Below are 45144 nucleotides of genomic sequence, written 5' to 3'. Positions count from 1 at the left end.
TATAGCTCAGGCTTTGCTCCTGATACATCAGCGCCACGGCCTCCGGCCGCTCCTGGGCACGGGCTTCGAACTGCTGATGGAGGGTGCGGTCCGCGACAAACTGCTGCTGGCCGGCATTCCACGCCTGCAACTGCTGGTCTTCAGCGCGGGTCGTCAGGGCGAACGCGCGAACGGCCAACTGTTCATCCGCCAGCCCCTGGTCCAGCACATGCTGCAGACGCTCGGCCATGGGCTCGATCTGCTCCGCCTGGAAATACGCCTCGTTGTAGATGTAGTGCAACCGGGCTTCATCATCGTAGGCGTTGGTCCGCAGGTGGATGGCCAGCGGCGTCTGTTCATGATTGTTCGAGCATTTCACCGAGCGCGCGTTGGCCGGCCCGAAACGCAACAGATGGTGGTGCTGTTCGTAGGAGAACGTCAGGTCGCACAGTTGCGTGCGCTCGGTGCGGCGCAACTCCAGCAAGCGGTTGAGATCGCTGACCGGGAAACGCTGGTTGCGGTAATCCTGCTTGACCGCCCGGGCAATGCCCTGCACCAACTCGGCAAACGATAGATCGTCGCCGAAACGCAGGCGCAACACGCTGAGCTGGGCAAACAGCCCCAGGGTCTTCTTGAAGCTGGCATTGGAGCGATTGAGGATCGGCAGGCCGATCACCAGTTCATCGCGCTGATGGGTGCGGGTGAAATACACATAGAGTGCTGCCAGCAAGACATGGAAACGCGAGGCCTGCAGCCTCCCGGCCAGATCGTCGATACGGTTTTCCAGGTCGCGGGAAAAACTGTAATTGAAATGGCCACTGCGGCTCGGGCCTTCAGCCTGGGTCTGGCGATAGCGCGGGAGCAGCAACGGTTCGGGAAGGTCGCGGTACTTTTCCAGCCAGTAGGCCTGGTCGCGGGCGAAACGCGGCGACTGGCGATAGTCACGGTCGTCCTCAATGAAATCGACATAGGACGGGGCCGACAGATCAGGCATGCGTTGGTCGTGCAGGGCATTGTAAATCTGGCTGAGGGAAGCACAGAGCCCGTCGATGCCCCAACCGTCGAGCACGATGTGGTGGGCGTGCACGACAAAGTAGAAACGCTGCGCTTCGAGCTTGAGCAAATGGAACCGGAACAACGGGCCGCCATCGAGCTTGAAGGCCCGTTCAAGCTGGCGCTGCATCCAGCTCGCGGCGGCCTGGCGCGGGTCCGCCTGCCCCTGCAGGTCCAGCGGTGCCACCCACACCGGCAGGGTCGCGGCAAAGGCCTGCAACGGCACGCCCTCCTCGTCACGCTGGTCGAGCAAGACCATGCGCAGGGCATCGTGCTTCTCGATCAACAGGTCCACGGCCTGCTGGAACAGTTCGGGATCGAGGAGCCCTTCGATCTCCAGGTAGCCCCCGATGTTGTATAACGGCGAGTCGCCCTGGGTCATCTGGTCCAGCCAGATATTGCGTTGGGCGGCGGTCAGGGCAAGTGCCATACATTTCTTCTCGCAAAGGATCAGCCTCGCCACGCGGTAAAGGCGGCGACAGCAGGAAATTGAGTCAGGTCCAGGAGCCGACCGACCTCGCTCAGCCTTGCGATAGGCCGACCCTGGAAAAGTTAAACAGCGCTGGAAATCAGGCGCGCTTGCCCTGCACCGAGCAATTCACGTCGGAGACGATCTGCCCGTCCACCAACTTGATGATGCGGTCGGCCAACTGGAAGTACTGGTCATCATGGGTGATGATCAGCACCGTCTTGCCGCGGCGCTTGAGGTCCGGCAGCAGTTCCTCGTAGAAGAAACGCTTGAACGGTGGGTCCTGGTCGGCGGCCCATTCGTCGAGCAGGTAGATCGGTCGGTCTTCCATGTAGGCGCAGACCAGCGCCAGACGCTTCTGCTGGCCGTAGGACAGGGCCTTGGTGGTGGAATAACCGAGTCCTTCGATCTTGATCTTGTCTTCCAGGCCCAGGGTCGCCAGGTACTTCTGCGCCAGGTCGGTGCTGGCATCCTCTTCTTCGTCGGGCCCGATCAAGCGGTTGAACAGATGGAAGTCGGAGAACACCGCGGAGAACAGGTCGCGGTAGTCGCTGCGCGACTCTTCGGTGATCAGCGTGCCGTCGAGCAGTACCTGCCCGTCCTGCGGGATGTACAGGCCGCAGATAACCTTGGCCAGGGTGCTCTTGCCGCAGCCGTTGCCACCGACGATGTAGATCAGTTCACCGGCATGCACCGTCAGGTCGATGGGCCCCAGGCCAAACCCGACCCCGGCGAGCGGGTCCTGGTAGTTCATGTGCACGTTGCGCAGCTGGATGCTGTCCCAGGACTTCTGGTGATCCAGGCGCAGCACATTGCCGGATTCACTGGCGAGCGCTTCCGGCTCCGGGTGCGGGTCATTGATCGAGAAACCGAAGTCCGCCAGGCGACTGCCGGCGATCCGCCCCTGGGCCAGCAGCGGCATGGCGCCGATCAACAGCGACAGCGGCCCCATGATGTACAACACCACCAGCACGCTGGCGGTCATGGTCTTGGCATCGATGGCCCCGACCATCGGCGCGGCGAACAACAGGCAACCGATCAGCAGCGACAAGGTCAACTGGCCGACGTTGTCGGCGGCGGTGTACCAGAGCCGTTCGATAAAATTGTAGCGAGCCACCTGGGTCGAGGACTCCTGGATCGCCGAACGGCTGAACCAGCGGCGTCGAATGCCGTTGAGCTTGAGCTCCTTGAGACCGAACACCAGGGCGTGGGTGTACTCGTTGAACGCGGTGAACTCGTCACGCACCTTGCGCGAGAAGGTCACGCCACTGAGGAAAAAGAACAGGTACAGCGCCACCCCCACCACCATCAGGCCAACGGTCACCGCGAACACCACCCAGGACAGGTAGGCCAGGTAAGCGATACCGAACAGGAACACCGCCAGTTCCACCAGCACGCTCGGCATGATCACCAGGGTGCTGTTGAGTTGCGGAATATCGCTGGTGAGCATGGTCAAGACATTGGGTGGGCCGCGACGGTCGACTTCTTCCAGGGGCGTGGCGAGGATCTTGCGGCACAGGGCAATACGCAGGCGGGTCATGATGCGCATGCTGGCGTAGGCCGGAAACAGCGCGGCGCCGTTACGGAACAGCAGCGCCACCGCGCTCAGGCCGACGAACCAGTACAACGACTGCACCTGGAAGCTTTCCTCATGAATCGCCTGGTTGATCACATTGATCACCGCGATGGACGCCACGCCGCTGATGATCCCGGTGATCAGGGTCAAGAACGTCAGCCAGGGATGGCTGCGCCACAGCAGACGCATGACCGAGCCAGGTCGGGTCTTCTTCTCTTGCTCGTTTTTCATTGGGTGCTGTCCTTGAATGCATTAGCCCGCGCAGTGGCCGGTCGTTGAAAGTCCTGGGTCACTCGATTGCGATCACTCAGGTCGGTTGCCAGACGTCGTCCCGGGCGGTCATTTCGCCCATGGCGACGACGATCAGGCGGGGTTCTTCATAGGGATCACGGGCATGGGCGGCGAGCATGTTGTCGAGCATCACCACGTCGCCCCTGCGCCAGTCGAAGCGCACCGCACAGGCCTCGTAGGCTTCGCCGATCAGAGCCATGACCGAGTCCTCGATGGCCGAGCCGTCGCCGTAGCTGACCAGCCGTGGCAGGCGGTCGGCGCCGAACATGTCGAGCAGATCCTCGCGCATTTCTTCGCCCAGACAGAACGGGTGGTGCAGCTGCACCTGATTGAAGAAACAGCGTTCGCCGGTGAACGGATGACTGATCACTGCCGGGCACCGGGTGCGAATCTGCAGGGTGTCGCTGTCGAGCCATTCGAAGTCGGTGCCCTGTTCGCGGCAACGCTGTTCGACGACGCTGCGTTCGGTCGTACCGAAGAACGACTCCCAGCTCGGCTCGACCCCGACGGTAAAGGTGCGGCTGTACATCAGCCCCTTGCTTTCGAAACGCCCGACCACCTCGGCCGGCAGACGCTGGAGCACTTGGCGAATGTCCGCCAGGGGCGTCGCGCCACCGACCCGCGAAGGCTGCTCACAGAAGAACCATTGCTTGCGCGGCCAGCTTTCCAGATGCGAACTCTCGTTGTGATAAAGGATCATCTCGCGCTCGGGATAAGGCGTGGAGCGATAGACATTGCGCCCGCCTTCCTTCTTTGGCAGGTCGCCATAACTGCCGTGCAACCCGGGCGACAACGCCTCGGCAAAGGCTTCGAAGGCCGCCACCGAGCCCAGTTCGAACCCCCGAAACAGCAGCGCGCCATGACGGCACAGCAACGCCTCGATCGCCTCGCGCTGCGCGCCCGCCCACCGCACCGGATCCAGGCCGGCCGCGGCCGGCTCGATCACCACGGGCAAGCTGATGCCAGCTGCCAGCAGGGACAAACGTACCGCCGGATCGCCCGCCCGATCGGGCCAGGCCGGCGCATCCGGCAACAGGTCATGGGTGAAAACCGGCGAAGCATTAGCTTGAAGACTCATGAAAAACTCCTGGACCACAGCCCCTCACATCCACGTTGTACGGGGCAAGATCAACAGGCTCCGCCGCCGCGCAAGGATAAAAACACCGATGGCAGGGGGCTGTCTGTCACCGCAAACCGGGACAGCGGTGACCCGGGCGGCTGAAGCTCCGCAATCAGCGACGCCACGCTTTGTCCCCATTTCCCGCGACAGACGCAGGTAACCGGTCGGTGCTGAAATGCGGCAACTGCGGATCGTGCCGGCACTTCGAATGGATCGTCCAAGCCGCAGTGATGTCTCGAGTGCAACGCCCTTCGCCACGGCGAAAATACGTTGCATCTGTTATTACACAGGAGCGTTAGTCATGCCGATCAAGAACACTGGCGAATCGGTTAACACCCCGCCAGCCCCTCTCACGCCCGGTGCCTTCCTGCATGAGATATTCAGTGCCCGGGCGCGTGAATTTCCCGAGCGAACGGCGGTGTCCGACGCCACTCGGACATTGAGCTATGCCCAGCTCGACGCGCTGTCGTCGAAGCTGGCCGCCCGTTTGCGTCACGAAGGCGTCAAGGATGGCGTGCGTGTGGGCATGTACCTGCCGCGCAGCGTCGACCTGGTCATCAGCCTGCTCGGCATCCTCAAGGCCGGCGGCACCTATGTCCCGGTCGACCCGCAGTACCCGGGCAAACGCGTTGAGCACATCATTCGTGACAGTGGCCTGGGCCTGGTGATCGGCAATGCCGCGAACCTGCCGCAAAGCCCGGCGCTGCGCGTGCTGTCCCTCGACCAGCTGCTGTCCGCACCGGAACTGGAGTTGAGTGTCGATGGCAGCCGCCGCGACCCGGACCAGGCCAGCGCCTATGTCATCTACACCTCCGGCTCCACCGGCGAGCCCAAGGGCGTGCTGGTTTCCCACGGCAACGTCAGCCGCCTGCTGGAAAGTACGCAACGGACCTATGGTTTCAATGCCCAGGACATCTGGTCGATGTTCCACTCCATCGGTTTCGACTTCTCGGTCTGGGAAATCTGGGGAGCCCTGGCCCACGGCGGCCAAGTGGCCGTGGTTCCCTATGATATCTCCCGCTCTCCCGCCGCCCTGCGCCAATGGCTGTCCGACCAGCGCGTGACCGTGCTCAGCCAGACCCCGTCGGCCTTCCGTGGCCTCGACGAGGCAGACCGCGGCGTCAATGCTCCCCTGGCCCTGCGCTACGTGGTCTTCGGCGGCGAAGCGCTGCCAGCCACCGTGCTGCGCCCCTGGGTCGAGCGTCATGGCGACCAGAAGCCGGCACTGATCAATATGTACGGGATTACCGAAGCGACGGTGCACAGTACCTTCAAGCGCGTACTGGGCCAGGACCTGGAAACCGGCACGACAGTGTCCATCGGCAAACCGCTGGACGGCTGGCGCCTGCATCTGCTCGATGCAAACCAGGTAGCGGTGCCCCGGGGTACGGCCGGCGAGCTGTACATCGAAGGCGCCGGCGTGGCCCAGGGTTACCTGAACCGCGCGAACCTCAACGCCGAACGTTTCATCCAGTTGCCCGGCACTTCGGTCCGCGCCTACCGCACCGGCGACCTGCTGATACTCGACAACGACGGCGAGTACCGCTATGCCGGCCGTAGCGACGAGCAATTGAAAATCCGCGGCTTCCGCATCGAACCAGGTGAAGTCGAAGCCTGCCTGCAAACCAGCCCGAGCGTATCCGCCGCCCATGTCGGCGCCCATGACTACGGCGATGGCGACCTGCGCCTGGTGGCCTATGTGGTCCCGACCCAGGGCCTCGGCGCCTGGACCGAGCAGACCCGCGCCGAAGTCGCCGCCCTGGTGGCCGGCAGCCTGCCGGACTACATGCGCCCCTCGGCCTACCTGGCGCTGACACAGCTACCGGTGACCGCCCACGGCAAGATCGACAAGCAACAGCTGCCCTCGCCGACCGCCGGCGTCACCCCGTCGCACTCGGTGGACGCCCAGGGGCTGAGCGAACCGGAGCAGTTGGTGCTCAAGGTCTGGAGCGAAGACCTCGGTCTGAAGAACATCGGCGTGAATGATGACTTCTTCGATTTTGGCGGTACCTCCCTGGCCCTGATCCGTTCCCTGAGCAAGCTCAAGGCGCACTACCAGATCAACCTCGATCCGGGTGTGCTGGCGAACGGTGCGACCGCCAAGGTCCTGGCCGACTATATCGCCCGTATCCAGGCGCCGGGGCAGTTCGTGCTCAAGGTCTGGAGCGAAGACCTGGGCCTGAAGAACATCGGCCTGAACGATGACTTCTTCGATTTCGGCGGCACCTCCCTGGCCCTGATCCGCTCCCTGAGCAAGCTCAAAAGCCATTACCAGATCGACATCGATCCCGGCGTCCTGGCCGACGGCGCAACCGCCAAGGCCCTGGCCGATTACATCTCCCGCACCCTTGTTCAAGCCCATTGACCGAAAAGGAAAAGCCCGTGAGCAAAAAATTCGCCTTGACCCCGGAAGAGCGTGCCTCATTCGAAAAGAACGGTTTTATCGGCCCGTTCGATGCCTACTCGCCGGAAGAAATGAAAGAAACCTGGAGACGTACCCGCCTGCGCCTGCTCGACCGTAGCGCCGCGGCTTACCAGGACCTGGACGCCATCTCCGCCGGGACCAACATCGCCAACTATGACCGCCACCTGGATGACGAATTCCTCGCCAACCACATCTGCCGCGCGCAGATCTGCGACCGCGTCGAAAGCATCCTCGGCCCGGATGTGCTGTGCTGGCGCACCGAGTTCTTCCCCAAATACCCGGGTGACGAAGGCACCGACTGGCATCAGGCTGACACCTTTGCCAACGCTTCCGGCAAACCGCAGATCCTCTGGCCGGAAAACGAGGAGTTCGGCGGCACCATCACCGTCTGGACCGCGTTCACCGACGCCAACATCGCCAACGGTTGCCTGCAGTTCATTCCCGGCACCCAGAACAGCATGAACTACGACGAAACCAAGCGCATGAGCTACGACCCCGAAGCCAACAACAGCGAGGTGGTCAAGGACGGCGTGCGCCGCGGTTTCTTCGGCTACGACTATCGCCAACTGCAGATCGACCAGGACTGGAAGCCCGACGAGGAATCCGCCGTGCCGATGCAGATGAAGGCCGGCCAGTTCATCATTTTCTGGTCGACCCTGATGCATGCCTCCTACCCCCACAGCGGCGAAACGCAAGAGATGCGCATGGGCTTCGCCTCGCGTTATGTACCGTCGTTCGTGAAGATCTACCCGGACTCGGAGCATATCGAGGAATACGGCGGTCGCATCAGCCTGGAGAAATACGGCGCGGTGCAAGTGATCGGTGATCAGACACCGCAATACAACCGGCTCGTGACCCATACCACCCGCGGCAAGAAATTCGAAGCGGTCTGACCCACATCTGCCAGGCGACGGTTGGCTTGGCAATGTGCCTACAGGAGTTAAAATCCATGACTATTTCCACCGACGCAGCGATGCGCCTGTGCGAGACCGTGAGGATGCTTAGGCACCTTGCCATCCATCTGCCCGACCCCATGTGCCTGAGCTTTCTCGCCCCGGACAACGGCCTGCTCCCCGAGCAGGCTTCGCCCAGCGTGAGAGCCACGGAACGGGCGGTGAATGCCGCCTTTGCACGGATCGGCGTACGCACCGTGCAGTACCTGCATGGTGGTGAGGCCCAACTGTCGTCGTTCGAATTCTTTATCAGCCGGAAAATCTGCCAGGCGCTCGATTACCGCTACGATCACTTCGACAATGCCGAAGAGGCCAAGGCGTTCGGGCGATTGCTCAAACATTTCGAATTCAGCGGTGCCGTGCCGGAGGTTGAGACACTGCACCTGACCACCCGCGACAACGTTTCCCTGTCGGTGCACGCGAGCACCGACAGGGAGCGTCCGGCGATTGTCCTGGCGCTGCCCTGCGGCATGCCCTTCGACCTCTGCCGCGACTGGTTCAACGCCCTCAGCGAGCGCTTCTTCGTGGTCACCTGGGAAACCCGCGGGTTGTTCGGTTCCTGCGCGGCCTTCGATCAGGTCGCGGTGGATACCGATGCCCAGGTCGCCGACCTGATCAGCGTGATGAATCACTATGAACTGTCGACGGCGCACCTGATGGGCATCTGCGGCGGCGCGGTGATCGCCCTCAGCGCCGCCGCCGCCCTTGGCGAGCGGGTCAATTCCCTGAGCCTGTGGCACGGCGACTACAATCTGGGCGACAACAACCTGCGCACCACCCATCAGCAGAACTTCGAATGGCTGATGGAAGCCGCGGCCTATGACCGCCGCGAGGCCAGCGACCTGCAGGCGATGTTCCTCGACCAGGCGACGCTGGCCACCACGCCGGAACCGATTGCCCATGTGGTGCTCTACCCCTACGTCAACCCGGAGCTGTTCTATCGTTATGCGCGGCTGAACGATGCCTTGAACAAGACCGAACTGGCGTCACGGCTGGCGCGCATCACCGTGCCAACCCTGGTGGTCGCCGGCGATGCCGATGAAACCACCCACATCGGCGGTTCACGCTATATCGCCGCATCGATCGACGATGCCATCCTGCATGTGGAGCAGGACGGCAGCCACCTGGCGTTCTTCGCCTCCACCCACTACTCGAAACAGACCGCTTTCCGCTTCCTCGAAGAAACCCTCCAGCCGGCTGTCGCCTGACAGCCACCCACTAAAAAAGGGGGCGTATGCCCCCTACCGCTGTAAAATCGGCCCGATCACTCGGACCGCCCACGCCGATATCAAGTGTCCATGTGCTTTTCGCGATGAAACTCAAGGTAGAGCACGGTACGGTGCGCCCGCGAGGCATTGACCGCGAAGTGATCCAGGGAGCCGTCGAAGATCACCAGGTTGCCGTTGGTGCTCTGGTTGAAGCTGCCATTGACGTTGAGGTAGGCATAGTTCTGGGTGAGCGGTGCATCGATGGTCAACTGCATATGCAACAAGCCCTCTTCCCAGGTGCCGGTGTGGGAATGGGTACCGAGGAACACATTGGGTTCCATGCGCAGCAAGGCACACAGCTTGATCCCGGGAATCTGTTTCAACAGCTCGATGGTCCCCGGCATGGCGGCCTGGGCATAGGGGATCGGTGTGTCGTAGGCCACCAGGCCATACTGGGTCCACTCGGGCATGACGTCCATGTCGTCGCCCCAACCCCAGAGCCAGCCATACTCACCACCGGCCTCCATATGCGCGGCCACTTCATCGACGATCTCGGTGATCGACTTGCCGACGCGGTTGATAGTCAGGGTCGGGGCATCGAGGGCGAGAAACTCTTCACGGATCACTTCCCAGTTGTCGGCAAGGTGCTTGAGCTTGGGGAAGCGCTTGGGTTCATAAAACGACGGACGCATAGGTCCTCCTTTATCGATTGTTGTCGGCTCGGATGGCGGTGCGGCGCAGTCCTGTCGAATCCGGGACGTTGCGCGCGAGCTTGCAAAGGTTGACCCACGGGACCTGGCCTGTCTGTCACGGGAATCCGGTACAACCCATGGGGCGGCCCGTCGCACAGGGGCGCCCCGGCCGGCTGTCACAGAGCGTCGGCCCGGGTCGTGTCGCCGCTACGCAAGGGCGCCGTTTCAGCCTCTACGCCCTCCAGGCGGCGCATCGGCCCGTAGACCAGGACTGTCAGGGACAGCAGCGCAAAGAACGCCCCCGCCACCACGAACAGCATGCCCACGCCACGTCCCGCACCCACCCCGATCCAGCGCCCGATCGACTCGGCATAGGCCCCGCCAGGCAGCAGCGCCGGCTGGAACCAGTGGTCCACCAGCAGGCCACCGACAAAGATCACCAGGCTGGTGGTGGCAATGGTCAACATGCTGATCAGGGCAAACACACTGGCCCGATTGCCGGCGGGGATCTTGCGCATCCACAACGAGTTCACGCTGGCATCGGCGACACTCGCCGCGGTGATCGCGACAAAAGCCAGGGCGCAATAGGCAACCGCATGGGAGACCGCCCCCATGGCAATGACGCAGCTCGACAACAGCAGGTCGGCCACCGCCACCAGCACCATCAGGCGCCGCGGGTTGCCCATGGAGATCAGCAACCCGGCGCCCGACAGTCCGCCCAGCGCCGCCCAGGTGTAGGCCAGGCCCAGGGTCTGGCTGCCCAGGGTGGACAGCAGCAACGGCGTCATCATCAGCGTCGCCAATGACAACAGCGCGTTGCGCAGCATGGTGTAGAAGAGCAATCCGGCCATCACGTGGCTGGCGGCGAAAAACCGCAACGCGGCCGTGATGTTGTTCAGCGAACCGCGCAACACCGAGCTCTTGCCGACCGCTTCAGCGCGCCCCGGTGCCGGCCGCACATGGGAAAACGCCTTGATCACCAGCAAGGTCCCGGAACAGAAGGTGATCAGGTCCACCGCCAGGATCGGCACGAACCCGGCCCTGGCCATGATCGCCCCGGCCAGCAACGGCGCCACCAGCGCCGAGGCGTTCTTGCTGATGCCCATCAGGCCCGAGGCCCGGGTGAATTTATCCGGGGCGACAATCGAATTGACCGCCGCCTGATAGGCCGGCTTGCGGAACGCCGAGACGATCGAGGCCATGCAGTTGAAGATATACAGGTGCAGCGGCTCCAACCGGTCGAACCAGAGCAGGCCCATGACACCGAACAGCAGCAGCGCCAGGCTGACGTCGCAACAGACAATGATCAACCGATGACTGACCCGGTCGGCCAGCCCGCCGGCCAGGGGCAGGAAGATCACCGCCGGCAAGGTCGCCGCCAGCACCACATTGGCGAAGGCCACCGCCGAGCCGGTATGGGAATAGACCCAGACACCGAGGGCGAACTCCATCAGCGCCGTGCCGACGATCGCCAGGGACTCGCCACACCACAGGAAATAGAAACTTCGCCCCAGGTCGAAGGCTGGCTGACGGCGCCTGCGGCTCATGGGCGCACATCGCGAGGCGTGAACACCGCCTTCAGCCGCTGCCCCAGGCGCCAGGCCAGGGAGTAGGCCACCGCCCCCAGCACCAGCGGCGCCAGACGGGAAAACAGATAGGTTCGCAGCACCCGCCTGGCGATCGGCGAACGGATATCGCCACTGACATGCAAGGGCGTCGGGAAGGTCGCGGCAACCGTCGCGCCAAACGCGTCATCCATCGATTGCACCGCATGCCACCAGTACACCGGGATATACAGCGCATCGCCGGGCTCCACCACCGTGCGTAGCGCCTGCAGGCCACGGGTACCAGGGAAGCGCCGGGTATCGATGTCGTAGAGGTAGCCGGCCTCTTCGACGACTGGCCGCAGCGCCCGCCAGCTGTTTTCGTCCGGCGGCAGCAGAAGGACCTCCTTGGCCCCGACCACTTGAGCCATGAAGGTCTCGTCGACAACATGGAAATGCCAGTCGGTGTAGGAATTGCGATAAAGGAAACTGCGATGCGGCGGATAGTGCCGGGACTTGGACAGTTGCGGCATGAACGGCAGGCCGCCGACATCGTCCTTCATCTGCTCGATGGCCGAGCCTGCGGAAAAACGGCAACTGTCGGCCACCAGAGGGTCACTCCCGTGACCCAGCTCGTCGAGAAACTGGTGAAACGGCACCTCCCGGTAGACCGTGCCGGCATACTCGGTCAGCGCCGCCTTGACCTCGGGGTTCGACCAGCCGATGACCTCCGAGACGATCTTGGAACGCACCACCACCGGGTTGTTGCGCGAATGCGCCTTGAAGTAATCCAGGCGCTGCCATTTCTCGAACGCCGGCCAGTGACGCACGGCATTTTTCACCAGGCAGGGACGGTTGTGGTTGACATAGCGGCGGGTGAATTCCTCGCGGGAAATCGTCAACGCATCGATCACTTCGACAGGTCCCGCCTGGGGGTGATTGGGAAACCGCGACAGACTCCAGAACTTCGACTCAGGGCGATCCACTTCGGCGATCAATGACATTGTGCGACCCTCGCAAGAACACTCAGGGCCGTTGATATAACAGACTCGCGCGCGCGTTCCCAAGCGCGCCGACGGCCTCCGCGCAGGGTTGTCCCTGCTTCCCATGACAGACATCGCCCAGTGGATGCTCTAGTTTTTTCCCACGCTTTTCCTTCGTCCCGCCGACAGGCAGCTGTCCAGGCTCCTACGCGCTATTGCACTTCGAGCGGAGACGAACCCACTGATTCTGCAAACAGGTGCTCCGAAATGGATTCGTCGACCGACAAGCTGTCCGCGCAAGCCTGCGCGTCCCACGAACTGGCCTCGGTCCAGCAGGGCATCTGGCTCGATCAGATCGCACACCCGGACCTGCCCTACTACAACATCGGCATGTCCCTGGAGATCAAGGGCGAGGTCAACATCCCGCTGTTCGAAAAGGCCATCGAGATGGTCGCCAACCGCAATGACACCCTGCGCCTGAGCTTCAGCCACGAGGGCGGCATCGGTCGCCAGCGGGTCCTGCCCGAGGTCAAGGTCAAGCTGGAAGTGGTGGAGTTCTCCGAGGCCGACGACGATGCCGGGCTGGCCATGGCCTACCTGCGCGAGGCCTTCCGCCAGCCCTTCGAATCGCTGACCGGACAACTCTGGGAGGCACGCCTGGTGCGTTGCGGACCGCAGCGCCATTACTGGCTCAACCGCTACCACCACCTGGTGACCGACGGTATCGGCGTGGCCTTGATCGGCCATGCCGTGGGCGCCGCCTACAACGGCCTGCTGGCCGGTAACGAAGAGGTCGCCGAAGGCCATTCCTATCTGTCGTTCCTCGAGGAAGACCGGGCTTACCTGCAGTCCTCGCGCTACGAGCGCGACCGCCAGTTCTGGCAGGACACCTACGCGCAATTGCCACCGTCGCTGCTGCAACGCCGGGCCGACTTCAAGGCCGGTAAAGCCAACGAACTGGTGCCCAGCGAGCAGGTCCAGGCCATGCTGCCCCGGGCGCTCTACAACGCCCTGACGCGGTTCGCCAGCGAACGCAGCCTGTCGGTGGCGCATGTGCTGATCAGCGTGGTCAGCACCTATTTCTGCCGCACCGTCGGGGTCGATGAAATCGTTATCGGCATGCCGGTGCACAACCGCACCACCGCCCGCCAGAAGGCCACCGCCGGGATGTTCTCCTCGGTCAGCCCGATTCGCCTGGCGGTCGATCCCCAGGGCTCGCTGCTGGACCTGATGAACGTCGCCGGCGGACAGTTGCGCCGCTGCTATCGCCACCAGCGCTTCCCCATCGCCGAACTCAACCGCACCCTGCGCCTGGCGCAGACCGGGCGCCGGCAGTTGTTCGATGTCTCGCTGTCATTCGAAAGCCTGGACGGCGACGATCAGTTCGGCGGCACCTCGTCGCGGGTGATCACCATGGACAACGGCTACGAGCAGACGCCGATGGCGATCTTCGTCCGCGATTACCACCCGTACGAAGACGTCCACCTGGACTTCAACTTCAACACCGCCTACTACAGCCTCGAAGAAGCCCAGCGCCTGCAGCAACGCATCTTCGCGATGCTCGAAGCGGTGCCGGAGCAATATGACACGCCGGTGGCGCACTTCCCGCTGATGGCCGAGGACGAGCGCCAGCGCCTGCAGGTCGAGTTCAACGCCAGCGCCCGCGAGTATCCCCGCGATGTGCTGATCCACCAGTTGATCGAACAGCAGGCCGCCCAGCGTCCGGACGCCTGTGCGGTGCGTGGCGATGGCGGGCCGTTGCTCAGCTACGCGCAACTCAACCGCCGGGCCAACCAGCTCGCCCACCGTCTGATCGAGCTGGGTGTGAAGCCGGATACTCGGGTTGCCGTCAGCCTGCGCCGTGGCCCGGAAATGGTCGTGGCACTGTTGGGAATTCTCAAGGCCGGCGGTGCCTATGTGCCGATCGACCCGGACCTGCCCAGCGCCCGTCAGGCCTATATGCTCGGCGACAGCGCCCCACGCGCGCTACTCACCACCCAGGCGTGGGTCGACAGCCTGCCGCCGTCGAACGTGCCGGTGCTGATCCTCGACGACACCGCCGACAGCGCGCAACTGGCCGCGCAACCGGCCCACAACCCGGACTCCCAGGCCCTGGGCCTGCTGCCGACCCACCTGGCCTACGTGCTCTATACCTCGGGCTCCACCGGCACGCCGAAGGGGGTGATGAACGAACACCTCGGCGTCGTCAACCGCCTGCTCTGGGCCCGTGACGAATATGCCGTCGAAGCCGGCGACCGGGTCCTGCAAAAGACCCCGTTCGGTTTCGACGTGTCGGTCTGGGAATTCTTCCTGCCGTTGCTGACCGGCGCCGAGCTGGTCATGGCCCGCCCCGGCGGCCACCAGGAGCCGGACTATCTGGCCCAGGTGATACGCGACAACCGCATCACCCTGCTGCACTTCGTGCCGTCGATGCTCGACCTGTTTCTCGAACACCGCGCCGCCCGCGACTTCCCCGACCTGCGTCGGGTGCTGTGCAGCGGCGAAGCCCTGCCCCGTGGCCTGCAACGGCGTTTCGAACAGCAACTGCCAGGGGTCGAGCTGCATAACCTGTATGGCCCGACCGAAGCGGCGATCGACGTCACCGCCTGGCAATGCCGCCCCACCGATCCGGGCGAAAGCGTGCCGATCGGTCGACCGATTGCCAATATCCAGATGCATGTACTGGATGCCCTGGGCCAGGTGCAGCCCCTGGGCGTGGCCGGGGAGCTGCATATCGGCGGCATCGGCGTGGCTCGGGGTTACCTGAACCAGCCACAGCTGAGCGCCGAACGTTTTGTCGCCGACCCGTTTTCCAGCGATCCGCGGGCGCGCCTGTACAAGACCGGCGACCTCGGTCGCTGGCTGGCCAACGGTGCCCTGGAATACCTGGGCCGCAATGATTTCCAGGTAAAGATTCGTGGCCTGCGCATCGAGATCGGTGAAGTCGAGGCCGCGCTGGCCTTGTGCGCCGGGGTTCGCGAAGTGGTGGTGATCGCCCGCGAGGACGATCCGGGCCAAGCGGACAGCAAGCGCCTGGTCGCCTACCTGTGCGGCGAGCCGGCACCAGCCGAGCAACTGCGCGGCGAACTGCTCAAGCACCTGCCCGAGTACATGGTGCCCAGCGCCTTCGTCCATCTGGACAGCCTGCCGCTGACCGCCAACGGCAAGCTCGACCGCCGCGCCCTGCCCGCCCCCGGCCAGGATGCCCTGGCCAGCAAGGCCTACGAGGCACCGCAAGGCGACACCGAGGAGGCCATCGCCGAACTCTGGAAAACCCTGCTCGGCCTGGATCAGGTCGGCCGTCACGACGGTTTCCTCGAACTCGGCGGCCACTCGCTGCTCACCGTGCAACTGCAAGCCCGCCTGCACCAGGACCTCGGTGTCGAGATCGACCTGCGCAGCCTGTTCGGCCTGACTTCCCTGCAGAGCCTGGCCGAGTGCGTGGACCAGGCGGCCCGCTCGTCGGTCCAGACCATTGAAGCGGTGTCCCGCGACCACGACCTGCCGCTGTCCCTGGCCCAGCAACGCCTGTGGTTCCTCGACCAACTGGACCATGCCGCCAGCGTCGCCTACCACATGCCGGCGGCCCTGCGCCTGCGCGGCCAGCTCGACCGCAATGCCTTGCAGCGCGCCCTGGACCGTATCGTCGCCCGTCATGAAAGCCTGCGCACCACCTTCGAACGCCACGCCGGCGAAGTCCGCCAGCGCTTCGCCGCCGCCGATATCGGCTTTGCCCTGGGCGAGCAGGACCTGCGCCTGCTACCCGTCGAAACCCGTGAACAGGCGGTCGAACAACTGACCCAGGCCGAGGCTCTCGAAGCTTTCGACCTGAGCCAGGGCCCGCTGATTCGCGGGCAGTTGCTGCAACTGGCCGAGGACGAGCATATCCTCTTGGTCACCCAGCACCATATCGTCTCCGATGGCTGGTCCGTGGCCGTATTGATCGGCGAGTTCAACCGCCTGTACAGCGCCTTCAGCCAGGGTCTCGACGATCCGTTGCCGCCGCTGGCCCTGCAATACGCCGACTACGCGGCCTGGCAACAACAGCACCTGCAAGGCGAGCGCCTGCAAGCCCAGACCCGTTTCTGGAGCGAGCACCTCGGCGGTGCCCCTGGCCTGCTGGAACTGCCCACCGATCATCCACGGCCGCAGGTGCAAAGCTACCTTGGCGCCACCCTGGCCCTGGAACTACCGACGGGGTTGAGTGCCAAGCTGCGCCAGTTCAGCCAGCAGCAGGGCCTGACCCCGTTCATGACCCTGCTCGGGGCCTGGTCGATCCTGCTGTCGCGCCTGAGCAACCAGTCGCAAGTGGTCGTCGGTACCCCGGTCGCCAACCGCCCACGCCAGGAAACCGAGGCGCTGATCGGCTTCTTCGTCAACACCCTGGCCCTGCGCGTCGATGTCCAGGCCGACAGTCGCGTCGACCAGTTGCTGGCGCAGATCAAGGCCACTACCCTCGACGCCTACAGCCACCAAGACTTGCCGTTCGAACAGGTGGTCGAAGCCCTGCAACCGGAGCGCAGCCTCGGCCACAGCCCGTTGTTCCAGGCCATGCTGGTGCTCGGCAATACCCCCCGTGACCAGGCCCTGGCCCTGCCCGGCCTGGAACTGACGCCGCTGCCCCAGGTCAGCGGCACCACCCAGTTCGACCTGAGCCTGTCGCTCAATGACGACGGTGAAAGCATCCGCGGTCAGTTCGAGTACGCCACCGATCTGTTCGACGCCAGCACCATCGCCCGCTGGAGCCGTCACCTGCTGCACCTGCTCGATGCCCTGCTCGAAGATGCCACGCAACCGCTGGCAAGCCTGCCATTGCTGGACAACCAGCAACGCCGCGAGCTGCTCGGCAATTTCAACCCGGCCCTGGTGCCATTCCCCGAAGGCCTGCTGTTGCAGGAAGTCTTCGAACAGCAGGTCAAGGCACGCCCCGAGGCCATTGCCGTACAGGCCGAAGGCATCGCCCTCAGCTATGCCGAACTCAACGCCCGGGCCAACCGTATCGCCCATCGCCTGATCGCCGCCGGCCTGAACCCCGACGAACGCGTGGCCCTGCTGGTGGAACGCAGCCCGGAAATGATCGTCGGCATCCTCGCCATCCTCAAGGCCGGCGGCGCCTACGTGCCGCTCGACCCGAACTACCCGCAGGACCGCCTGCAACATATGCTCGACGACAGTTCGCCACGGGTCCTGCTGAGTCAGGGCAACCTGGTCGAACAACTGCCGCCGCTGTCACTCACCCATTTGCGCCTGGAAGACAGCCCGGGCAACGACGCCAACCCACGGGTCAGCGGCCTGACTTCACGGCACCTGGCGTATGTGATGTACACCTCCGGTTCCACCGGCAAGCCGAAAGGCGTGATGCTCGAACACCGTTCGGTGTGCAACCAGATCGGCGCCCTGCAAGAGCGCTATGGCCTCAATCCGCGGGACCGCATCCTGCAATTCGCCACCATGACCTTCGATATGTCGGTGGAAGAGATCTTCGGCGCACTCCTGTCCGGCGCCACCCTGGTGCTGCGCAGCGATGCCTGGATCGCCGGCACCGCCGCCTTTGCCGCCCTGTGCGAGCAGTACGCGATCAGCGTGGCCAACCTGCCGACGGTGTTCTGGCAACAGGTGAGCCGCGACGCCGATGTGCCGCTGCCGACCTCGCTGCGTCAATTCATGATCGGCGGCGAAGCCGTGGGCAAGCAGGCCGTGGCCCAGTGGTTCGCCCGCGAGGGCCACCGCCCGGCGCTGTTCAACGCCTATGGTCCGACCGAAGCCACGGTCAACGCCTCGATCCGCCTGATGGAACCTGACAACGAGGATTTCCGCTCCATCGGCACGCCGGTGCGCAACACCCAGTTGCATGTGCTGGATGCCGCCGGCCACCTGGCGCCCCTGGGCGTGGCCGGGGAACTGCATATCGGTGGTGTCGGCGTGGCCCGTGGCTACCTCAACCGCGCCGAACTGAGTGCCGAACGCTTTATCGCCGACCCGTTCACCACCGACCCGGACGCCCGCCTTTACAAGACCGGCGACCTCGGCCGCTGGCGTGCGGACGGCACCCTGGAATACCTGGGGCGTAACGACGACCAGGTGAAGATCCGTGGTTTCCGTGTCGAACTCGGCGAAATCGAGGCCGTGCTCGCCGCCTGTGCCGGTGTCCGCGAAGCCGTGGTGGTGGCCCGCGAAAGCAAGCCCGGCCAGTCCGACAGCAAACGCCTGATCGCCTACCTGTGCGGTGAGCCGGTGCCGGTCGAGCAACTGCGCGCTGCCTTGCTGGAAGCGCTGCCGGATTACATGGTGCCGAGTGCCTATGTGCACCTGGAAGCCATGCCCCTGACCCCCAACGGCAAGCTGGACCGCCTGTCCCTGCCCGCACCGGGCCAGGACGCCTTTGTCAGCCGTGCCTACGAGGCACCGCGCGGCGAGATCGAGCAGATTGTCGCCGGTATCTGGCAAGACCTGCTGGGCATCGAGCAGGTCGGCCGGCATGACCGTTTCTTCGAACTCGGCGGCCACTCGCTGCTGGCCGTCAGCCTGATCGACCGCCTGCGTCAGCACGGCCTCAACGCCAGCGTGCGCACCGTGTTCACCGCCCCCAGCGTGCGGGAAATGGCCCAGGCCATCAGCCGCGACGGCCAGACGCTGTTCCAGGCCCCGGCCAACCGCATCCCGGCCGACTGCACCCGGCTGACCGCGGATATGTTGCCGCTGGTGGAGCTGAGCGCCGCCCAGCTGGAACGGATCGTCGCCGCCGTTCCCGGCGGTGCCGCCAATATCCAGGACATCTACCCGCTGGCGCCGCTGCAGCAAGGCATCCTTTTCCACCATCTGTTGGGGCACGAAGGCGACGCCTACCTGGTGCGCTCGTTGATCGAGTTCGATGATCGCCAGCGCCTCGATAGTTTTGTCGACGCCTTGCAAGCGGTGATCGACCGCCATGACATCCTGCGCAGCGCGGTGCACTGGGTCGGCCAGCCACAAGCGGTGCAGGTGGTCCATCGCCGCGCCCAACTGCCGGTCCAGACCCTGACCCTGACGCCGGATGAAGACCCGCGCAGCCAGCTGGAACGCCTGAGCGATCCACGCCACCTGCGCCTGGACCTGCAACAGGCACCGCTGATGCGCGCCTGCATCGCCCGTGATCCGCACTCCGAGCGTTGGCTGCTGACCCTGCTCGACCACCATATGATCAGCGACCACGTGTCCCTGGGGATCGTGCTCGAGGAAATCCGCGCCCTGATGCAGGGCCAGGCGGCCGAGCTGCCGGCTCCGCAACCCTATCGCGAATTTGTCGCGCAGATCCTCGCCACGCCGGCCGAGGTCCACGAAGCCTACTTCAGCCGTCGCCTGGCCACTGTCGATGAGCCTACCGCGCCCTTTGGCGTGCTGGATGTCCAGGGCGACGGTGCCCGGGTCACGGAAACCAGCGTGCGCCTCGATCCGGCCCTGAGCCGCAAGGTCCGCGCCCGCGCGCAGGCCGCCGGGGTCACGCCGGCGGTGTTGTTCCATATAGCCTGGGCCCAGGTGCTCGGACGCTGCACCGACCGCGACGACGTGGTGTTCGGCAGCGTGGTCGCCGGGCGTCTGCAAGGTTCGGCCGGAGCGGATCGCGCCCTCGGAGTGTTTATCAATACCTTGCCGGTGCGGGTGCAACTGGCCCGGTTCGGCGTTGCCGCTCTGGTCGACGAAACCTATCGCGACCTCAGTGAAATGCTGGTCCACGAACAGGCCTCCCTGGCCCTGGCCCAACGGTGCAGCGGCGTAGCCGCGGGCCTGCCGTTGTTCACCAGCCTGTTCAACTACCGTCATTCGAGCGATGGCGGTTCCCTGGCCAACCAGGACCAGGTACTGGCCTGGGACGGCGTGCGTTTCCTGAGCAACGAAGCACGCACCAACTACCCGATCGAAGTGGCGGTGGCGGATGAGGGTGTCGATTTCTCCCTGACCGCCCAGGCCATCGAAGGCATCGATCCGCGGCGTATCACCGCCTATCTGGGCCAGGCCGTTGCCGAATTGGTCGAGGCGCTTGAGCAAGACCCGGGGCGTCCGGCCAGTAGCCTGCAAGTGCTGCCCGAAGCCGAGCGGCAATTGCTGCTCAACCGCTTCAACAACACCGCCACCGGGTTTGCTCCGGCAGAGCCGATCCACGCCTTGTTCGAAACCCAGGTTCGCGCCAATCCCGAGGCTATCGCCCTGGTCTGCGAAGACCGCCAACTGAGCTATCGCCAGCTCAACCGTCGCGCCAACCATCTGGCCCGGCAACTGCTGGCCCTCGGCGTGCAACCGGATGAGCGCGTGGCCATCTGCGCCGAGCGCAGCCTGGACATGATTGTCGGGTTGCTCGGCGTACTCAAGGCCGGTGCCGCCTATGTGCCGATCGACCCGGCGCATCCCGCCGAGCGCATGGCCTTCATGCTGCGGGACAGCCAACCACGAGCCTTGTTGACTCAGACCGCACTCACCCTGCCGGCTGGCGACACGCCGCTGTTGCTGCTCGACACCGCCGAATCACTGCGTGCCGCAGACGACGACGCTTTCGATAACAACCCGACAGTCCCGGGACTGACAGCGGAAAACCTGGCCTATGTGATCTACACCTCCGGCTCCACCGGCCAGTCCAAGGGCGTGATGGTCGAACACCGTTCGGTGTTCAACTTCTGGAACGTGCTGACCCGCACCACCCACCAGCATTGCCCGACACCAGCCACCGTGGCCCTCAACGCCGGTTTCTTTTTCGACATGTCGATCAAGGGCATCTCGCAGCTGTTTTCCGGGCACAAGCTGGTGATCATCCCGCAACTGATCCGTGCCAGCGGCAGCGAACTGCTGGACTTCCTCGAAGCCCATCAGGTGCATGCCTTCGACTCCACTCCATCGCAGCTCGATACCCTGCTCTGCGCCGGCCTGCTGGAACGCCGCAGCTACCAGCCGATCAGCGTGCTGCTGGGCGGTGAAGCGATCAATGCCAGCACCTGGGAGAAGCTGCGCAACTGCCCGACCATTCACTTCTACAACATGTACGGCCCGACCGAATGCACGGTCGACGCCACCATCGACCTGATCCGCGATCTCGGCGAGAAACCGAGCATCGGCCGGCCGATCGCCAATGTCCAGGTGCATGTCCTCGATGTCCGTGGCGAACCGGCACCGTTGGGCGTGGCCGGGGAAATCCATATCGGCGGTGCCGGTGTGGCCCGTGGTTACCTCAATCGCGACGAGCTGAGTGCCGAACGCTTTATCGTCGACCGCTTCTCTCAAGTCGCAAACGCGCGCCTGTACAAGACCGGCGACCTTGGCCGCTGGCTGGCCGACGGCACCCTGGAGTACCTGGGCCGTAACGACTTCCAGGTGAAGATCCGTGGTTTCCGGATCGAACTGGGTGAAATCGAAAATGTGCTGCTGGGCTGTGCCGGCGTCAGCGAGGCCGTGGTCACCGCCCGGGAAGACCAGCGCCTGGTAGCGTACCTGTGCGGCGAACCGGCCTCTGCCGAACAGCTGCGCGGCGAACTGCTCAAGCACCTGCCCGAGTACATGGTGCCCAGCGCCTTCGTCCATCTGGACAGCCTGCCGCTGACCGCCAACGGCAAGCTTGACCGCCGCGCCCTGCCCGCCCCGGGCCAGGACGCCCTGGCCAGCAAGGTCTACGAGGCGCCGCAAGGCGATACCGAAGTGGCCATCGCCGAACTCTGGAAAACCCTGCTCGGCCTGGATCAGGTCGGCCGTCACGACGGCTTCCTTGAACTCGGCGGTCACTCGCTGCTCACCGTGCAACTGCAAGCCCGCCTGCACCAGGACCTCGGTGTCGAGATCGACCTGCGCAGCCTGTTCGGCCTGACGTCCCTGCAGAGCCTGGCCAAGTGCGTGGACCAGGCGGCCCAGTCGCGGGTCCAGCCGATTGAAGCGGTGCCACGCGACCACGACCTGCCACTGTCCCTGGCCCAGCAACGCCTGTGGTTCCTCGATCAACTGGACCATGCCGCCAGCGTCGCCTATCACATGCCGGCGGCCCTGCGCCTGCGCGGCCAGCTCGACCGCAACGCCCTGCAACGGGCCCTCGACCGTATAGTCGGCCGCCACGAAGGCCTGCGTACCACCTTCGAGCGCCGCGACGGTGAAGTCCGCCAACACTTCGCCGCTGCCGATATCGGCTTTACCCTGGTCGAGCACGACCTGCGCGCCCTGGCTGGCGAGGCACAGCAACAGCAGGTCGAGCAACTGGGCCAGGCCGAGACCCACGCGCCTTTCGATCTGAGCGTGGGCCCGCTGGTGCGTGGACGCCTGCTGCAACTGGCCGAGGACGAGCATATCCTGCTGGTCACCCAGCACCATATCGTCTCCGATGGCTGGTCCGTGGCGGTGCTGATCGGCGAGTTCAACCGCCTGTACAGCGCCTTCAGCCAGGGTCTCGACGATCCGTTGCCGCCGCTGGCCCTGCAATACGCCGACTACGCGGCCTGGCAACAACAGCACCTGCAAGGCGAGCGCCTGCAAGCCCAGACCCGTTTCTGGAGCAAGCACCTCGGCGGTGCGCCGGGCCTGCTGGAACTGCCCACCGATCATCCGCGGCCGCAGGTACAAAGCTACCTCGGCGCCACCCTGGCCCTGGAACTGCCGGCGAGTTTGAGTGCCAAGCTGCGCCGGTTCAGCCAGCAGCAGGGCCTGACCCCGTTCATGATCCTGCTGGCGGCCTGGTCGATCCTGCTGTCGCGCCTGAGCAACCAGGCGCAAGTGGTGGTCGGCACCCCGGTCGCCAACCGCCCGCGCCAGGAAACCGAGGCGTTGATCGGTTTCTTCGTCAACACCCTGGCCCTGCGCGTCGATGTCCAGGCCGGCAGCCGCGTCGACCAGTTGCTGGCGCAGATCAAGGCCACCACCCTCGACGCCTACAGCCATCAAGACCTGCCTTTCGAACAGGTGGTCGAAGCCCTGCAACCGGAGCGCAGCCTCGGCCATAGCCCGTTGTTCCAGGCCATGCTGGTGCTCGGCAATACCCCTCGCGACCAGGTGCTGGCCCTGCCCGGCCTGGAACTGACCCCGCTGCCCCAGGCCACCGGCACCACCCAGTTCGACCTGAGCCTGTCGCTCAATGACGACGGTGAAAGCATCCGTGGCCAGTTCGAGTACGCCACCGATCTGTTCGACGAAAGCACCATCGCGCGCTGGAGCCGTCACCTGCTGCACCTGCTCGATGCCCTGCTCGAAGACGCCACGCAACCGCTGGCAAGCCTGCCATGGCTCGATGCAGAACAGCGCGAGCAACTGCTGACGACCTTCAACCCGCCACAAGCCACCCTGGACGAACAGCCGCAGCGTTTGCCCCAGCGGGTCTTCGAAGCCCGGGCGGCGCTCACTCCGCACGCCGTGGCGCTGGTCTGCGCCGGACAGAGCCTCGATTACGCCGAGCTCAATGCCCGGGCCAACCGTATCGCTCATCGTCTGATCGCCCTCGGCGTGCGGCCTGACGACACCGTCGGCCTCTGTGCCCGGCGCAGCCCGGAAATGGTCATTGGCCTGCTCGGCATCCTCAAGGCCGGTGCCGCCTACGTACCACTGGACCCGCAATACCCGGCGCAACGCCTGGCGCATATGCTCGCCGACAGCGCGCCACGGGCCCTGGTGCTCCAGCAAGGGCTGGATGAACTGCCATTACCCGAGGGCCTGGCGATCCTTGAACTGAACGACCCGACGCTGCTCGACGTGGCGGCTCACAACCCGCAAGTAGCAGAGCTGAACTTCGGCCACCTGGCCTATGTGATCTATACCTCGGGCTCCACCGGCTTGCCCAAGGGCGTGATGGTGGAACATCGCGGCCTGCGCAACCTGCTCGACTGGTACCTCGAGGACCTGGCGCTGCATGCCGGGGACGCGGTGCTGCTGGCCTCCTCCTACAACTTCGACCTGACCCAGAAGAACATTCTCGCGCCGCTGATGGTCGGCGCGGCGCTGCACCTGGCCGAAGAACCGTTCAACCCCACGGCCATCGTCGCGCAGATCGCCGAGGCCGGCGTCACTCACATCAACCTGTCGCCGAGTGCCTTCCACGCCCTGGTGGACGCTGACCCGGAGCAGGCCCTGGCCTGCCTGAAACGCGTGGTCCTGGGGGGCGAGCCGATTCAGATCGCCATGCTGGAAAAACTCGCCCAGCCACGCCCGGCGGTGATCAACAGCTACGGTCCCACCGAGTGCAGCGACGTGGTCGCCTGGCACACGGCGGACACGGACCTGGCGACCTACCAGGAGCGCTCGATCCCGATTGGCCGGCCGATCCGCAATATGCAACTGCATGTGCTCGACAGCCACGGGCAATTGCTGCCGGTGGGGGTACGTGGCGAGATCCATATCGGCGGGGTCGGCGTTGCCCGTGGTTATCTGAATCTGCCGCAACTGAGTGCCGAGCGTTTTATCCGCGACCCGTTCTCCACGCAGGCCAATGCCCGCCTGTACAAGACCGGTGATATCGGTCGCTGGCTGCCCGACGGCAGCCTGGAATACCTCGGACGCAATGACGACCAGGTGAAAATCCGTGGCCTGCGCGTCGAACTGGGGGAAATCGAAGCGGCCCTCGCCGCCCTGCCGGGGGTGCGCGAAGCGGCGGTGATCGCCCGCGAACAGCAGGCCGGACAAGCCGACAGCAAGCGCCTGGTCGCCTACCTGTGCGGCGAACCGGCCAGCGCCGAGCAGTTGCGCGCCGAACTGCTGAGCCACCTGCCCAGCCATATGGTGCCGAGTGCCTTCGTGGTACTGGATGCCCTGCCCCTGACCGCCAACGGCAAGCTCGACCGTCGGGCCCTGCCGGAGCCGGGCCAGGACGCCTACGCCAGCCGCACCTACGAGGCCCCACAAGGCCCCGTGGAACAAGCTATCGCCAAGATCTGGGAGCAATTGCTCGGGCTCGAGCGCGTCGGTCGCCATGACGGTTTCTTCGAACTCGGCGGCCATTCGCTGATGGCGGTCAGCCTGATCGAGCGCCTGCGCGAACAAGGCCTGAACGCCGATGTCCGGCGGGTCTTCAGTGCCCCGAGCCTGCGCGAGCTGGCCCTGGCCGTGAGCCAGTCCAGTGAAGCGCTGTTCCAGGCACCGGCCAACCGGATTCCGCCCGATTGCACCCAACTGACCCCAGACATGCTGTCGCTGGTGGCACTGAATGCCACGCAGTTGGAGCGGATCGTCGCCGCCGTTCCCGGCGGGGCCGCCAATATCCAGGACATCTACCCGCTGGCACCGCTGCAGGAAGGCATTCTCTTCCATCACCTGCTCGGCCATGAAGGTGACGCCTACCTGGTGCGCTCGATGCTCGAGTTCGACGACCGCCAGCACCTGGACGCCTTTATCGCTGCCCTGCAGCAGGTGATCGAACGGCACGACATCCTGCGCACGGCCGTGCACTGGGACGGCCTGCCCCAGGCGGTGCAAGTGGTGCAACGTCACGCCCGCCTGCCGGTACACAGTGTCACCCTCGACAGCGACAAGGACCCGCTGGAGCAGTTGCGCAACCTCAACGATCCACGACAACTGCGCCTGGATCTGCGCCAGGCGCCGCTGATGCGCGCCTGCATCGCTCGCGACCCGCACTCCGGACGCTGGTTGCTGGCGCTGCTCAACCACCATATGGCCAGCGACCATGTGACCCTGGAAATCGTCCTGGAAGAAATCCACGCGATTCTCCACGGCCAGGGCGACAGCCTGCCGGCGCCGCAACCCTATCGCGACTTTATCGCCCAGACCCAGGCCACCCCGGCCGAAGTCCATGAAGCCTACTTCCGCCGCCGCCTGGCCGATGTCGATGCGCCTACCGCGCCGTTCGAGCTGCTGGAAGTCCAGGGCGACGGCAACCACATCGAAGAAGCCGAGGCGCAACTGAGCCGCGAACTCAGCCGGCGTATCCGGGCCCAGGCCCGCGAGCGCGGGATGACCCCGGCGGTGCTGTTCCATGTGGCCTGGGCCCAGGTCCTGGCCCGCTGCACCGGCCGTGACGACGTGGTCTTCGGCACCGTGGTCGCCGGCCGCCTGCAAGGTTCGGCGGGTGCCGAACGGGCCCTCGGGGTGTTTATCAATACCCTGCCGGTGCGGGTGCAACTGGCGGCGCAAGGTGCCCACGAACTGGTCCTGGCGACCCACCGCGACCTCGGCGAACTGCTCGCCCACGAACAGGCCTCCCTGGCCCTGGCCCAGCGTTGCAGTGGCGTGGCCAAGGCCCTGCCGCTATTCACCAGCCTCCTCAACTACCGCCACCAGAGCGATGACAGCCAGTTGCAATGGCCGGGCATGCGCATGCTCGACAGCGCCGAACGGACCAACTACCCGCTGACCCTGTCGGTCAACGATTACGGCGACGACCTCGGGTTGTTGGTGCAAAGCGTGCGGCCGGTGGACCCGCAACGCCTCTGCGCCCTGATGCAGCGTGCCTTGGAGCAACTGACCCAGGCGCTGATGTACACACCGAAAATCCTCCTCACGCAACTGGATGTGCTGCCGCCCGCAGAACGCACCCTGTTGCTGGAAACCTTCAACCAGAACCGCCTGGACTACCCGACAGACGCCTGCATCCAGCGGTTGTTCGAAGAACAGGTGCGCTGGACACCGGAGGCCATCGCCCTGGTCGATGCCCGGGGCAGCCTCGACTACGCCGGGCTCAACGCCCGCGCCAACCACCTAGCCCAACAGCTGATCGCGGCCGGCACCCGGCCGGGAGACCTGATCGCCGTCTGTGTCGAACGCGGTGCGGCGATGATCGTCAGCATTCTCGCCATCCTCAAGGCCGGCGCCGCCTATGTGCCGCTGGACCCGACCTACCCGGCAGAACGTCTGGCCGCGATTGTCGAGGATGCCCAACCGCGCTTGCTGCTGGCCGATCCGGTCGGACGCGCGGCGGTGGGCGAACTGAGCGGCACGACCCGCTACCTGGCACTCGAACAGGCCGATACGCTGACGCCGGCACCCGATCTGGAGAATCCACAGTTCGCCGCCGACGCCCTGACCTCGGCGCACCTGGCCTATGTAATCTACACCTCCGGTTCCACCGGCAAGCCCAAGGGCGTGATGATCGAGCACCGCAACCTGGTGGCCTCGACCCTGGCCCGCTGCGCGGTCTACGCACCGAACGAAGGCCGACGCTTCCTGCTGCTCTCCTCGATTGCCTTCGACAGCTCGGTCGCGGGGATCTTCGGCACCCTGGTCAGCGGCGGCACCTTGTGCATCCCGGATGCCGAGACCGCCCGCGATCCCGAAGCCATCGCCCACTTCATCGATGCCCAGGCGATTACCACCCTGCTCTGCGTGCCGTCCCTGGGCCGCCTGGTGCTGGGCAGCCTGACCAATGGCAAGGGACACGCCAGCCTGCGCGAGATGATTGTCGCCGGCGAAGCCTGCCCGCCACTGTTGGCGCAGGAATGCGCCAGCTTCGAACCGGCCATCAGCCTGTACAACGAATACGGTCCCACCGAAGGCACGGTCTGGGCCACGGTGCACCGCTGCGGCGGTGATGAACAGGGCACGGTGCCGATCGGCCGGGGCATCCCCAACACCCGCCTGTACCTGCTCGATCCGCAGGGCCAGCCGGTGCCCCTGGGCGTTTCCGGTGAGCTGTACATCGGCGGCGAAGGGATTGCCCGTGGCTACCTGAACCGGCCGCAGTTGAACGCCGAGCACTTCCTCGCCGACCCGTTCGGCCTCGGCGACGAGGCACGGATGTACCGTACCGGCGACCTGGTGCGGATGCGCGCCGACGGCGTGCTCGAGTTCCTCGGGCGCAACGACCAGCAGGTGAAGATCCGCGGCTTCCGTATCGAGCCCGGTGAGATCGAAGCGCTGATGCTGACCCTGCCGGGGGTACGCGAGGCGGCGGTGATCGCTCGCGAAGATGTTCCGGGTAGCACCCGCCTGGTGGCCTACCTGAGCGTCGAGCCGCACCTGGCCGGGCGCAACGCCAGCCAGACCCTGCGGCCGTACCTCAGCTCGCAACTGCCGGACTACATGGTGCCGTCGGCTTTCGTGCTGGTCGAGCAACTGCCGCTGAGCCCCAACGGCAAGCTCGACCGTCGCGCCCTGCCGGCCCCGGCGGCCGAGGACTTCGCCCACCGCGAGTACGAAGCGCCGAACGATGAGACCGAAACCCTGCTGGCGGCGATCTGGGCCGACCTGCTGGGCCTGGAACGCATCGGCCGGCATGACGACTTCTTCGAACTCGGCGGGCATTCGCTGCTGGCGGTGCAGGTCACCCTCCGGGCCCGCGAGACCTTCGGTGTCGAAGTGCCCCTGAGGGGCCTGTTCGAACACCCGTCGCTGCAGGCCCTGGCCGACCTGATCACCACCCTGCAGCTGGCGCAGTACGAGTCGGACGAACTGCTGGACCTGCAACAAGAAATGGCTTCGCTGTCTGAAAGCGAACTGCTCGCTATCGTCTCCAAGGATGCTTGATAAATTGAACTCACATAACGATAGTCTCGACCAGTTGAAACGTGCCGCCATGCTGCGCCTGCTCAAGCAGCGCGGCGCGACGCGGACCGTCGATACCCCCCAGGACGACATGATTGCCGTGGACCGCGAAGGTCCGTTGGCGCTGTCGTTCGCCCAGCAACGCCTGTGGTTCCTCGACCAGTTGGACCCGACGGCCAGCGCCGCCTACCACATGCCCGCTTCGTTGGTGCTGCGCGGTACGCTCAACCGCAGTGCACTGAAGGCCGCCCTCGACCAGTTGGTGGCCCGCCATGAAAGCCTGCGCACCACCTTCCGCCGTAACGGCGAACAACCGGTGCAAATCATCGCCCCGGCCGACTGCGGCTTCAGCCTGGTGGAGCACGACCTGCGCCAGCTGTCCGCGGAGCACGCGGCAGAGCAGGCCGCCCAACTGAGCGAACGCGAAGCCACGGCCCCCTTCGACTTGCTCAACGGGCCGCTGATCCGTGGCCGTCTGCTGCGCCTGGCCGACGATGAGCACCGCCTGCTGATCACCCAGCACCACATCATCTCCGACGGCTGGTCCATCGGTGTGCTGGTCAAGGAATTCGCCGCGCTGTATCAGGCCTTCAGCAGCGGCGAACCTGATCCGCTGCCGGCCCTGGCCCTGCAATACGCCGACTACGCGGCCTGGCAGCGCCGGCACCTGGAAGGTGAACGCCTGGACCAGCACGTCGAGTTCTGGCGCAGTCACCTGGCCGGGGCCCCGGCCCTGCTCTCGCTGCCCACCGACCGGCCGCGCCCGGCGGTACAGAACTACCGTGGTGCGACCCTGAGCTTCGATTTGCCCGTGGCCCTGTCCACGGCCATCACGCGCTTCGCCCAGTCCCGCGCCGCGACCCCGTTCATGACCCTGATGGCCGCCTGGGCCGTATTGCTGGGCCGGATCAGCGGCCAGCAGGACGTGGTGATCGGCACCGTCACCGCCAACCGCGACCGCCAGGACGTGCAGGCGTTGATCGGTTTCTTCGTCAACACCCTGGCCCTGCGCGTGCGTCTGGACGCCAACCCGACCCTCGACCAGGTGCTGCAACAGGTCAAAGAGCTGATGCTGGAGTCCGCCAGTCACCAGGACACCCCGTTCGAGCAAGTGGTCGAGGCCCTCAAGCCGCCGCGCAGCGCCAGCCACAGCCCGGTGTTCCAGACCATGCTCTACACCAACGCCGGCGGTGCCGGCGGGCAGTTGCAACTGCCGGGACTGAACCTGGAGTTCCTGCCGTCGCACAAGGACAACACCCAGCACGACCTGTCGTTGCATATCGACGAAGGCGCTTCGAGCCTGTCCTGCAGCCTGTCGTACTCCACCGCGCTGTTCGACGCCAGCACCGTCGAACGCCTGGCGGCGCGCTTCGAGCGCCTGCTGCGCTGCTTTACCGAGGCCCCGCAAACCCGCATCGGCGCCCTGGAGCTGGACGCGGCCCTGGCCCTGCCCGAGGTCAGCGCCCTGGCACCGGTGCCGGCGCGCATGCCGCTGTCCTACCACCAGGAGCGGGTCTGGTTCGTCGACACCTTCGAAACCGGCTACCTGTACGCGGCCAACCCGGTCTATCACAACGTCGCGCTGCTGCTGGAGATCTTCGGTGAACTGCAGGTCCCGGCCCTGCAAACCGCCCTCGACGGCCTGCTGGCCCGTCACGCCATCCTGCGCTGCCGGGTGCATTCCGACGGTGCCAGTGCCTGGCAGAGCTTCGACGGCCCGGCCAGCCTCGCGCTGGAACAGTTCCAGAGCACCCCGGGCGAGATGAGCCGCCGCGCCCTGGCCGAAAGCCGCCGCCCGCTGGAGATGAACGGCGGCAGCCTGGTGCGTGCCAGTCTGGTCCGCGCCGATGAGAAAAACGCCGTGCTGGCCCTGGCCGTGCATCACCTGCTGGCCGACCGCACGTCCATGCAACTGATCAAGCGCGACCTGCTGGCACTTTATGAAGCCGCCTGCGCCGAGCGCGAGGCCGCGCTGCCGGCACTGTCCCTGGGTTACGGCGACTTCGCCGCCTGGCAGCGCCAGTTGCCGGCCGCCGTGCGGGAAAACCTGCGGGCCTACTGGAGCTATCAACTGCGCGGCAAGCTGCAGGCCCTGGAGCTGCCGCTCAACCGCCCACGAGCCGCGGTGCATGTGTTCAGCGAAGCCAGCCATGAGTTCGTCATCGAGGCCACGCTGGCCCGGCGCCTGGACAACCTGGCCCGGGAAGTCGGTGTCAGCACCGACAGCCTGGCCCTGAGTGCCTTCACCGCCCTGCTGCGGCGCTATGCCGGGCACGACGAACTGGTGATCGGCACCACCGCGGCCTGCCGCGAACCGGCCCTGCGGGACGTGGTCGGCCCGCTCGACAACCTGCTGGTGATCCGTGGCGCCTGCGACAGCGAGACCACCCTGCAAGCGCTGCTGGAACAGACTGCCGGGACCCTGGCCGACGCCCATCGCCATCGGCACATGCAGTTCGACCAACTGGTACTGACCCTCAATCCGGCCAAGGACATGAGCCGTACCGCCCTGTTCGACGTGCTGTTCAACTTCCAGCATGCCAGCGACAGCCGCAGCCTGATCGCCGGGCTGGAAGTGAACAGCCTGGAAACCAACCTGGGCTACGGCAAGAACGACCTGCACCTGCTGATCAGTGCCGGCGAGCAACACTGGAACGGCCACCTGGCCTACAACGCCGACTTCTTCGACGCCGAATTCATCCAGCAACTGATGCGCCATTACGTGCGCCTGCTGCAGGCCTTTGTCGAGACCCCGCAACTGCGCGTCGACGATGTCGTCCTGCTGGATGCGGCCGAGCGCCAGCGACAAATCCTCGATTTCAACAACACCGAGGCCGCCTGGCCCGACAACCTGACCTTGCAGCAGATCTTCGAGGAACAGGCGCGTCTGACCCCGGACAACATCGCCGTCAATCTCGGCGAGGAACGCCTGAGCTACCGCCAACTCAACGAGCAGGCCAACCGCCTCGCGCATCGTTTGCGTAACGCCGGCGTGCAGCCGCAGGAGCTGGTGGCGATTGTCCTCGAGCGCTCGCTGGCGATGATCGTCGCCACCCTGGCGGTGCTCAAGGCCGGCGCCGCCTATGTACCGATCGACCCCGGTGCGCCGGCCGAACGCATTGCCTATGTGCTGCGTGACAGCGCTGCGCGCAAGGCCGTCGCCGGCCAGGACATGCGCCCGGCCCTGCTGGCGCTGGGCATCGAGGTCTTCGCGCCCGAGTCCACCGAAGCGCCGCGCAACAACGCCGAGGACAGCGCCAACCTGCCCAACGTCAACGCCCCGGACCACCTCTGTTATGTGATCTACACCTCGGGCTCCACCGGCGAACCCAAAGGTGCGCTGCTGGAACACCGTAATGTCGTGCGCCTGATGCACAACAATCGTTCGCAATTCAGCTTCAACGCCGACGATGTCTGGTCGTTGTTCCACTCCAACGCCTTCGACTTCTCGGTCTGGGAGATGTACGGCGCGCTGCTCTACGGCGGCCGCCTGACCCTGGTGCCCGAAGCCCTGCGCCGCGATCCGGCGCAGTTGCTGGACTTCCTCGAACGCGAACAGGTGACGGTGCTCAACCAGACGCCGTCGGCCTTCCTGCAACTCGCCGGCGCCGCCCTGGCCCGCGGCGATGTGCGCCTGGAACACCTGCGTTATGTGATCTTCGGCGGTGAAAGCCTGGAGCCGGGCAAGCTCGAAGCCTTCCACCAGGCCTTCGCCCATGTGGCGCTGGTGAACATGTACGGCATCACCGAAACCTGCGTGCACGTGACCTACAAGGCCATCGAGGCGGCGGATATCAGCGCCGGCATCTCCAATGTCGGCCGGCCGATCCCGACCACCGTGGCCTATGTCCTCGATGCCCAACAGCGGCTGCTGCCGATCGGCGTGGCCGGGGAAATCTGCGTCGGCGGGCTGGGAGTCGGCCGTGGTTACCTGAACCGTCCACAATTGAGCGCCGAACGCTTTATCGCCGACCCGCTGCGTCCCGGCGAGCGCCTGTACCGTTCCGGCGACCTGGGCAAGTTGCTGGACAACGGCGAGATCATTCACCTGGGGCGGATGGACGCCCAGGTGAAGATTCGCGGTTTCCGTATCGAACTGGGGGAAGTCGAGGCCAAGCTGCTGGCCTGTGATGGCGTGCGCGAAGCCCGGGTCCTGGCTCGCGATGACCTGAGCCAGGGCAAGCGCCTGATCGCCTACCTGATCGCCAAGCCCTCCGTCCGCCTGGAAGTGGCGGCCTTGCGCAAGCAACTGGGCGCCACCCTGCCCGACTACATGATCCCCAGCGCCTTTGTCAGCCTGGCGGCCTACCCGCTGACCGGCAACGGCAAGCTGGACCAGGACGCACTGCCGGCACCGGACCTGGACGCCATGTCCGAGCGCGGCTACAACGCCCCCGAAGGCGCCACCGAACACGCCCTGGCGCAGATCTTCCAGGAGCTGCTGGGCCTCGAACGCGTGGGCCGGCATGACGGTTTCTTCGAGCTCGGCGGTCACTCCCTGCTGGCCGCGCAACTGGTTTCCCGGGTACGCCAGCAACTGGGCGGCGAGATGATGCTGCGCCAACTGTTCAGCCACCCGAGCGTGGCCGAACTGGCGCGGGTGGTCGGCGGCCTGCAAGCAGCCGACCACGACAGCATCGAGCCGGTCGAGCGCAATGCGCCGCTGGCGCTGTCGTTCTCCCAGCAACGCCTGTGGTTCCTCGACCAACTCGACCCGGGTGCCAGCAGCGCCTACCACATGCCGATGTCGCTGCTGCTGCGTGGCGATCTCGACCGGACCGCGCTCAAAGACGCCCTCGACCGCCTGGTGGCGCGTCACGAAAGCCTGCGCACCACCTTCGCCCGCCACGGCGAACAACCGGTGCAGATCATCGCCCCGGCGGACTGCGGTTTCGCCCTGGCCGAGCAGGACCTGCGCACGCTGCCCTACGAGCAGGCCAGCCTCAGCGCCTCGCGCATCGGCAACAGCGAAGCCTCGGCGCCTTTCGACCTGAGCCAGGGCCCGCTGATTCGCGGGCGTCTGCTGCGCCTGGCGGATGACGAGCACATCCTGCTGATCACCCAGCACCACATCATCTCCGACGGTTGGTCGGTGGGGGTGCTGGTCAAGGAGTTCGCCGCCCTTTACCAAGCCTTCAGCCAGCAGCAGGAAGACCCGCTGCCGGCCCTGTCGATCCAATATGCCGACTATGCCGCCTGGCAGCGCCGGACCTTCACCGGCGAACGCCTGGCCGAGCAGGCCGAGTTCTGGCGTGGGCACCTGGGCGGCGCCCCGGCGCTGCTGTCGCTGCCCACCGACCGGCCACGTCCGGCGGTGCAGAGCTACCGTGGCGGCGATGTACCGGTGCAGATCGATGCATTGCTGTACCAGCGCCTGGAACGCTTCTGCCAGGCCCACAACATCACCCTGTTCATGGGCCTGCTCAGTGCCTGGTCGGTGCTGATGGCGCGCCTGGGTAACGAACGCGACGTGGTGATCGGCGTACCGACCGCCAACCGTGGCCGGACCGAAACCGAAAACCTGATCGGCTTCTTCGTCAACACCCTGGCCCTGCGCGTTGATCTCGGGCAGAACCCGAGCGTGGCGCAACTGCTGGAGCAGGTCCGCCAGACCACCCTGGCCGCCCACGAGCATCAGGATATTCCGTTCGAGCAAGTGATCGAGGCCTTGCAGCCGCCGCGCTCGCTGAGCCACAACCCGCTGTGCCAGGTCGCCCTGTCGCTGGACAATACCCCGGCCGGCGTCGAACTGAGCCTGCCGGGCCTGAGCCTGGTGCCCGTGGCCCAGGCCCACGAAACCGCGCAATTCGACCTGATGCTGACCCTCGGCACCAGCGACGGCAGCCTGTCCGGGGTGATCGAGTACGCCAGCGACCTGTTCGACCGATCGACCGTCGAGCGTTTCGCCCAGCACTTCCTGATCCTCCTCGAAGCCATGCTCGAGGATGTCGCGCAACCGGTGCTCGCCCTGCCCTTGCTCAGCCCCGCGCAGCGCCAGGCCTCGCCGGCACTGCTGCCACCGAAGGCGGTTTGCGCCAGCGGGCCACTGATCCACCAGCGCTTCGAAACCCGGGCGGCCAACCACCCGCAGCGCACCGCCCTGGTCTGCGGTGAACAGACCCTGACTTACCAGGCCCTCAACCGTCGCGCCAACGGCGTTGCCCGCGCCCTGCTCGCCCAGGGGGTACGCCCGGATGATCGGGTGGCGATCCTCGCCCTGCGCGGCGTCGACATGCTCTGCGCGGTGCTGGCCGTGCTCAAGGCCGGCGCCGCCTATGTGCCGCTGGACCCCGCCTACCCGGCCGAACGCCTCGCCTACCTGCTGGAGGACAGCGCACCGGTGGCCTTGCTGGCACAGTCGGCCTGCCTCGATGCCTTGCCGGCACCTAACGTGCCGGTGCTGAAGCTCGACGAACTGAACCGCGAAGACGCCGCCGACGACAGCGCCCTGGACCTGAACCCACAGGCCGACGAACTGGGCCTGGGGCCACAGCACCTGGCCTATGTCATCTATACCTCGGGCTCCACCGGCCTGCCCAAGGGTGTGCTGGTGGAGCACGGCAATGTCGCCCGGCTGTTCGACACCACCGCCGGGTTGTTCGACTTCGACCACGACGACACCTGGACACTGTTCCACTCCTTCGCTTTCGACTTCTCGGTCTGGGAAATCTGGGGCGCCCTGAGTCATGGCGGCAAGCTGGTGATCGTGCCGAGCGATGTGGCCCGTTCGCCGGATGACTTCTATGCCCTGGTCTGCCAGCAACAGGTCACGGTGCTGAACCAGACGCCGAGCGCTTTCCGCCAGTTTATCGAGGCACGCAGCCGCAGCGGAGTGGAGCACGCCCTGCGCGAAGTGATCTTCGGCGGCGAAGCCCTGGACTTCCGCAGCCTGCGGCCATGGACCGCGAGTACCCCGCTGGCGCGCACTCGCCTGGTGAACATGTACGGCATCACCGAGATCACCGTGCACGCCACCTACTACCCGATCAGCCAGGCCGAGATCGACACCGCGGCCCCGAGCCTGATCGGTCCGGCGCTGCCGGACCTGTGCCTGCGCATCCTCGATGACTACCGGCAACCGGTGCCGGTGGGGGTCAATGGCGAGATCTATATCGGTGGCGCCGGGGTCGCCCGGCATTACCTGAACCGTGAGGCGCTGAACGCCGAACGCTTTATCGCCGACCCTTACTCCGAGGTGCCGGGCGCGCGCCTGTATCGCACCGGCGACGTGGCCCGCTACCGCGCCGATGGCGGCGTGGTCTACGTCGGCCGCAACGACTCGCAGATCAAGATCCGCGGCTTCCGGATCGAACTGGGTGAGATCGAGGCGCAATTGCTGGCCTGCGCCGAAGTCCGCGAAGCCCTGGTGATCGTCCGTGAGGACCAGCCCGGCGACAAACGCCTGGTGGCCTACCTGATCGCCGAAGACGGCAGTGCTCCCGAATCCTCGGCCCTGCGCAGCCAACTGGCCAGCGTGCTGGCCGAACATATGCTGCCGAGCGCCTTCGTGACCCTTGAGGCCTGGCCGCTGACCACCAACGGCAAGCTCGACCGCGCGGCCCTGCCGGCACCGGACCTGTCCGCCGCCGTCAGCCGCCACTACGAAGCACCGCAGGGAGCGATCGAAACCACCCTGGCCTGCGCCTGGCAGGAATTGCTCGGCGTTGAGCGGGTCGGGCGCCAGGATCACTTCTTCGAACTCGGCGGTCACTCCTTCCTGGTCATCAGCCTGATCGAGCGCCTGCGCCAGGCCGGCCTGCAACTGGATGTGCGCACCGTGTTCTCGGCACCGACCCTGCAAGCCATGGCCACCGTCCTCGCCGGCGGCGGCAGCGCCGAACGAGTGGTCCCGGCCAACCAGATCCCGGCCGATTGCACGGCGCTGACCCCGCAGATGTTGCCGCTGGTGACGCTCAGTCAGCATGAGATCGAACAGATCGTCGCCGATGTTCCCGGTGGCGCGGCCAACGTGCAGGACATCTACCCGCTGTCGTCGTTGCAGGAAGGCATCCTTTTCCACCACCTGTTGCAGGCCGAAGGCGATGCCTACCTGATGCGCACCGTGGTGACCTTCAGCACTCGCACGCTGCTCGATGACTTCCTCGCCGCCGTGCAGGTGGTGATCAACCGCCATGACATCCTGCGTACCGCCCTGCGCTGGCACGGCCTGCCGCAACCGGTGCAGGTGGTCCATCGCCGCGCCCAACTGCCGGTGATCCACCTGGACACCGCCCCCGGTGAGGACGCCCTGGAGAAGTTGCGCGAGCGCACCGATACCCATCACCTGCGCCTGGACCTGCAACAGGCACCGCTGATCGCCGCGCACATCACCTACGATGCCCAACGCGAACAGTGGCTGCTGGCATTGCTCGACCACCACCTGGTCAGCGACAACGTCACCCTGCGCCTGATCATGCTGGAGATCCAGGCGGTGCTGGCCGGTCAGGCCGAGAGCCTGCCGCCGTCGCAGCCCTACCGCAACTTCATCGCCCAGGCCGCCAGCGTCTCCCAGGCCGAGCACGAGGCCTACTTCCGCCGGCTGCTGGCCGATGTCGATGCCACTACCGCGCCGTATGGCGTGCTCGATGTGCGCGGCAACGGCGCCGGGATCCAGCGGGCGGTGCAGCACCTGAGCGAAGATCTCAGCGCACGGGTCTATCGCACCGCGCGCGCCCAGGGCGTGCCGAGCTCGGTATTGTTCCATGCGGCCTGGGGCCTGGTCGTCGCGGCCACCAGCGGACGCGACGACGGGATCTTCGGTACCGTGCTGTCCGGGCGCTCCCAGGGCACCACCGGTGCCGACCATGCACTGGGGATGTTCATCAACACCCTGCCGATGCGTATTCGCCTGCACCACCACAGCGTGCGCGATATTGTCCAGGACGCCTACCAGCAGCTCAGCGAACTGCTGACCCACGAGCAGGCGCCGCTGGCCCTGGCCCAGCGCTGCAGCGCGGTGGATGCGTCGTTGCCGCTGTTCACGGTGATCCTCAACTGCCGTCACGGCGACCTGGTGAATGCCTCCGGGGAGAATGTCGAGGACATGGGCGAGCATGAAGGTATCCACTTCATCGCCTCGGAAACCCGCACCAACTACCCGATCGAGATTGCCGTGGCCAACGTGGCCGGCGGTTTCTCGCTGACCGCGCAGTCCATCAGCGGTATCGATCCGCAGCGTATCGCCGCCTACCTGGGCCAGGCCGTTGCCGAGTTGATCGAGGCGCTTGAGCAGGACCCGGCGCGTCTGGCCAGCAGCCTGCAAGTGCTGCCCGAAGCCGAGCGGCAATTGCTGCTCAACCGCTTCAATAACAGCGCCACCGAGTTTGCCCCGGCAGAGCCGATCCATGCCCTGTTCGAAACCCAGGTCCGCGCCAACCCCGAGGCCATCGCCCTGGTTTGCGAAGACCGCCAACTGAGCTATCGCCAGCTCAACCGTCGCGCCAACCATCTGGCCCGGCAACTGCTGGCCCTCGGCGTGCAACCAGACGAACGCGTGGCCATCTGCGCCGAACGCAGCCTGGACATGATTGTCGGGTTGCTTGGTGTGCTCAAGGCCGGTGCCGCTTATGTGCCGATCGACCCGGCTCACCCGGCCGAGCGCATGGCCTTCATGCTGCAGGACAGCCAACCACGAGCCTTGTTGACTCAGACCGCACTCACCCTGCCGTCTGGCGACACGCCACTGTTGCTGCTTGATACCGCCGAATCCCTGCGTGCCGCCGACGATGAAGCCTTCGATAACAACCCGACGGTTCCGGGCCTGACGCCGGAAAACCTCGCCTACGTCATCTACACCTCCGGCTCCACCGGCCAGTCCAAGGGCGTGATGGTCGAACACCGTTCGGTGTTCAACTTCTGGAACGTGCTGACCCGCACCACCCACCGGCACTGCCCGACGCCCGCCACCGTGGCCCTGAACGCCGGTTTCTTCTTCGACATGTCGATCAAGGGCATCTCGCAGCTGTTCTCCGGGCACAAGCTGGTGATCATCCCCCAACTGATCCGTGCCAGCGGTAGCGAACTGCTGGATTTCCTCGAAGCCCATCAGGTGCATGCCTTCGACTCGACGCCGTCGCAGCTCGATACCCTGCTCTGCGCCGGCCTGCTGGAACGCCGCAGCTACCAGCCGATCAGCGTGCTGCTGGGTGGCGAGGCGATCAATGCCAGCACCTGGGAGAAACTGCGCAACTGCCCGACCATCCATTTCTACAACATGTACGGCCCCACCGAATGCACGGTCGACGCCACCCTCGACCTGATCCGCGATCTTGGCGAAAAACCGAGCATCGGCCGGCCGATCGCCAATGTCCAGGTACATGTCCTCGACGCACGCGGCGAACCAGCACCGCTGGGCGTGGCCGGGGAAATCCATATCGGCGGTGCCGGTGTGGCCCGTGGTTACCTCAATCGCGACGAGCTGAGTGCCGAACGCTTTATCGTCGACCGCTTCTCTCTGGTCGCAAACGCGCGCCTGTACAAGACCGGCGACCTCGGCCGCTGGCTGGCCGACGGCACCCTGGAGTACCTGGGCCGTAACGACTTCCAGGTGAAGATCCGCGGCTTCCGGATCGAACTGGGTGAGATCGAAAACGCCCTGCTGGCGGTTCCGGGTATCCGCGAAGCCGTAGTGATCGCCCGCGAAGACAGTCAGGGCGACTCGGACAATCAGCGCCTGGTCGCCTATGTCTGTGGCGAGCCGGTCCCGGCCGAACAGCTGCGCGGCGAACTGCTCAGGCACCTGCCCGAGTACATGGTGCCCAGCGCCTTCGTCCATCTGGACAGCCTGCCGCTGACCGCCAACGGCAAGCTCGACCGCCGCGCCCTGCCCGCCCCCGGCCAGGATGCCCTGGCCAGCAAGGCCTACGAGGCGCCGCAAGGCGATACCGAAGTGGCCATCGCCGAGATCTGGAAAGGCCTGCTGCACCTGGATCAGGTCGGTCGCAACGACGGTTTCCTGGAACTCGGCGGCCACTCGCTGCTGGCCGTGCAGTTGCTCTCGCGACTGCGGCGCAAGCTCGGCGCGCGGATCACCCTGCGCGAGCTGTTCGACGCACCGACCGTGCGTGGCCTGGCCTCACTGGTCAACGCCAACGCGCCGAGCGAGGCGCAATCGATTCCCCTGGCCAATCGCTCGGGCCGCCTGCCGCTGTCGTTCTCCCAGCAACGCCTGTGGTTCCTCGATCACCTGGATCACGCCGCCGGCGCCGCCTACCATCTGCCAATGGCCTTGCGCCTCACCGGCAGCCTGGACAAGGCCGCCCTGCGGGCCACCCTCGATCGCCTGGTGGCACGCCATGAAACCCTGCGCACGCGCTTTGAACTGGTGGACGGCGAACCGCTGCAGAAAATCGCGCCGGCCGATACTCGCTTCCCGCTGGCGCAACAGGACCTGCGCGAGTTGCCAGACGATGAACGCGCGGCGACCCTGGCCCGCCTCGGCCAGGACAGCGCGACACAGTTGTTCGACCTGAGCCAGGGGCCGCTGCTGCGCGGACTGCTGCTGCAGACGGCTGACACCGAGCATGTGCTGCTGATCACTCTGCACCACATCGTCTCCGACGGTTGGTCCAACAGCGTCCTGGCCCATGAGGTGAGCGTGCTGTACAGCGCGTTCAGCCAGGGCCACAAGGATCCGTTGCCGGCCCTGGCCCTGCAATACGTGGATTACGCCGCCTGGCAGCGCCAATCCCTCGACGGCCCGGCGTTGCAAGCCCAGGTCGACTTCTGGCGCCGACACCTGGAAGGCGCGCCGAGCCTGCTGCACCTGCCACTGGATCGCCCGCGTCCGGCCATCCAGAGTTATGCCGGGGGGATCGTCAACTGCGTCTTCTCGCCGGCCCTCAGTGCCGATCTGCGAGCCTTCAGCCAGGCTCAGGGCAGCACGCTGTTCATGGTGCTGCTGGCCGGCTGGTCGGTGCTGATGAGCCACCTCAGCGGCCAAACCGATGTGGTGGTCGGCACCCCGGTCGCCAACCGCCAGCGGCCGGAGCTGGAGCCGTTGATCGGCTTCTTCGCCAACACCCTGGCGCTGCGCGTCGCCAGCAGCCGCGACACCCGGGTCGCCGAGTTGCTTGGGCAGATCAAGGACCTGACACTGGCGGCCTACAGCCATCAGGACCTGCCGTTCGAACAAGTGGTCAGCACCTTGCAGCCGACCCGCAGCATGAGCCACAGCCCGTTGTTCCAGGTGATGCTGAGCCTGGACAACACGCCCCCGGCACCGCTGCAACTGCCCGGCCTGCAGGTCGAGTCGCTGGACAGCGCGCACCGCACCACCCAGTTCGACCTGTCGCTGTCACTGGTCGACACCGGCGAACGCATCGGCGGCAGCCTGCAATACGCCAGCGATCTGTTCGACACTGAAACCGTGCAGGCCATCGCCGGGCTGTTTGCCAAGGTCCTGGAGAACCTGGTGGTCGGTGCGCAGCAGTCGATCGGCCAAGTGCTGGAGAACACCCCGGCACTGCCGCGTGCGGCCCATGCCGAGGTCGTCCCCGCCGTCATTGCAGAACAGCCGCCCGAGGCCCGGCCTTACGAAGCGCCCCAGGGCGACACCGAAATCGCCATCGCCAACCTCTGGAAGGACTTGTTCAAGCTGGAACAGGTCAGTCGGCATGACGACTTCTTCAGCCTCGGCGGTATTTCGCTGATGGCGGTGCAGATGGCCTCGCGCTTGCGCAAGGTCCTCGGCAAGCCGATCGCGGTGCGCGATCTGTTCGTCGAACCGAGCATTGCTGGTTTCGCCCGAGCCCTGGACGGCCAGGCCCGCCCAGGCCAGCACAGCAACCTGGTGCCGGTCCGCCGCACGGGCTCCCAGCGACCGCTGTTCCTGGTCCATCCGCTGGGTGGCGAAGTGCAATATGTCCGCGATCTGGCCCCTGTGCTCGACCCGCAACTGCCGGTCTACGGCCTCGCCGCCAGTGGCCTGGTCGCCGGTGAAACACCGCTGTTCGAAGTGCCGGCCATGGCCACGCGTTACCTGGCGGCGATTCGCCAGGTCCAGCCGCAAGGGCCTTACCGCATCGCCGGCTGGTCGGCCGGCGGCCTGATCGCCTATGAAATGGCCCGTCAACTGCAAGCCGGCGGCGAGCAGCTGGAGTTCCTCGGCATCATCGATGCCTCGGCCCGCCCCGAGCAGGCCGCACCGGAGTCCTTGAGCGAAGGGCAGTTCCTGATGGCCTGGCTGCCCGAGCAGGTCGACCCGCAGGTGCGCCGACAACTGACTGAACTGGCGCGCGAAGAGGCCATCGAGGCGATGCTGGCCCTGTGCATGAGCCACCGGCTGTTGCCGGAGGAACTGCCCCAGGACGTCGATGCCGGCTTGCTGCGCAGCCATCTCGCGGTGGCCTATGCGACGCGCCAGGCCGTCGCTGCCTATGTCAGCCCGGTCGCCCCGCTCAAGGTCACGCTGTTTACCGCCAGCGGGCAGGAACGCAGTGATCCGCTGCTGGGCTGGGGGGCGTTGCTCGGGGCCCCGCCAAGCGTCACAGCGCTGCCCGGAACCCACAACACACTGGTCAAGGCCCCTTATGTCAGTGCACTGGGCCAAGCGATTTCCCAGGCGTTGAAAGCAGGAGAAGCGTCATGACCTCTGCACGAAGCGCGTTTCATTCTCAAAAATGCCAGCGTCAACTAAACAGCGCCGGCTCAGCGGCGTAGGATGTCCCTGTTTTCCACTACAGACTTTTCCTACTTAACTGAGCTTAATTATCGCTACTGACTGAATCGTTTTTGTGAAGGGATTCACAGGTGATACCTGAACTTCCAGGTATCAAGGCTAGAAATGGTTTGAGCGTCCCGGGGGCGGCGGAAGGATTTCGTTCCCCCCGACGACAGGATTGCAAGCTACTTCTGATATGCAGGATCAGCATATGAATCAACAGACGAATGCAAAAGATGTAGAGAAATCCCACATTTACCTGGAACTGGGAAAACTGGTTTCCAGCGTCGGAAACGAGACGTTTCTGAGCAACATGCATCAGTTGATCAACGCCTCGGTGGCGGTCAGCCGGGTTGAACTCAGTGAGTGGACCGTCGACGACAGCCAAGCGTCAGTGCTCGACGTCCAACTGCTGGGCTACGCCGGTGCTGAGTTGAGCCCGCAGATGCAAGCGGTCTGCCCGACCAATGCCAAGCATCGCAACGACCATCCGCTGGTCAAGCGCGTACTGGAAGTGGAAGACGCACTGCTGATCCACCTGAATGCGCGGATGAAAAACGAGAAAGACAATAACTGCCTCGGCACGTCCCATCAGTGCAGCCTGATTTCGCGCAAGGCCAATCGTTGCTGTGTGATCTCGCTGCACCGCCCGCGGGTGGAACGCGACTTCTCCCTGCAAGAGCTGTCCTTTTTGAAATACCTCTCCGAGACCTTGCTGCCCCTGACGGAGCGACATGCCCGCGCCCATCGCCAATCCAGCACAAAAAGCCCGGGTGGATCAACGCCACGCAGCTTGGTTGCCCTGGAACAGACGCAACTGCAACGCGAGTTCAGCGAGCGTCTGAATGCTTGCGAGGTCACGCTCTCGGTGCGGGAAAAAGAGGTCTGCCTGGGGCTGCTGGCTGGCGGCACGGTACCTGAGATCGCAGAAAGACTCTGCGTCAAGAACAGTTCCATCGAAACCTACCTCAAGCGTTCCGCGGCCAAGCTGGGTGTCAGCGGGCGACATGGGTTGGCCAAGTGGATGATAGGAGCATAATGAATAAATCCCTGTGCCCATGGCTGGCCGTCGCCTTTGCCCTGAGCGGCTGCTCGCTGATTCCTGACTACCAACGCCCCGTCGCGCCGGTCGCCGCGCAGTACCCGCAGACCCCCGCCTATGCCCCGGCGCTGTCCGGGCCGATGGCCGCGGACATGGGCTGGCGCGAGCTGTTTCGCGACCCGACGCTGCAACAATTGATCGAACGCGCGGTGCTGAACAATCGCGACTTGCGCGTGGCAGCCCTCAACGTCGAGGCCTACCAGGCGCAATACCGCATCCAGCGTGCCGACCTGTTTCCGGCGGTCAGCGCCAATGGCACCGGCACCCGTCAGCGCCAGCCGGCGAGCATTACGCAAACCCGCAGCGCGGTGACCAGTGGCAGCTACTCGGCGACCCTGGGGATCAGTGCCTACGAACTGGACCTGTTCGGCCGCATCCGTGCCCTCAGCGACCAGGCGTCGCTGACCTATCTGTCCAGCGAAGAAGCCCGGCGCAGCACCCAGTTGAGCCTGGTGGCCAGTGTCGCCAACGCCTACCTGACCTGGCGCGCCGATCAGGAACTGCTGGCCTTGACCCAGGACACCCTCACCTCCTACGAGAAAAGCCTGCGCCTGACCGAACGCAGTCACGACGTCGGCACCGCTTCGGCCCTGGCCCTGGCCCAGTCGCGCACCTCGGTGGAAAGCGCGCGGACCAGCCTGGCGACCTTCCAGCGCCAGGTCGCCCAGGACCTCAACAGCCTGACCCTGCTGGTGGGCACCGCAGTGGCCGACAGCCCGCCGAGCCGCCCATTGGCCGCCGACTGGTTTGCCGAAGTGCCGGCGGGCCTGCCTTCGGACCTGCTGCAACGGCGCCCGGACATTCTCCAGGCCGAATATCAATTGCAGTCGGCCAATGCCAGCATCGGTGCCGCCCGGGCCGCGTTCTTCCCGAGCATCACCCTGACCGCCAACGCCGGGACCTCCAGCAACGAGCTGTCCGGGCTGTTCAAGGGCGGTTCGGGGGGCTGGCTGTTTCAGCCGCAGATCAATATCCCGATTTTCAACGCCGGCAGCCTGCAGGCGAGCCTGGATTACTCGAAGATCCAGAAAGACATCCGCGTCTCGCAGTATGAGAAATCGATCCAGACCGCCTTCCAGGAAGTCTCCGACGGCCTGGCGGCACGCCAGACCTACAAGAATCAACTGAAGGCGCAGAACGATCTGGTGCAGGCCAACCAGGAATATTACCGCCTGGCGGAGCGCCGCTATCGCATCGGCGTCGACAACAGCCTGACCTTCCTCGATGCCCAGCGCTCGCTGTTCAGCTCCCAGCAGACCCTGATCACCGACCGGCTGTCGCAACTGACCGCCGAGGTCAATCTGTACAAGGCACTGGGCGGTGGCTGGACGGAACGCACGTCAAAAACCCTGTGAGATCACTGAAGATGGGCACATTCGAACCTGGTTCACATGTACGCCTGCGCTCGGGCGGCAAGATAATGGTGGTCAAGCACGGCTCGACGACCACCCATCTCCCCGACACCCTGCTGGTGCTGTGCGAGTACCGGGCCAAGAACCGTCTGGTGCAGGGATTCTATTCCGCCCGGGATCTGATCCCCGCACCCCGGGAGCCGGTGCCGGCCAGCCAGGGCTGAATGCAGGCCTTGCCAGCGCAGCCGATTGATCCGGGTTAATCGACAGTACCCGTTGAAACACCGACCTGTAGGCGCCGGCTTGCTGGCG

The 45144-nt window shown here is 65.3% G+C and carries 14 protein-coding genes; 8 read left to right on the top strand and 6 right to left on the bottom strand.

What is annotated here, in order from left to right; genetic code table 11:
- The 3 genes from M5B99_RS09870 to M5B99_RS09860 all read right to left on the bottom strand — a co-directional run.
- The coding region (locus tag M5B99_RS09870) for a condensation domain-containing protein (protein ID WP_248803854.1) at positions 1 to 1462 on the bottom strand (1462 nt) is incomplete at its 3' end.
- Positions 1463 to 1601: 139 nt separating this feature from the next.
- Complete coding sequence (locus M5B99_RS09865; RefSeq protein WP_248803853.1) at positions 1602 to 3308, bottom strand: cyclic peptide export ABC transporter; 1707 nt, start codon at positions 3306 to 3308, stop codon at positions 1602 to 1604.
- 76 nt (positions 3309 to 3384) lie between these two features.
- Complete coding sequence (locus M5B99_RS09860; protein ID WP_248803852.1) at positions 3385 to 4446, bottom strand: TauD/TfdA family dioxygenase; 1062 nt, start codon at positions 4444 to 4446, stop codon at positions 3385 to 3387.
- Between the two features lie 343 nt (positions 4447 to 4789).
- Between M5B99_RS09860 and M5B99_RS09855 the strand changes: the two genes are divergently transcribed.
- Genes M5B99_RS09855 through syrC form a run of 3 tightly spaced genes read left to right on the top strand, consistent with a single transcriptional unit; the run spans position 4790 to position 9074 of the window.
- Positions 4790 to 6853 carry an amino acid adenylation domain-containing protein gene (locus M5B99_RS09855; protein ID WP_248803851.1) on the top strand — a complete coding sequence of 688 codons (2064 nt, stop codon included), beginning with the start codon at positions 4790 to 4792 and terminating at the stop codon, positions 6851 to 6853.
- Positions 6854 to 6870: 17 nt separating this feature from the next.
- Positions 6871 to 7806, top strand: coding sequence for a syringomycin E biosynthesis L-threonyl-[L-threonyl-carrier protein] 4-chlorinase SyrB2 (gene syrB2, locus M5B99_RS09850; protein WP_248803850.1), 936 nt, complete (start codon positions 6871 to 6873; stop codon positions 7804 to 7806).
- A 56-nt stretch (positions 7807 to 7862) separates the two neighbouring features.
- Positions 7863 to 9074, top strand: coding sequence for a syringomycin E biosynthesis aminoacyltransferase SyrC (gene syrC / locus M5B99_RS09845; protein WP_248803849.1), 1212 nt, complete (start codon positions 7863 to 7865; stop codon positions 9072 to 9074).
- Positions 9075 to 9154: 80 nt separating this feature from the next.
- Here syrC and M5B99_RS09840 read toward each other — a convergent pair whose 3' ends face one another.
- The 3 genes from M5B99_RS09840 to M5B99_RS09830 form a co-directional block, all read right to left on the bottom strand.
- Entirely contained in the window at positions 9155 to 9766 is a 612-nt protein-coding gene (locus M5B99_RS09840) for an aspartyl/asparaginyl beta-hydroxylase domain-containing protein (protein ID WP_248800886.1), read from the bottom strand.
- A 176-nt stretch (positions 9767 to 9942) separates the two neighbouring features.
- Positions 9943 to 11313 carry an MFS transporter gene (locus M5B99_RS09835; protein ID WP_248803848.1) on the bottom strand — a complete coding sequence of 457 codons (1371 nt, stop codon included), beginning with the start codon at positions 11311 to 11313 and terminating at the stop codon, positions 9943 to 9945.
- On the bottom strand, positions 11310 to 12314 hold the full coding sequence (locus tag M5B99_RS09830; RefSeq protein WP_248803847.1) for a cupin-like domain-containing protein: 1005 nt from the start codon (positions 12312 to 12314) through the stop codon (positions 11310 to 11312). Before M5B99_RS09830 ends, M5B99_RS09835 begins: the two co-directional genes overlap by 4 nt.
- A gap of 246 nt (positions 12315 to 12560) precedes the next feature.
- Here M5B99_RS09830 and M5B99_RS09825 point away from each other — a divergent pair, with 246 nt between their 5' ends.
- From M5B99_RS09825 to M5B99_RS09805, 5 genes are all read left to right on the top strand, one after another.
- Positions 12561 to 28700: a non-ribosomal peptide synthetase gene (locus M5B99_RS09825; RefSeq protein ID WP_248803846.1), complete on the top strand. Its 16140-nt coding sequence runs from the start codon at positions 12561 to 12563 to the stop codon at positions 28698 to 28700.
- Between the two features lie 4 nt (positions 28701 to 28704).
- Positions 28705 to 42306: a non-ribosomal peptide synthetase gene (locus M5B99_RS09820; protein ID WP_248803845.1), complete on the top strand. Its 13602-nt coding sequence runs from the start codon at positions 28705 to 28707 to the stop codon at positions 42304 to 42306.
- A gap of 283 nt (positions 42307 to 42589) precedes the next feature.
- Positions 42590 to 43417, top strand: coding sequence for a helix-turn-helix transcriptional regulator (locus tag M5B99_RS09815; RefSeq protein ID WP_248803844.1), 828 nt, complete (start codon positions 42590 to 42592; stop codon positions 43415 to 43417).
- The gene (locus tag M5B99_RS09810; protein ID WP_248803843.1) at positions 43417 to 44835 is read left to right on the top strand and encodes an efflux transporter outer membrane subunit; all 1419 of its coding nucleotides are present in this window, start codon (positions 43417 to 43419) and stop codon (positions 44833 to 44835) included. The genes M5B99_RS09815 and M5B99_RS09810 overlap by 1 nt, the downstream gene beginning before the upstream one ends.
- 11 nt (positions 44836 to 44846) lie before the next feature.
- Positions 44847 to 45056 carry a hypothetical protein gene (locus M5B99_RS09805; RefSeq protein WP_248803860.1) on the top strand — a complete coding sequence of 70 codons (210 nt, stop codon included), beginning with the start codon at positions 44847 to 44849 and terminating at the stop codon, positions 45054 to 45056.
- Positions 45057 to 45144: the final 88 nt, after the last annotated feature.

This window comes from Pseudomonas sp. MWU13-2100 (assembly GCF_023242365.1).
Taxonomy (GTDB): domain Bacteria; phylum Pseudomonadota; class Gammaproteobacteria; order Pseudomonadales; family Pseudomonadaceae; genus Aquipseudomonas.
This window is presented reverse-complemented; position numbering and strand designations above follow the sequence as displayed.

Excerpts from the sequence above, each read along its gene's own strand:
- M5B99_RS09865 (WP_248803853.1), bottom strand. The coding sequence starts at position 3,308 with ATGAAAAACGAGCAAGAGAAGAAGACCCGACCTGGCTCGGTCATGCGT.
- M5B99_RS09860 (WP_248803852.1), bottom strand. The coding sequence starts at position 4,446 with ATGAGTCTTCAAGCTAATGCTTCGCCGGTTTTCACCCATGACCTGTTG.
- M5B99_RS09855 (WP_248803851.1), top strand. The coding sequence starts at position 4,790 with ATGCCGATCAAGAACACTGGCGAATCGGTTAACACCCCGCCAGCCCCT.
- syrC (WP_248803849.1), top strand. The coding sequence starts at position 7,863 with ATGACTATTTCCACCGACGCAGCGATGCGCCTGTGCGAGACCGTGAGG.
- M5B99_RS09840 (WP_248800886.1), bottom strand. The coding sequence starts at position 9,766 with ATGCGTCCGTCGTTTTATGAACCCAAGCGCTTCCCCAAGCTCAAGCAC.
- M5B99_RS09835 (WP_248803848.1), bottom strand. The coding sequence starts at position 11,313 with ATGAGCCGCAGGCGCCGTCAGCCAGCCTTCGACCTGGGGCGAAGTTTC.
- M5B99_RS09830 (WP_248803847.1), bottom strand. The coding sequence starts at position 12,314 with ATGTCATTGATCGCCGAAGTGGATCGCCCTGAGTCGAAGTTCTGGAGT.
- M5B99_RS09825 (WP_248803846.1), top strand. The coding sequence starts at position 12,561 with ATGGATTCGTCGACCGACAAGCTGTCCGCGCAAGCCTGCGCGTCCCAC.
- M5B99_RS09815 (WP_248803844.1), top strand. The coding sequence starts at position 42,590 with ATGAATCAACAGACGAATGCAAAAGATGTAGAGAAATCCCACATTTAC.
- M5B99_RS09810 (WP_248803843.1), top strand. The coding sequence starts at position 43,417 with ATGAATAAATCCCTGTGCCCATGGCTGGCCGTCGCCTTTGCCCTGAGC.
- M5B99_RS09805 (WP_248803860.1), top strand. The coding sequence starts at position 44,847 with ATGGGCACATTCGAACCTGGTTCACATGTACGCCTGCGCTCGGGCGGC.